Below are 56,458 nucleotides of genomic sequence, written 5' to 3'. Positions count from 1 at the left end.
GTGGTGCATAAAGAAACCTGGCTGCGTTCGGGAGCAGCGCACGTGGTGACAGGTTTCAGCCGGGTTGCTGCGCCTGTGGGCAGTTCACATGGATGAATTCACGCTGCGCCAGGGTGGCGCCGAAGCGCACAGCCGTCAGGCAGCCACCCCAGACGCAGCCGGTATCCAGCGCCAGCAGGTCGGGGCGGTTCATGCGCCCGAGCGTCGACCAATGGCCGAAGGCGATCGGCGCGCCAGCGGTGCGCCGGCCGGGCACGTCGAACCACGGCAATAGCCCGGCGGGCGCCTGGGCGGCGCTCTCGGCGCTGTCGAAGTCCATCTCGCCGGCCGGCGTGCAAAACCGCAGGCGCGTCAGCGCGTTCACGATCACGCGCAGGCGGTCGCTGCCGCGCAGGTCGTCGTGCCACTGCGCCGGCTGGTTGCCATACATCTCCTGCAGGAAGTCGGCCAGGTTCGGGCCGCGCAGCACGGCTTCGACCTCGGCGGCATGGCGCAGCACGTCCGCGGCGGACCACTGCGGCAAGGCACCAGCGTGCACCAACAGCAATGCATCCGCTCCGTAGGGGACCTGGCGCACCAGGGGCTGGTGGCGCAGCCAGTCCAGCAAGGCGTCGCGGTCGGGCGCCTCCAGGATGCTGGCCAGCGTGTCGCGCCGCGACGGTTTGCGCACACCATGCGCCACCGCCAGCAAATGCAGGTCGTGGTTGCCCAATAGCGGCAGCAAGCTGCCTTCATGCGTGCGGCAGCGGCGCAATACCGCAGCGGACTGGGGACCCCGATTGACCAGGTCGCCCAGCAAATACACGGTATCGCGGCTGGGAGAATAGCCCATATGTGCTAACAGCCGGTCCAATGCGTTGTCGCAGCCTTGAATGTCACCTATGCAGTAAATGCTCATGTGTTGATTTGTAAAGGGTCGGTCCGACTGGATGTGTATGGGCCTGCCAGCCTGAATGGAACTCGCAGCTCAGTCTGGTGCAGCAGGTACCGTGTTACGACTGTACAGGTGGGAATGAGCGCAAAATGATTAATTGCTTCTGACGGTGCTTGTGGACCAAAATATCCCTATAATGCGCCGCGTCAACGCAATCTACGCACTGCATTATGAATACCACCATGACTGAAGAAGCCAGCTACAAGGAACTGCTCAAGGAGCGCCAGGATCTCGAGCAGCGTATCCAGGAAGCGCGCCGCCGTGAATTTGCCAAGGCCCTTTCGCAAGTGCGCGAACTGGTGAGCGAGTTTGATATGTCGCCGCAGGATGTATTTCCGGGCGGCCGCGCGTCGCGTGGCGCCGCTGCAGGTGGCAATTCTGCCGCAGCCAACGCCGGGCAAAAGGTTCCGCCAAAGTATCGTGATCCCCAGACCGGCAAGACCTGGACCGGGCGCGGCAAACCACCGCTGTGGATTCAAGGCCAGGATCGCGAGCAATTCGCCATCTGATCCCGGCCCCGGCGTTCTGCGCCACGACGATGATATGAAAAGGGCCATGCCGATGATTATTCGGCCTGGATGTTCTTCCAGATAGCGTCGTCAGCATTCCGCCCCCTCATGCAAAGAGCCTGCTTGCCCTCGCAAGCAGGCTCTTTCGTTTGCGTGGTATGAAATTGACGCGACTTGAATGCGTGCGTCGTTGTTCGGTCGGCAGCAGGCTGCGTTCACCTTGACTGTGGTTTTTACGTAGGGAAAATGCCTGCGCCCGCGTGAGGCAAATCAGCCTTGGGCCTGCGCATCGCCTTGGGGCTGGGTCCGCTGATTGGCTTTGACGTTCAAGGCTGACAGAATGGGCTGCTGACCACGTTGAACCGGAGAACGCCATGACGCTGCCCATGCAGGACAACAACACCCACGCCTTTTCCTCCACCATTCAGGCCTTCACCACGGCATCCGGGCGGCAGGGAAAGTTTTTCTCGCTGCCGCAGCTGGCGCAGCAGTTTCCAGGAATCGAAAGGCTGCCGGTTTCCATCCGTATCGTGCTGGAATCGGTGCTGCGCAATTGCGATGGCCTGAAGGTGACGCCGGAGCACGTCGCGCAGCTGGCGCAATGGAACCCCACCGCGCCGCGCAAGGACGAGATTCCCTTCATCGTCTCGCGCGTGGTGCTGCAGGATTTCACCGGTGTGCCGCTGCTGGTGGACTTGGCGGCTATGCGCAGCGCAGCCGCCCGTCTGGGCCGTGAGCCGCGCCGCATCGAGCCGCTGGTACCCGTGGATCTGGTGGTGGACCACTCCATCATGGTCGACCACTACGGCACGCCCGACGCGCTCGATCTGAACATGAAGCTGGAGTTTCACCGCAACCGCGAGCGCTACGAGTTCATGAAATGGGGCATGCAGGCCTTCGATACCTTCGGCGTGGTGCCGCCCGGCTTCGGTATCGTGCACCAGGTCAACCTGGAATACCTGGCGCCTGGCGTGCATGCCGGCAAGGACGGCATTTACTACCCCGACACCCTGGTCGGCACCGACAGCCACACCACCATGATCAACGGCATCGGCGTGGTCGGCTGGGGCGTGGGCGGCATTGAGGCCGAAGCCGCCATGCTGGGCCAGCCGGTGTACTTCCTCACGCCCGACGTGGTGGGCTTCGAGCTGACCGGCGAGCTACGCGAGGGTGTGACGGCCACCGACCTGGTGCTCACCGTGACCGAGCAGCTGCGACGCGCCAAGGTGGTGGGCAAGTTCGTTGAATTCTTCGGCGAGGGCACGCGTTCGCTGTCGGTGCCGGACCGCGCCACCATCGGCAACATGGCACCTGAATATGGCGCCACCATGGGCTTCTTCCCGGTGGACGAGAAGACCTTGGACTATTTCCGTGGCACCGGCCGCAGCGAGGAGGCCATCGAGGCGCTGGAGGCGTATTTCCGTGCCCAGGGGTTGTTCGGTGTGCCACAGCCGGGCGAGATCGAGTATTCGCAGGTGCTGCGTCTGGACCTGTCGCACGTCACGCCCAGCGTGGCGGGCCCCAAGCGCCCGCAGGACCGCATCGAGCTGGACGGCCTGTGCCGCCAGTTCACCGCGCTGTTCTCCAAGCCTATGGCCGAGGGTGGCTTCAACCAGCCGGCCGAGATCCTGAAGACGCGCCACCACGTGCGCCACGGCGAAACCGAGGACTGCGCCAAGATCCCGCGCGACGCTCCCACGCCCCCCGGCGCGCCCCGTTTCCTCGAGGAGATGGAGAACAACAAGCCCGACCGCAAGCTGATGCACGACGAGGCTGCGGGCGCCACCGCGCTGCCCGAGGACGAGGGTGACTTCAGCCTGGGCAACGGCGACGTGCTGATCGCCGCCATCACCAGCTGTACCAACACCTCCAACCCGAGCGTGCTGCTGGCGGCCGGCCTGCTGGCGAAGAAGGCGGTGGAGGCGGGTCTGACGGTGCAGCCGCACATCAAGACCTCGCTGGCGCCGGGCTCGCGCGTGGTGACCGAATACCTGACCCGCGCCGGCCTGCTGCCCTATCTGGAAAGGCTCGGCTTCGCGCTGGCCGGCTACGGCTGCACCACCTGCATTGGCAACGCCGGCGACCTGGCGCCCGAGATCAACGACGTGATCACGCGCAACGACCTGGTGTGCGCGGCGGTGCTGTCGGGCAACCGCAATTTCGAGGCGCGCATCCACCCCAACATCAAGGCCAACTTCCTGGCCAGCCCGCCGCTGGTGGTGGCCTATGCCATTGCCGGCACCGTGCTACGCGACCTGACCACCGAATGCCTGGGCCTGGGCAAGGACGGGCGCGAGGTGCACCTGCGCGACATCTGGCCGAGCAGCGACGAGATCCATGCGCTGATGCATTTCGCCATGAACGGCCCGGCCTTCCGCGAGAACTATGCCAAGGTCAAGACCGACCCTGGGGCGCTGTGGCAGAGCATCCATGGCGTGACCGGCGAGGTCTATTCCTGGCCCGAGAGCACCTATATCGCCGAGCCGCCGTACTTCGACGGTTTTGCTATTGAAAAAGTAGCGGCAAGCCCTTCAATCTCAAGGGCTGAAGGCCAGAATAACCCCGAAGCCGTGTGCGGCGCGCAGATCATGGCGCTGTTCGGCGACTCGATCACCACCGACCATATCTCGCCGGCCGGCTCGATCAAGCAGGACGGCCCGGCCGGGCAGTGGCTGATGGAGCACGGCGTGCAAAAGCTCGACTTCAACAGCTACGGCTCGCGCCGCGGGCACCACGAGGTCATGATGCGCGGCACCTTCGCCAACGTGCGCATCAAGAATCTGATGATCCCGGCGCTGGAGGACGGATCGCGCGAGGAAGGTGGCCTGACCCTGTACCAGGGCGAGGGCCCGCTGCACGGCCAGAAGATGTCCATCTTCGACGCCGCCATGCAATACCTGCAGGCCGGCCGGCCCACGGTGGTGCTGGCGGGCGAGGAATACGGCACCGGCTCCAGCCGCGACTGGGCGGCCAAGGGCACGCAGCTGCTGGGCATCAAGGCGGTGGTGGCGAAGAGCTTCGAGCGCATCCACCGCTCGAATCTGGTCGGCATGGGCGTGCTGCCGCTGCAGTTCGGCGGCAATGATTCCTGGCAGACGCTGGGCCTGAAGGGTGACGAGCTGATCGACATCCTGCCGGACCCGCAGCTCACGCCGCAGAGCGAGGCGCGCATGGTCATCCGTCGACCCGACGGCAGCGTGGTGCAGGAGGTGACGCTGACCCTGCGCATCGACACGCCTATCGAAGTCGAGTACTACCGGGCGGGCGGCATCCTGCCGTTCGTGCTGCGCCAGCTGCTGGAGGCGTGAAACCCTAGGGGACGCGGCGCCTTCGCGTCCGTCCGGGGAGTCGCAGGCCAGGGCTGCTACGACCCGTGCGTGCTCCGAAGTCGGCCTTTCGACCGGGGTGCTGTTACAGACAGCCGGAGCCTGCCGCTCCCGTGGCGTGCAGTGCATCAGCAGGTGCACAGGTTTCGCGCGGCGCCTGCGACAGGTTCGCCGCGCAGGCGCGGCAGGACGCTGTGTTGGCGGTTTACCCGGTAATGCCAGGCATGCTGCAGGGCAGCGGACGCCGGTGCTACTGTCACAATATGTGAGCACCGACCAACGCCCGTCCCATCCATGACCACACGCATCGCCTGGATCGACCCGGATCCCGCGCACGCCCGCCGCGCGCTGCAACTTCTGGCCCTGCGCGACCGGGGCTGGCTGGTCATGCCAGTGCCGCGCCCGGACGCCGGTGCCACGGCACTGCAGGACTGGAGCGCCGTCGTGCTGTGCCTGGGCGAGGGTGAGAGGCAGCTGCCTGACTGGGTGCCTGCCGGCCGCTGGCCCCTGTTGCTATGCCTGCCGCCCGATGGCGAGGCGCTGGCCGCGCCGGTGCTGCGCACCGCCAGCCGCGCTGGCTGCCTGGCGGACTATGTGCTGCGTGGCGGCGAAGGCGACCATCTGCCCGAACTGGTGCGCCAGCTGGACCTGCTGCTGGCGCATGGAGGCACCGGCCAGCTGCCCGTGCCGCTGCTGCAGGTACAGCTGCAGCGCATGCAGACTGCCCTGGGCAGCATGAGCCAGGGCATCCTGCAGACCGATGCCGCCGGCCGCGTGAACGTCTACAACCCGCGCGTGCTGGAGCTGCTGAACCTGCCCGCCGAACTGATGGCCACCCAACCCACGCTGGCCGAGTTGACACAGCTGCAGATACAGCGCAACGACTTCGGCACGCAGTGCGAACTGATCGACGTCCGCGGGCGCAGCTACGTGCTGGCCGGCGCGCTGGACGCGCCGCCGGACCTCTATTGGCGCCGCACGCGCGATGGCCGCATGCTGGAAGTGCGCACGCGCACGCTGCCCGATGGCGGCCTGGTGCGCACCTTCGCCGACGTGAGCGACCACGTGCGCGTGCAGTCCGAGCTGCAGCGCAGCGAAGAGCGCTTTCGCAGCCTCTGCGACCTGTCGTCCGACTGGTACTGGGAGCAGGACGCGCAGCTGCGATTCACCGACATCGCCGGCGTGGCGGTGCGCCAGGACGCACGGCTGCAGGGCCTGCAGGGGCATTCCCTGTGGGATATCGCCGCCGCCAACATGGACGAGGCCGACTGGGCCAGCCACCGCGCACGCGTGCAGGCGCGCGAGACCTTCCGCGACCTGGAACTCAAGCGCATCGCCCAGGACGGCAGCGTCATGTGGATCTCGCTCAGCGGCGAGCCCATCGTGGACAAGTCTGGCGCGCTGCAGGGCTACCGCGGCGTCGGGCGCAACATCACCGAGCGCAAGCGCGTCGAGGGCGAGATCGAGCGCCTGGCGTTCTACGACCCGCTCACCGGCTTGCCCAATCGGCGCCTGCTGATGGACCGGCTGCAGCGTCTGTGCGCCGCGCTGGAGCGCAGCAAACGCTACGCGGCGCTGCTGTTCATCGACCTGGACCATTTCAAGAACCTGAACGACACGCGCGGCCACGACCTGGGCGACCAGTTGCTGGCCCAGGTGGCGCGGCGCCTGCGCCACTGCGTGCGCGCCAGCGACACCGTGGCGCGCTTTGGCGGCGACGAGTTCGTGGTGCTGGCGGATGCGCTGGCATTCGACCCGGCGCAGGCGCGCCTGGACGCGCAGCGCGTGGCGCTGAAGGCCGCGCAGGCGCTGTGCGAGCCATATGTGCTGGGCGACGGAGAAACCTACCACTCCACTCCCAGCATCGGCGTGACGATGTTCCGCCACCCGGTGCTGGCTCCCGAGGAACTGCTGCGCCAGGCCGACTTTGCCATGTACCAGGCCAAGGGGGCCGGGCGCAACGTGGTGCGCTTCTTCGACCCCAGCCTGCTGGCGCAGATGCGCGCGCGCGCCGAACTGGAGACCGACCTGCGCTTGGGCCTGCCGCGCGACGAGCTGGTGCTGTACTACCAGCCGGTGGTGGATGCCGGCGGTGCCACCATCGCCGCCGAGGCGCTGGTGCGCTGGCAGCACCCGCAGCGTGGCCTGCTGGCGCCGGGCGAGTTCATCGAGCTGGCCGAGCAGTCGGGTCTGATCCTGGCGCTGGGGCGCTGGGTGCTGGACGCCGCCTGCCGGCAGCTGGCGCAATGGGCCGGCCAGCCAGGGCTGCGCGAGCTGAGCGTGTCGGTCAACGTCAGCGCCCGGCAGTTCCGCCAGAGCGGCTTCGCGCAGGAAGTGCTGGCCGCTGTGCAGGCCAGCGGCGCACGGCCCGAGCGCCTGCGCCTGGAGCTGACGGAAAGCCTGATGCTGAGCGACATCGAGGAGTCGATTGCCAAGATGGCTTACCTGCGCGCACAGGGCGTCAGCTTCTCGCTGGACGACTTCGGCACCGGCTACTCGTCGCTGTCCTACCTCAAGCGGCTGCCCCTGGATCAGCTGAAGATCGACCGCACCTTCGTGCGCGACGTGCTCAGTGACCCCAACGACGCGGCCATCGTGCGCACCATCCTGGCGCTGGCGCAGAGCCTGGACCTGGGTGTGGTGGCCGAGGGCGTGGAGACCGACAGCCAGCTCGAATTCCTGCGCCAGCATGGTTGCCCGGCATTCCAGGGCTACCTGTTCGGCCGGCCGGTGCCAGCGGCGCTGCTGGAAAGCAGCCTGCTGCCATCGGCGGCGTGACCGGCGCCGCAGGCCAGGCACCGCACCACGGGACGCGACAATCGCCGCCATGCAGCAATCGCACATCCTGATCGCCGGCGGCGGTATCGGAGGCCTGGCCGCGGCGCTGGCCAGCGCGCACGCTGGCTGGCCGGCACGGCTCCACGAACGCGCGCCGGCCTTCACCGAAGTCGGTGCCGGCGTGCAGCTGGGTCCGAACGTGGTGCGGCTGCTCCAGGCCTGGGGCCTGTCGGACGCGCTGCGCGAGGTAGCCGCGTTCCCCGAACGCCTGGTGGTGCGCAGCGCCGGCAGCGGCCGCGAATTGGGCCGGCTGCGCCTGGGCGCGGACATCACCCTGCGCCATGGCGCGGCCTACGCCACCGTCCACCGCGCCGACCTGCACGCGCTGCTGCTGGCGGCAGTGCGCCGGCAGGCCGGCGTACAGCTGCACACCGGCCACACGCTGCAGGGCTACGAATGCCAGGAGGGCGTGGTGATCGCCCGGCTGCTGGATGCCGACGGCCGGTTGCTGACCGTGCCGGGGCGCGCGCTGATTGGTGCCGACGGACTGCGCAGCAGCGTGCGCGCGCAACTGCTGGGCGAGGCCGACACACGCGTCAGCGGCCATCTGGCCTACCGTGCCGTGGTGCGCCAGGACGCGCTGCCGGCCGCGCTGCGCTCGCAGATCGTCACCGCCTGGCTGGGACCGCGCCTGCACGTCGTGCACTACCCGGTGCGCCGCGGCGAGCTGCTGAACGTCGTCGCCATCCACCATGGCCAGGCGCCGCATGACCTGGAGCATTGGGACCACGCCGCCAATGCCGCGCAGCTGGAAGTGGCGCTGGCGCGGACCTGCGCACCGCTGCAGGACCTGGTGCGCGCCGTGCCGCAGGCCGGCAGCGGCTGGCGCCTGTGGCCGCTGCTGGACCGCCCGCCGGTCGCCGGCCCGCGGCAGATGGCGCAGGGCCGGGTGGCGCTGCTGGGCGACGCGGCGCATCCCATGCGGCCGTATCTGGCGCAGGGCGCCGGCATGGCCATCGAGGACGCCGTGGCGCTGCAACGCTGCCTGGCCATGCACGGTCTGGATACTGCCCGACGCCTGCAGTGCTATGCCGAGCAGCGCTGGCAGCGCAACGCCCGGGTACAGGAACGTTCCCGCCGCAACGGCACCATCTTCCACGCCACCGGCCTGCTGCGCTGGGGGCGCGATGCGGCCATGCGGCTGCTGGGCGAGCGGCTGCTGGATATGCCCTGGCTATACCAGGGCGGGTGACAAGTTGGCTTTAGCTATAAATTGCATAGCTGCAAGCCCCTGATATACAAGGGCTGGAGCCGGTTTTCGTTGAAAACACCGCTGCCGGCCGGCAGCATCCGCCATCAACCTCCGGCGGCCGGCGGCTGCGGCAGCCGGGCAAACGCCAGGCCGGCCAGCACCAGCAGCGCGGCGATCGCCGCCATCACCGGCCCGAACGGGTCGTCCACGCGGCCCTGCGCCAGCGACGCCACCACGCCGGTGAACCACTGCAGCGCCGCCACGCCCAGGAACATGGCCATGGTGAACACCGCCATGGCGCGGCCCGTCAGCTGCGCCGGGTAGGCCGCGCGCACGTCGGCGTACTGCAGCACGATGAAGCCCGACAGCAGCCCGATGGCCAGCATCAGCGCCACCTCCAGCGCGGGCGGCAGGCGCAGCGCCAGCGCCGCGAACAGCGCCGCCATGGCCAGCGTGCAGGCCAGCAGCCAGCGCCGGCGCTGTGCCGGACCGGGGTCGATGCGGCCGAACAGCAGCGGCCCGGCCAGCGCCACCAGCGACAACGCCAGCGCCACGTTGCCGCTGTCCACCAGCGACCAGCTGTGGCGTGCGATCAGCATCGGCCCCAGCCACAGCCCGCGCAGCGCGATCAGCGCCGCATAGGTCACCGCGCCCAGCGCCACGATGCCCCAGGTGTGCGGCAATGCCAGCAGCGCGGCGAAGCGGCGCGCGGCCTCGGCCAATGATTCGCGCGGAGGTGCATCGGCCGTCGCCGCCACGGCCGGCTCGTGCACGCCGCGCCACATCCACATCCAGGCCAGCAGCGCCAGCGCCGCCAGCACGCCGAAGCCCGCGCGCCACGACCACGCCTGCACCACCCAGGCCAGCGGCGTGCCGGTCAGCAGCATGCCCACCGTGCCCAGCGCCATCGCCGCGCCCGACAGCGCGGCGAAGCGCGCCGGCGCGAAATGCCGCGCGATGAACACCGTGCACACCAGGAACGCCGGTGCGCAGCCCACGCCGATCAGCGCCTGCGCCAGCACCAGCCAGCCGAAGCCCGGCGCCAGCGCCGACAGCAGCGCCCCGCCGATGGCCAGCGGGAACACCGCCAGGATGGTGCGCCGTACGCCGTACAGGTCGATGCTGATGCCCATGAACATCTGCATGGCGCCGAAGGCAAAGTGGAAGGTGCCGGCAAAGATGCCCAGCGCCTGCGGCGACAGCGCGAAATCCTGCTGCAGCGGCGCGGCCAGCATGGCGGCGACGGTGCGGAACGCGGTGCTGAGGGTGAAGCCGGAGGTCAGCGCGACGAGCATCCACAGCAGGGCGCGTGAGGAGGCCGGGGGGCGCGCACGCGGCGCCGGGGCAGGGCGGGTCATGCCGCACAGCGTAACGCGCCCGCGCCACCAGCGCTGTCGTGCCGGCGCCCATAATCCGCGCTTCGCATTTTTTGCCAACCGAACGGAAACCGCGCGTGGACATCGTTTTGCTGCTCAAGGCCGCCATCATGGGCGTGGTCGAGGGCTTGACCGAGTTTTTGCCCATCTCCTCCACCGGGCACCTGATCCTGGCCGGCAGCCTGCTGGGCTTCGACGACGCCAAGGCCAAGGTCTTCGACATCGCCATCCAGACCGGCGCCATCTTCGCCGTGATCCTGGTGTACTGGCAGCGCATCCGCACCACGCTGGTGGCGCTGCCGACGCAGCGCCAGGCGCAGCGCTTCGCATTGAACGTGCTGATCGGCTTCCTGCCCGCCGTGGTGCTGGGCCTGCTGCTGGGCCGCGCCATCAAGGAGCACCTGTTCACCCCGGTGATCGTCGCCAGCACCTTCATCCTGGGCGGCTTCATCATCCTGTGGGCCGAGCGGCGCCAGCAGGCGGCGGTGCGCGTCCACAGCGTGGACGACATGACGCCGCTGGACGCGCTGAAAGTCGGCCTGGTGCAGTGCCTGGCGATGGTGCCGGGCACCAGCCGCAGCGGCGCGACCATCATCGGCGGCATGCTGCTGGGCCTGTCGCGCAAGGCGGCGACGGACTATTCGTTCTTCCTGGCGATCCCGACGCTGATCGGCGCGGGCGTGTACAGCCTGTACAAGGAGCGCGCGCTGCTGTCGGCCGCCGACCTGCCGATGTTCGCCGTGGGGCTGGTGTTTTCCTTCCTGAGCGCCTGGGCCTGTGTGCGCTGGCTGCTGCGCTACATCAGCTCGCACAGCTTCGTACCGTTCGCCTGGTACCGCATCGGCTTTGGGCTGGTGGTGCTGGCGACGGCCTGGTCGGGGCTGGTGACCTGGGCGGAGTGAGCCTGCGGCGGCCGGGCCGTCAGTGCCGGTGCACGGGGACCGCCAGCGTGGCGAGCAGCCGCGCGTCCACCTCATCGAAGGCCAGCGCCTGGCCGCCGCGCCGCGCGGCAAAGTCCTGCGCTGCCTGCCGCGTGGCGAACGCCGGCAGGTTGCCGGCGCGCATCGGCCCCCGCGCGTCGGAGCCGTGCACGTACCAGGCGCTGCGCGCGTCGATCCAGCCATGGCGCTGCGGCCCGGCATCGGTCACGTACAGCGCGGCCACCGACCCCGGTGCGCGGCCGGGGCTGTAGCGCGGCATGTCGTGCAGGTATTGCAGCAGCGACAGCGGCGAGTCGAAGAAATGCGCGTCGCCGCCATCGAAGATGAGCTGCGCCGCCCAGTCCGGTGCACGCGCCGGGAACATGCCGCACACCGGGCAGCGCGCCTGGGGCGGGATGGCGCGCGCGGCCGTCGGCGCCAGGCCGCTGGCCGGGTCGTGCGGCAGGGGTGGCGCCACCACGCAGACATCGTCCTCAGGCAGCCCCACCCCAGTAGCCGGCCGCAGCCAGGGGTGCGCCAGCAGCGCGGCGCCGCCGGCGGTACCGGCCAGCGCCAGCGCCAGCCAAGCGCGGCGGTTCGACCAAGGCAGGGCGAGCGTGGACGATGCAAGCATGGTGGAAGCCTGGGGGCGCCTACATGCGCGTGTCGTGCAGCGCGCCGCCGCTCAGGTCCACCATGTCCGGCTTGACCTCGGCAAAGGCCAGCACCTTGCCGCCGTACTCGCCGGCGAACTTGTCGGCATCGGCCCGCTGCGCGAAGCTGGCGATCGTCGGCCCCATCGAGCCGTGGCGCTTGCTGCCCACTACGTAGAACGCGCCCTTGGCGTCGATCCAGTGGCCCTGCGGCGCGTCCCACTGCGCCTGGCCCATGTCCTGCACGTAGGCCGCGCGCACGGCGCGCACCTGCTCGCCGGCCAGCAGCACGTTGAAGAATTCCACCGTGTCGCAGAAGAACGACGGCCGGTCCTGGCCGGCGTAGTGCACCTGGGCCTTCGGCCCGGGGTAGTCGGCCAGCAGCATGCCGTCCAGCTCGCAGCTGGTGCCGCGGTCGATCTCCACCGGGGCGATGGCCGCCTGCTGCGCTGCCTGGTCGCCGCAGGCGGCCAGCAGGCCGCCGGCGGACAGTGCCGCCAGCGCGGCAAGGCCCAGCGCGCGGCGGCGCGAGGGATGGTGGCAGGAACAGGTCGTCATGGCTTGAATCTCCAGTGGGCCAGCACCAGCGGCAGCGCGATCCAGGCCAGCATCACGCCGCCCATGGTCAGCGGGTTGCCGAGCGAGGCCGGCACCACGCTGGCCAGGCCGTACAGGGTGCGCACGTCCTCCAGCGAGAACACGTTCAGGATGCGGAACACGTCCGCGGGGTTGAGCAGCAGCAGCCAGGCGAAGGCGTCGCCGGCAAACTGCCCGCCGGTGGTGACCAGCACGCCCAGCAGCAGCAGGTCGAACACCAGCACGAAGAAGAACCAAGTGGCGATCGCCAGCCCCGAGGCGCGCGTGCGCTCGCGCGCGACGACCGACAGCAGCACCGCCAGGCTCAGGAACGCCAGCCCCAGCAGCACCGACGAGACCATGAAGCCGGCGTAGTGGTACAGCGCGCTCGCGCTCATGTGCCGCCACAGCAGCAGCGCCACCGAACCGAAACCCACCAGGGTGGACAGGGTGAGCGCCAGCGCCAGCCCCAAGTACTTGCCCAGCAGCAGCTCCAGCCGGGTGATGGGCAGCGCCAGCAGCAGGTCCAGTGAGCCGCGCTCGCGCTCGCCGACGATGGCGTCGAAGCCTAGCAGCAGGGCGATCAGCGGGATCAGGTAGATCACCAGGCTGACCAGGCTGGCGATGGTGAATTCGATCGAGCGAAAGCCCACTTGGCCCTGCTGCGCGCCACCGAAGTAGGCGATGACCAGCGAGAACACGGTGAACACCAGGGCCACGGCCAGCACCCAGCGGTTGCGCAGGCGGTCGCGCAGCTCCTTGGCGGCGATGGTGAAGATTTGGGACAGTTCCATGGACAGTACCTTCAGCCGGAAAAGCCGAAGAACACGTCTTCCAGCGAGGGTTCGATGAGTTGCACGTCCTGCACACGCGCGCCCAGGGCGCCCACAGCGGCCAGCACCGCCAGCTTGCGCTCGCGCGCGCAGCGCAGCACCAGGCCGTCCGGGGTGGCCTCGGGCGTGGCACCGGCAGCCTGCGCCAGCGCGCTGGCGGCCTCGGCGCGGTGTTCGGGCGCCAGTTGCAGCCGCACGGTCAGCGGCATCTGCATGCGCTCGCGCAGCGCCTGCACGCTGCCCACGGCCTGCAGCCGGCCCGAGGCCAGGATGGCCAAGCGGTCCACGCGCTCCTGCAGTTCGGCCAGGATGTGCGAGGTGATGACGACGGTGACGCCGCCGGCCTGCAGCTCGCGCAGCCGGGCGTAGAAGTCGCGGATGGCCTGCGGGTCCAGGCCGTTGGTCGGCTCGTCCAGGAACAGCACGCGCGGGCTGCCCAGCAGCGCCTGGGCGAACCCCAGGCGCTGGCGCATGCCCTTGGAATATTCGCGCACCGGCCGGCGCCCGGCGTGCGCCAGACCCACGCGCTCCAGCAGCTGCGGGCACTGCGCCAGCGACGCGCCTTTCAGCCGGGCGAAGAAGCGCAGCGTCTCCAGCCCGTCCAGGTTGTCGTACAGCACCACGTTCTCGGGCAGGTAGCCGAGCTGGCGGCGCGCCGCGCGCGCGCCGCGCCCGGCGATCGGCGCGCCGGCCACGCGGATCTCGCCGGCGGTGGGCGCCACCAGGCCCAACATCATCTTGAACAGCGTGCTCTTGCCGGCGCCGTTGTGGCCGATCAGGCCGAGGATCTGGCCCTCGGGGACGTCCAGATCGACGCCGTCGACCGCGTGCAGTGCGCCGTAGTGCTTGCGCACGCCGCGCAGGGTGATGGCCAGGCCGTCAGTGGCCGGGGAAACGCTTGCCACGCCATTCGCTCCAGTTGTTGTGTGCGGGCCGCATGCGCGGCTGGGGGTCGACCACCGAGGGCGCCCGCAGAATGGGAAACTGCCGGCCCACCAGGCGCAGCGCCTGCACCGCGGGGCTGGCCAGCAGCAGCTTGATGCTGGGGTGGCGCCAGGTCAGGCGGTCCACCATGTCGTTGGCCTCGTAGGGCACGTCGCCGCGGCCGTCGCCGTCGCGGTCCCAGCCGAGGTAGTTGCTCCAGTGGTTGCCGCTTTTCGCGCCCCAGGTCTCGTCACGCGCGCCCACGTAGCGCACCTGCTCGCGGTTGCCAATGATGTCGTTGCCCTCGACCTCGTTGTTCTTCGAGCCCGCCGACAGGTGCACGCCCACGGTGTTGTCGACGATCAGGTTGCCGTTGAGCGTGATGTACTCGACGTCGTAGATGAAGAAACCCCGGCTGTTGCCAGCGACGACGTTGTTCTCGATGACCGAGTCCTGCAACGTGCGCAGCATGATGCCGTGGTCGGAATTGCCCCAGGCGCGGTTGTTGCGCACCTCCTGGTGGCGCACCTCCATCAGCGCCAGGCCGCCGCGGTTGTAGTAGGTGTCGTTGTCCTCCCACAGGTTGTGGTAGGAGTTCATGTAGTGCGTGCCATAGCGGCTGTGGTGCAGCCGGTTGCCCTTGAACACGGCGTTGTGCGACACGTCCACGTACAGCGCGTCGCGCACGAAGCTGATCTCGTTGTTCAAGATCTTGGCGCGCTTAGTGTTGTACAGCTGCACGCCGTTGCCGCGCTGGGGCGAGGCGTACTCGCGCTTGCCGGTGATGTTGTTGTGCTCGATCAGCACGTCGTCGGCCTTTTCGATCCACAGGCCGAACAGGTTGTAGGCCAGGTCGCAGCGGCGCACGATGGCGCGGTGCGCGCCGGGGTAGAGGTAGATGCCGGCGTTCTGCGCCTTCAGGTCGTCACCCGAGTCGCGCACGATCAGGCCCTCGATGACCACATCCGGCGCGGTGACGCGGATGGTGTCGCCCTGCAGGCCGCCGCTGACGGTGGGCCGGTCCAGGCCGCGCAGGGTGAGCGGCTTGTCGATCAGCAGGTTGGCACGGTAGTGGCCGCGCTCGACCTGCACCACGTCGCCGGCCTGCGCCGCCTGCACGGTGGCGGCCAGGTCCTCGCCCGGGCGCACGGTGAGGGTGGCGGCCTGCACGGCCCCGGCGAGACACAGCGCCAGGGCCAGCGGCCAGTGTGTCGTCAGCGCCGCCTTCACCATGGCGCCAGCAGTCCCAGCGCCTGCAGCAGCAGGAACAGCGCCGCGCCGATCATCAGGTTCTTGAATCCCACGTAGCTCATCATGTCCATCACGCCCGCAACGCGGTAATTGTCGCGCCACCACGGGCCGTCCTTGACGTAGCGGCGGCCGGACAGGCGGATCAGCACCTCGTACATGCTCCAGCCGAACCACCAGCCGATGATGGCGCCGGCCGACAGGTGGCCGGTGGCCGCCAGGCCCCAGGCCACGGTGGCCGCCACGGCCAGCGACAGCCCGGCGATCTGCAGCGCGCGCTGGCTGCGCCAGCCCTCTGCACTCCACGGCCACAGGTGGTCGCGCAGCTCCAGCAGCAGCCAGCGCAGGGCGCCTACGCCGCGCTTGTGCGCCGGCAGGGTCGGGTCGGTGGGCATGCGCGGGTCGGGGCCGCCCACGGCGCGCGGCATGATCTGGTCTTCCACCTTCGCCGGGTGGATGGGGATGAAGTAGCCGTTCTTGCCGATGGGGGTCAGCTCCAGGCCGTCCTTGTCGCGGCGCTTTCTCTCGCGCGCCAGGGGCGGGCAGCCCTTGGTGTCGGTGTACAGGATCATGCAGTCCAGGCAGTGCAGGCACTCGCGGTGGTCGATGCGGCCCTTCTCGTCGATCGCCTGCGCGCCGCAGCCCACGGCGCAGGCCTTGCAGCTGTTGCAGTCCTGCTTGCGCTTCAGGCCGAACCAGCGGAACGTGCTGGGCATGGCCAGCGACGCGCCCAGCGGGCACAGGTACTTGCAGAACGGCCGCTCGATGAAGATCGAGATGCCCAGCAGCACCGCCACGAACAGGCTGTAGGGCCAGGCGCGGTTGGTGACGCCGACCAGGAAGGTGGTCTTGAACGGCTCCACCTCGGCGAGCTTTTCCGCCAGGCCCATGGAGAACATGGACACCGTCAGCAGCCCGAAGAAGATGGCGTATTTCAGCCACTTGAAGATGTCGTGCCATTTTTGCGGTAGCTTGGTCTGGAAGCGCCCGAGGCCGACGAAGCGCGCGATCTTGTAGATCGCCTCCTGCAGCGAGCCGAAGGGGCACATCCAGCCGCAGAACAGCCCGCGCCCGAACAGGAACACGGTGACGATGATGAAGATCCAGAACAGGAAGATGAACGGATCGGTCAGGAACAGCGACCACTTCCACTGGAACAGCAGCGAGTGGAACCAGGTCAGCACCTGCGTGATGGACGGCTGCGCCATCAGCCCGAAGCCGACGACGAAGATGCTGATGGCCCAGAAGGTGTACTTGAAGCCGTTGACCGGCCACTTGTTCTTGTGCGTGGACAGGCGCGTCAGGCGCTCGCGCAGGGCATACACCACGCCCACGGCGATCAGCAGCAGCGCGAATGCGGCGATCTGCCAGGCCTGGCTCTTCCAGATGCGCACCCAGGGCGCGTCAGGCTCGACCACGATGGGCCGCCCGCCTTCCAGCACGCTGGCCGGCAGCCAGTACTTGGACTCGAACACGGTGAAACTGCGGTGGCCAGTGGCGCGGTCCACGCGGTTGCCCAGGAAGGCGAACTTCCACGGATACGCGGCCGAGAACGACGGCGAGCGGATGATGAAGATCGCCGCCTCGCTGTAGCGCGGCGCGCCGGCGGCCTCCAGGCCATACAGGTTGGTGAAGTCCAAGTCGCGGAAGGTGAACGAGTCCGCGCCCTGCTTGACCTGCACCCGGTCGAAGATACCGCCGCGCACGAAGCCCGAGCCCTTGAACGACTCGGCGCCGGCGGTGCGGATGACGAAGATCGCGTTCTCGCCCTCCTTGAGGCTGGCACGCAGGCGCTCGTAGCTGTTCTTGCCCAGCAGACTGCGGCCGATGTCGGGCTGGTTCAGGTCGCCGAACCACAGCTCGATGAACGGCTCGGGGCCGCGCTCCAGGCCGACCTGCTCGGGCTTGACCAGCAGTTGCTGCACCGCGCCCATCTGCACCAGCTGCGCCCAGTCATATTGCTGGCCGTTGGCGACGAAGCGCGCCGGCTCGCGCACCGTGGGCGCGATGATGCCGGTCTGGCGCGCCACGGCGGCGCCCGAGGTCATCACCACCTGGTTCTGCGCCACCACCGTCACGGTGGCACCGGAGATGGCGTCCACGCCGACCACGTTCTCGTCCGGGCGCGAGGGGCCGACCTCGATGGTGTCGGTGACCGACTTGCCCAGGTACTGGTTGTTGAAGTTGATCAGAGCCTGCTCGGGGATGCCCAGCAGCAGGATCGGCTCGGAGTGCTTGAGCACCTTCAGGCCGACGAAGCGGCCCTCCTTGTCCATGCCGATCAGCGTGACCACCGGCTTGCCCGAATACGCCGGTGTGTCGGTGATGTCGGTGGACAGCATGACGTAGCCCAGCAGGGCGCCTTCGGCGCCATAGGCCTCCACATACGGCGGCTGGCCCTTGCGCTGCGAGAACCGCTGCGCGTCCGGGAACACCTCGGCGCAGGGCAGCAGCGCACACAGGTCGGGCGCCGTCGCCAGGTTGGCGGGCAGCTCGGCCTCGTAGGCGCCGGCATGGGCGCGGGGCGTCAGCGCTGCCAGCAGCGCCAGCAGCAGTACCAGGAAGAAGGCGGAGATCCGCGAGGCGGGGGTGGGCATCGCACTATTGTTTTGATAGCTGCATGCCTATGCAATACATGGGCTAGCGGCTGTTTTGGCTAAAAGTGGGGCATTTCCGTTGGTACTGGCGCCACCTGAGCCAGAGAACGCCGCGCAAGGGCCGCCCCGCAGCGCTGGCGTTGTCCCCCTCCCAAGTCGCGCAGCGACGCCAGGGAAGGGGGAAGGCGCGTCAGCGCCTCAGGGGGATGATTCAGGGCTCGACGATCATCCGCGTGCGCATCTCCAGGTGCAGCGCATGGCAGAAGGTCGAGCAATACGCCCAGAACACGCCCGGCTTGTCGGCGATGAAGGTCACCGATTTCGTCTCCAGCGGGTTGATCAGGAACTGCACGTTGTAGTTCGGGATGGCGAAGCCGTGCGTCAGGTCCTCGATCTTGTCCAGGTTGGTCAGGATCAGCGTGACCTCGTCGCCCTTCTTCACGGTGAACTCGCGCAGGCTGAACGCCGGCGCCTGCGAGGTCAGCTTCACCGTCACCTTCTTGCCGTTGCGGAACACGCCGGACTCCTTGGCGTCCTTGATGGCGATCGGCGACTCGTCCAAGTCATACACCTGCTTGGGCTTGACGATGTCGCGCTTGAAGATGATGAAGTCGTGCGGCTCGCCGCGCACCGGGTGGTCGGCCAGCAGCACCATCTTCTCGCCGCTGATGTCGATCAGCTGCTCGTTTTCCGGGTGCAGCGGGCCCACGGGCAGGAAGCGGTCCTTGGAGAACTTGCAGCCCACGGCCAGGTACTTGCCGTCCGCTGCCTTGGTCTCGGACTGCGAGGCGTTGATGTGGCCCGGCTGGTAGTGCACGTCGATGCGGTCGATGACGTACTTGGCGTTCTTGTCGCCCTTGTGGAAGGCGATCGCCTTTTCCACGTTCCACTTGACGATCTGGCTGTCCAGGAACAGCGTGGTGTAGGCGTTGCCGCGGCCGTCGAACGCCGTGTGCAGCGGGCCCAGGCCGACTTCGACCTCGGCGACGATGGCGTCGTCGAGCTTTTCCAGCTTGCCGTCGAACCAGTCCAGCACCTTGGCCAGCTCGATGGTGGTGGTGGTCGGCGAGAGCTTGCCGGCGCAGATGAAGTATTTGCCGTCGGGCGAGGCATTCACGCCGTGCGGGTTCTTCGGCACGCTGACGTAGCCGACCAGCGCGGTCTTCGGATCCTGGTTGGCCTGGTGCGTGCCGTCCACCACGGGCACCTTGGAGTTGCCGATGGTCTTGAACTTGCCGGCCTTGACGGCCTCCTCGATGCGCGCCACGTTGAAGAACAGGCAGGCGTCGCGCTCGGCGGACATCATGTCCTCGTAGTGGATGCCCATCTCCACGTTGTACTGGTTGGTGGCGGCCAGCTTGCCGTCGTACGACGTGGCGACCAGGTCGCAGTTGCCGTCGATCAGCACCTGCCAGCGCACCTCCATGGTCTCGGCGTCCACGCAAGTGAACATCGAGCGGTACTTGGTGGCGTCGTTCACATCCTGGCCGTTGTTGGGCAGCGGGATGGCGAACTCCCCGCCGCAGAACACGCGCGTGGTGTAGTTGATGGCCGGGTCCACCGGGTCGGCCTTGTCCGGGAAGATGCCGTGGAAACCCTGCACGTTGGGCAGGTCGGTGATCTTGTCGCAGATGAAGTAGTCGAGGCGGATGCGCGCGATGCGGCTGTTGATCTTGTCGTTGATCCAGGCGTAGCGGCCGTCGTAGTTGCCGTCCTTGTACGAGGCGTGCGTGTGGTGCGTGTCGGCCACCGTGTAGCGCAGCGAGCCGTCGGGCTTGGTGCCCATCACGGCCTTGGATTCGTTGGTGATGCCCCAGCCCACCAGCGCGTCCGGCACGAAGCAGGGAATGCGGTGGATCTCGCGGCCCGAGGGCAGGCCCAGCACGCGCATGTCGCCGTTGTGCCCGCCGCTCCACAGGCCGTAGTAGGTGTCGAGCTCGCCCGGCTTGAGGTGCACCGGCGACGCCGCATGGGCGCTGGCGACAGGCGCGGCCGGCGCAGGGGCGGCCGCACCGGCGGCGGGCGCCGCGGCCGGCTTGTCGTTGCACGCGGCAACGCCCACCGTCAGGCCGGCCAGCGCGGCCGAGTTGAGGAATCGGCGACGGCCCAGGCCGGCGGTTTCCTTGGTCGAACTCTCTGTCTTGTCGCTCATGTATTCCTCTTGGGGATTGGCAATGAATGGGTTGTGCGCTTCGGCCGGTGTGGAGGTCCACGAAACTGCCGTTGAAGGCCGGTGCAAATAGTCACACCAAATGTTTCTTTTCCAATTGACCTGGGTCAACGGAAATATTGGAAAAACTCCCACACTGCGCAGGCAGGTCGGGTGCATGATCGGAGCCCGCCGGGCGAGCCGTTGTGTGGACGCGGCAGGCCGACGGCATTCACCCCCAGAAAAGAGAAGGAAGGACCTCACCATGTACAAGAAGACGACCCTCGCGATGGCACTGGCGTGCTCGGCCCTGCTGCTGACCGCTTGCGGCAAGAACGACGCGCCGGCGCCTGCAGCGCCGCCGCCGGTCAGCCAGGCTCCGGCGCCCGCTCCGGAGACGACGCCGGCGCCCGCAGCGCCCGCGCCCGTCGCCGAGGCTCCCGCCGCCGCCCCTGCAGCCGCTCCCGCCGGCGACACCCCGGCCCCGGTGGCCAACGCCGACGCCGGCAAGGGTGTCTACAACAAGACCTGCGCGCTGTGCCACGCCGCCGGCGTTGCCGGTGCGCCCAAGCCCGGCGACAAGGACGACTGGGGCCCGCGCATCGCCCAGGGCAAGGACACGCTGTACAAGCATGCCATCGAGGGCTTCACCGGCACCAAGGGCGTGATGCCGGCGCGCGGCGGCGCCAGCAGCCTGTCCGACGACGAGGTCAAGTCCGCCGTGGACTACATGGTGTCCCTGTCCAGCTGATCGAAGAAAGGCGCGCGATGAACCAGGTGCAGATGGTGCCGCAGTCCAGCGGCCGTTGGTCGCGGCGGCGCTTCGCCATGGCCGTTCCCCTGCTGGCGGGCGTGCCCGCCGTGGCGGGTGCGGCGCTGGCGGCGCCGGCTGACCTGGCGCGCGCCAGCCGGGTGCTGATGGGCACCCGGGTGGACATGGCAGTGCCCCTGGCCGGCGGGCTGTCCGCGCGCCAGGCCGACGCGGCCATGCAACGCGCCTTTGCCGAGATGCAGCGCCTGGAGGCGCTGATGAGCCGCTACCTGCCAGGCAGCGACGTGGCGCGCCTGGACGCCGCCGCGGGCGGCGCCGCGGTGGCGGTGGCGCCTGAGGTGCTGGCCGTGCTGCGGCAGGCGCAGCGCCTGCACCGGGACAGCGGCGGCGCCTTCGACGCCACCGTTGGTGCCCTTGACGGCTGGCATTTCGAGTCTGGCCGGCACGCGGTGCCGGCGCCCCGGGACATCACCCGCGCGCTGGCGCTGGTCGATGGCAGCGCCTTGACGCTGGACGAATCTCAAGGCACGGCGCAGCTGCGCCGGCACGGTATGCGCCTGGACCTGGGCGGCGTGGCCAAGCTGCCTATCCTGCAGGCCGGGCTGCAGGTGCTCGAATGCCAGGGCATCGAGCATGCGCTGGTCAACGGCGGCGGCGACGTGCTGGTGCTGGGCAACCGCCACGGCCAGCCCTGGCGCGTGGGCGTGCGCAATCCGGCGGCGCCCGGACAGCTGCTGGGCGTGCTGCCGGTGCAGGGCCGGGTGGTGGTGGCGTCCTCGGGCGACTACGAGCGTGCCTTCGTGCACCAGGGCCGGCACCTGCACCATGTGCTGGACCCGCGCACCGGCTGGCCGACGCAGGGGGTACACGGCGTCGCGCTGTTGGCGCGCAGCGTGGATGAGGTCAATGGCTGGGGCACGGCGCTGATGGTGCAGGGCCTGGGCGGCGTGCAGGCCTTTGGCGCGCGTCGGCCGGAGGTCGGCGTGCTGGCGGTGGCGGCCGATGGCACGCGCTGGATGTCCGGTCCCATGGGCAGGCGCCTGCAGGCCGCCGCCTGAGTTTTTCGGCCAAATCGGCCGCCAGCCCTTGATTCGCAATGGCCTCCAGCTATCATTTTCGAGTATTTCAGCCAGAAGCCTTGCGAGCTGTCACGGCCTGCAGATTCAGCAGCGCGGCCTCGATCGCCGCTGCCGTGACATGCGGCTGCTCCATCGGGAACAGGTGACTGCCATCCAGCATCATGATGCGGCCCTGGGTCACGCGCTCGGTCAGCGCCATGCCCACCTGGCGCATCTCGATCGACGAGCGTCCGCCGATGAAGGCCGCCGGGCAGCGCAGCGGATGGCGGCGCAGCAGTCCCTGCAGGTGGTGCGGGATGGTGTTGTAGACCTGCGTTTCCACCTCGCGTTCGAACGCCAGCACGCGTCGGCCGGCAGCGTCGTCGCGCAGGCCGTGCTGCACATAGTCCTGCAGCACCTGCGCGTCCCAGCGCGCGAAGATCTTCTTGCGCTGGAAGTGCGCCAGCGCCTCGTCGTTGCTGGCCCAGGCATTGCGCCGCGCCCGGCTGACCCGGCCGGGCGAGACCGCGCCGATGACCTGCGTGCCCTTGGCCATGCCCACCGCGCCGGCGCGCCAGCCGCCCACCAGGGGCGAGTCCAGCAGCAGCACGCCGCGCGCCAGCTGCGGCTGGCGCGCGGCGGCCATGACGCTCAGGAAGCCGCCCATCGAGTGGCCGACCAGAAACGCCGGCTCGCCGCTGCGCTGCTGCTGCTCCTGCACAAAATCCACCAGCTGCTGCACCAGGTGCGGCCAGTTGCTGGTCACGGGGTAGCGCGCATCATGGCCGAAACGCTCGACGCCGCTGACCGAAAAGCCGCGCGCGCGCAGGTCGTGCAGCAGCACCCGGTAGGTGCCCAGGGGGAAGCTGTTGGCGTGCGAGAAGACGATGGTGGCCATGGATCCAAGCGGGCGGGATAGGGGCGCGCAAGTGTAGGTGTGAGGTCCGAAGGGAGCGCGCACATTTGGGACAATCGCGCGATGCACGAAGCATTCCTCCTGCACGCTGATCACGCTCCCGCCGCGCCGCCTGCGGCCTTGCCCCGACCCGCGCTGCGCCTGAGCTGCGTGGTGCCGGCGCACAACGAGGAGGCCAACCTGGCGCTGTTCGTGCGCGCCCTGGCACAGGTGGTGCGCGCCCTTACGCCGGACTACGAGATCATCGTGGTCAACGACGGCAGCCGCGACGGCACGCACGACGCGGCGCTGGCGTTGCTGCCCGAGCTGCCGGTGCGCTACCTGGCGCTGTCGCGCAACTTCGGCAAGGAAGCGGCGCTGTCGGCTGGTATCGACCATGCGCGCGGCAACGCCGTGCTGCTGATCGACGCCGACTTCCAGCACCCGCTGGAGATGCTGGCGCAGATGCACGAGCTGTGGCTGGCCGGCTACGACATGGTCTATGGCGTGATCGCCGACCGCACCGCCGAGAGCGGCGCCAAGCGCCTGGGCACGCGGCTGTTTTATCGCCTGCTCAACAGCGGCAACCGCGTCAAGGTGCCGCCGCACGCGGGCGACTTCCGCTGGATGGACCGGCGCGTGGCCGAGGCGCTCAAGCGCCTGCCCGAGCACCACCGCTTCATGAAGGGCCTGTATGCCTGGGTCGGCTTCAAGACCGCGGCGCTGCCCTTCGTGCCACAGGATCGGGCGGGCGGGGAGTCCAGCTTCAACCTGCGCCGCCTGGGCTCGCTGGCGCTGCTCGGGCTGACATCCTTCACCACCCTGCCGCTGCGCGTGTGGAGCGTGATCGGCAGCGTGGTGGCGCTGGGCGCGCTGGCCTACGGCGGCTGGATCACCGTCGAGACGCTGCTGTTCGGCAACGAGCTGGCCGGCTGGCCGACGCTGGCCGCCGGCATCATGCTGTTTTCTGGCGTACAGCTGATGTCCATCGGCGTGCTGGGCGAGTACGTCGGGCGCATCTACGACGAGGTCAAGCGCCGCCCCAGCTACCTGCTGGCGCGCGACGAGGACCGCAGCCCGCTGCGCGACGGCCCGGCGCCATGAGCGGCCTGCTGATACGCGCGCTGCAGCTCCTGCGCCGCCTGCCGCAGGGGCTGCAGTTCGTGCTGGTGGGCGGCGCGGCGGCGGCCACGCACCTGGTCACCGTGGCGCTGTGGGTGGCGCTGACCGGCATGGCCCCGCTGGTGGCCAACGTGCTGGCGTTCTTCACCTCGTTCTTCGTCAGCTACGCCGGCCATGCCTGCCTGACGTTCGCCGGCAGCGGCGCGCGCGGCTGGCTTGCGGCGGCGCGCTACTTCCTGGTCGCCAGCGGGTCGTTCGCGGCCAACGAGGTGCTGTACGCGCTGGCGCTGCGCTGGCTGCCCTGGCACTACCTGGCCAGCCTGCTGGCGGTGATCCTGCTGGTGGCCGCGGGCACCTTCGTGCTGGCCAAGTTCTGGGCGTTCCGCGCCCCGCGTGCCGCGTGAGCGCGCAGGACGCCCCTGCGGCGGGTCTGATCGTCTGCGCCGACGACTATGCCTTGCATCCGTTGGTGGACGCGGCCGTGCAGCAGCTGGCGCACAGCGGCCGGCTGTCGGCCACCAGTTGCATGACCACTGCTCCGCTATGGCCCCGCGCCGCGCCGGCGCTGGCCGAGCTGCGACCGCAGCTGATGCTGGGGCTGCACTTCAACCTGACCGAAGGGCACGGCGGCGCGCTGCCCGCGCGCTCGCTGGGACAGACACTGCGCGCCGCCTACCTGCACGCGCTACCGCGGCCTGAGCTGCAGGCCGCCTGGCGCACGCAGCTGGACGCCTTCGAGCGCGCTCTGGGCACGCCGCCGGACTTCATCGACGGCCACCAGCACGTGCACCAGCTGCCCGGCGTGCGCCAGGCGCTGCTGCAGGAGCTGCGCACGCGCTATGCGCCACGCGAAATGCCCTGGGTGCGCTCCACACGGCCGGCGGGCACGCTGTGGCGCAACCCGAAGGCGGCAGTGATCGCCCTGCTGGGCGGCTGGAACGCCTCGCGGCAGCTGCGCGCCGCCGGCGTGCCGGTCAACCGCGGTTTTGGCGGCGTGTACGGCTTCGACGCACCGGATGCCGCCGCCTACCGCGCGCACATGCAGCGCTGGCTGGCGCAGCTGCGCCCGGGTGGGCTGCTGATGTGCCACCCGGCCAGCGCCGCCGTGCCGGGCGATGCGCTGGGTGCGCAGCGGGCGGTGGAGTTCGGCTACCTGACCTCCGACGCCTTCGCGCAGGATCTGGCGCAGGCTGGGCTCAGCGTGCAGCGCGGCCCGCTGCCGCGACTGCAACTGGACACCTGAATACCAACCGGGCCGATGCACGGGCCGCTATCGGCCGCCCGCCGCGGTTCCATCTGCCGTGGGAGCTTTTGCACAGGCGGCGGGCACGTAGGCGCGCCACTCCAGCACCCATGGGGCGCCTTGTGGCGCGTAGGGCCAGGGCAGCGCCCAGCGGCCTTCGTGGGTCTGCATGCCGGCGCTGGTGTGGATGCCGTCCAGCGGCGCCGGCGGCGTGACCTGGCCGGCGGTGTGCAGCCACAGCGCCCCCTCGCGCACCAGCCGCTCGCGTGTCACCCACGGTGAGTAGCGCGGGTCGCCGGATATCAGCACCGAGGCCCGCGCCGGCGTGGGCACCGCCGCCAGCCCGGCCACCCAGTAGTCGCCCGCCACCACCCGCAGCGGGCAGTGCGACAGTGCGCTCCAGCTGGCCTGGACCTGCTGCGCCAGCGCTGCCTGCGGCCAGTCGGTGCGCGACGGCCGCTGGCGCCACTGCGCGCCCCAGCCCAGCCAGACCAGGGAGGCCAGTGTCGCCAGTACCAGCCAGACCAGCAATGCATGCCGCAGCGGCCGGGCCATGGGCTGGAGCCAGCGTTGCGGCAGCCAAGCTGTCAGCAGCAGGCCGCTGAAAGCCCACATCGGCACGCCCCACATGTCGCGGATGCGCAGGCCCAGCACCAGCCCGAGCAACGTCACCAGCAAACCCGGCGCCAAGGCGATGGTCAGCAGGTAGCCTGGCCATGCCGTGTGCAGCCGCCAGCGTGGCGTGTCATGGCCGGCGGGCAGCACCAGATGCGGGCGCGCGCGCAACGCAGCGAACAGCGCGATTAGCACCAAGGGCAGGTGGTTCAGCGCCTGCGTGGCCAGAAAGCCCAGCGCCCCCAGGCGCGGATGCGCGCTGACGGCGGCCGAGCGCTCGCTGGCATACACCATCGGCAGCCAGCCGCTGGCGTGCAGCCACAGCAGGTGCGGCGCCAGCACCAGCAGCATCAGCGCCAGGGCCAGCCATGGCCCGGGCCGGGCCAGCTGGCGCCGCGCGTGGGGTGCCAGCAGCACATAGAGGCCCAGGCAGGCCAGCAGGATGCCGGCGGAATACTTGGTCAGCATTCCCAGCCCTGCCAGCAGCCCCAGGGCGGCCCAGTGACGCAGCTGCCCCTGCTGCAGCGCCGCCAGAAGCGCCCAGGCCAGCCCCGCCCACAGCGGCATCTGCGCGATGTTGTGGTTGAACTCCAGTGCCGGCCGGGTATAGAAGGCCACGCCCATGGCCAGCAGCGTGCCCAGGAAGGCGCGCGGCGCATCCATCAGCCGGCGGCCCGTCAGCCACACCAGTACCAGTGTTGCGCCGATGCAGACCTGGCTGAGCAGGAACGGCCCGACGTCGCCGAAGGCGCGGTAGAAGACGTGCAGCACCCAGGGCGACAGCGGCGGGTGCTTGTAATTGCCCCACTGCCACTCGCGGCCCCAGGTCAGGCTTTCCACCACATCCAGCGGGAAGCTCGATTCCAGCAGCGGTGGCAGCAGCGTCCAGGCCAGCGCGTACAGCGCAGCCACCGTGAGTACGCTGCGCCAGGGCAGGGCGCCTGCATCCTTTGGGCCGGCGGAGGCACGTGCGCCGGCCGGCAACCAGGCCTCAGGCATGCAGCTGCTCCGCCAGGGTTTTCAACTGGTACAGCGCCTGCAGCGCCTCGCGCGGGCTGAGCTGGTCCGGGTCGAGCTGCGCCAGCAGCGCCTGCAGTGCGCTGGGCGGCGCCGGCTCGGGCGCCGGCGGCGGGGCGAACAGGTCCACCTGCAGCTCGCCCTGGCGCGCGCGCTCTTCCAGTGCCTGCAGCACATGCCGCGCGTGCTGCAGCACGCCGGCCGGCACGCCCGCCAGGCGTGCCACCTGCACGCCGTGGCTGCGGCTGGCCGGGCCGGGCTGGATCTCGTGCAGAAAGACGATGTCGCTGCCCGACTCGGCCGCGCCGACGTGCACGTTCACCGCCTGCGCGTGGCGCGTGGCCAGTTCGGTCAGCTCGAAGTAGTGCGTGGCGAACAGGGTGAAGGCGCGCGTCTTGTCGTGCAGGTGGGTGGCGATGCCGCTGGCCAGCGCCAGGCCGTCGAAGGTGCTGGTGCCGCGCCCGATCTCGTCCATCAGCACCAGCGACTGGGCGGTGGCGCCGTGCAGGATCTGCGCCGCCTCGGTCATCTCCAGCATGAAGGTGGACTGGGCGTTGGCCAGGTCGTCGGCGGCGCCGATGCGGGTGTGAATGGCGTCGATCGGCCCCAGCCGGCAGCTGGCGGCGGGCACGTGGCTGCCGATGGCCGCCAGCAGCACGATCAGCGCCACCTGGCGCATGTAGGTCGATTTGCCGCCCATGTTCGGGCCGGTGATGATCTGCATGCGCGTATTGGCGTTCAGCCGCGTGTGGTTCGGGATGAACGCACCGCTGGACGCCTCGGCCAGGCGCGCCTGCACCACCGGGTGGCGGCCGGCCTCGATCTCGATGCACGGGTGCTCGACGAACTGCGGCGCGCACCAGTCCAGGCTCAGGGAGCGTTCGGCCAGCGTGCACAGCACGTCCAGCGTGGCCAGCGCCTGGCCCAGCCGGGCCAGTGGCGCCACATGCGGCTGCAGCCGCTCCAGCACCTGCTCGTACAGCCACTTCTCGCGCGCCAGGGCGCGCTCCTGCGCCGACAGGGCCTTGTCCTCGAAGGCCTTCAACTCGGGCGTGATGAAGCGCTCGGCGTTCTTCAGCGTCTGGCGCCGGCGCCATTCGGGCGGCACCTTGTCGGCGTGGCTGCTGGTGACCTCGATGTAGAAGCCGTGCACGCGGTTGTACTGCACGCGCAGGTTGGCGATGCCGGTGCGCTCGCGCTCGCGCGCCTCCAGCTGCAGCAGAAAGTCGTCGCAGTGGTCGCGGATGCCGCGCAACTCGTCCAGCTCGGCGTCGAAGCCGGGGGCGATCACGCCGCCGGCCTGCAGCAGCGCCGGGGGCTCGGGGACGATGGCGGCCTGCAGCAGCGCCAGGCAGTCTGCCGGCGGTTGCAGATCTTGCGAAATTTGAGCCAAATAAGGCTCTGGCCCTTGTGTTGCATGGGTCAGTAGCTCTGATTTTCGTAGCGTCTGCACCAATCCCACGAGTTCGCGCGGACGCACCTGGCGCAGTGCGATGCGCGCGGTGATGCGCTGCACATCGGCCGCGCCGCGCAGTTGCTCGCGCAGCGCGCGCCAGCCGCCCGGGCCCGGGGCCTCGCGCAGTGCGGTGGTGGCGGCCAGGCGGCGGCGCGCCTCGGTGCGGTCGCGGTGCGGCTCCAGCAGCCAGGACCGGAGCAGCCGGCTGCCCATGCCGGTCATGCAGGTGTCCAGCAGCGACAGCAGCGTCGGTGAGTCCTCGCCGCGCAGGGTGCGCACCAGCTCCAGGTTGCGCCGGGTGGCGGCCGGCAGCTGCAGCAGTGCGTCCTCGCGCTGCACCTGCACGCCGTGGATATGCGTCAGGGCGCTGCCCTGGGTGTGCTCGGCGTAGTGCAGCAGGGCGGCGGCCGCGGCATGCGCCTGCGCCAGGTCCTCGGCGCCCCAGGCCTGCAGGCTGGCGGCGCCCAGCTGGTCGAGCAGCTTGCGCCCGCCCAGGCCGGCGTCGAACTGCCAGGGTGGGCGCGCCACGGCCGGGCAGGCCAGCTGGCCGCCCTGGCGCAGCGCGGCCAGCGTGGCCTGCAGGGGTGCGCCGGTGTCGCTGGCATGCACCAGCTCGTTCGGCCCGATGCGCGCCAGCCAGCCGCCGAGTTCGTCCGGCGCACATTCGCCCAGGTGCACCAGGCCATGGGTGACGCTCATCCACGCGAGGCCGCAGCGCCCGCGCGCGCCCTGGTGCAGCGCCAGCAGGATGGCCTCACGCTTGTCGGGCAGCAGTTCGCTGTCGGTCAGCGTGCCGGGGGTGACGACGCGCACCACCTTGCGCTCCACGGGCCCCTTGCCGGCGCCGACCTCGCCCACCTGCTCGGCGATCGCCACCGATTCGCCTTGGCGGATCAGCCGCGTCAGATACTGCTCCAGCGCATGGAATGGGATGCCGGCCATGACCACCGGCTGCCCGGCCGACTGGCCGCGCTGGGTCAGGGTGAGCTCCAGCAGTCCGGCAGCGCGCTCGGCGTCGGCGTAGAACAGCTCGTAGAAGTCGCCCATGCGGTACAGCAGCAGGGTGTCCGGGAACCCGGCCTTCAGGGCCAGGTACTGCTGCATCATGGGGGTGTGGGCGCTGAGGTCGGGCGTATCCATCGGGCAGGGCAATCGGGTGGCGCGCCGGCCTGCGCCAGTCGGTCGGGCGCAGGCCGGCGGGTAAAACACAACCGGGAATTGTCAGGCATCGGTCAGGCATCGTGCGCCGGCTGGACGGCGCTCAGGCTGGCTGCGGCCCTGGGCGGCCGTCCTCGACGACGAAGCGCGCCAAGTCGTACGCCGCGCTGTCGGCGCGCAGCGGGTCGCGCACGGCGCGCAGGGTGGTGGTCCAGCTGCGTGGGGTGATGTCGCTCAGGCCATAGCCGCGTTCGTCGCAGCGCGCCAGCAGCACGTGCGGGTTGTGTCGGCGGATGGCGTCCAGCCGCTCCTGTGTGGTGCCGCTGCGCGAGCTGATCGAGGTGCCGCAGAACTCGCTGGCCACGACCGCAGGGTAGTGCGGATCGGCGCCCGGCACGGCGCACACGTAGTTCTGGTGGATGTCGCCGCCCAGCAGCACAGTGTTGCGCGGGGGCTGGTGCTGCAGAGCCTGCAGCAGGCGCTGGCGCGCGGCCGGGTAGCCGTCCCAGCTGTCACTGGACTGCACGCCGGACGGGTAGTGCCGGGGCGAGAACAGCGTCTGCTGGGCGATGACGCTCCAGCGCGTGTCGCGGTCCCGGGCGTCGGCGGCCAAGCCGCGCGTCAGCCAGTCTTCCTGCTCCCAGCCCAGCAGCGTGCGGCCGTCTTGCAGCAGCTCGGGGCACTGGCCGGGGCGCACCGCACCGGCGCCGGCACCCGGGCGGCGGCAGGCCTGCACGTCGCGCCACTGGCGCGTGTCCAGCAGGTACAGCCGCGCCAGGCGGCCCCAGGCCATGCGCCGGTACAGCTGCAGCTGGTGAAAGCCGCCGCCGGCGGCCAGCGCCGAGGCGCGCAGCGGCATGTGCTCGTAGAACGCCTGCCAGGCAGCGCTGCGCAGCGGGAGGAAATCCTCCGGCGCATTGCGTCCAGTGCCGGCGGCATAGTCGTTCTGCACCTCGTGGTCGTCCCAGGTCACCAACCACGGCGCGCAAGCGTGGGCGGCCTGTAGGTCGGGGTCGCCCTTGTGCAAGGCGTAGCGCGCACGCCAGTCGTGCAGGCTGCGCGCCAGGGGCAGCGCGTGGGTGCGGGCCAGGCCGGCGGTGTCGGGCGGGGTGGCGTACTCGTATACGTAGTCGCCCAGGAACAGCACCAGGTCGGGCTCGTCGGCACAGGCATGGCGCCAGGCAGCGTAGTAGCCGTGCTCCCAGCGCTGGCATGAGGCATGCACCACCCGCAGGCGCTGCACGCGCTCGTGCGGCGCCGGTGCGGTGCGGGTGCGCGCCGGCGGGCTGACCGCGTCGCCCAGCACGAAGCGGTAGTGGTACCAGCGCCCGGGCGCCAGGCCGTGCACCTCCACGTGCACGCTGTGCGCCAGCTCGGGCAGGGCGGTGGCGGTGCCGTGCTGGGCGATGCGGCGAAACTGCGCGTCCTCGGCCACTTCCCAGCGCACGGTGACCGGGCCGGCCCAGGCGAGCGGGTTTTGCGCATCGGCTGCGGCGACCTCGGGAGGGGGCAGCAGGCGCGTCCAAAGCACCACGCCGTCGGGCTGCGGCTCGCCGCTGGCGACGCCCAGGCCGAAAGGGTCATGCCGCAGCCGGGGGGCCGACCAGGCCCAGCGCGGCAGCTGCACGGGCAGTGCCGCCCAGGCGGCGCGGGTCAGCAGGCGGCGGCGGTCCAGCATGGCGGCAGCGGCTTTTCAGGCAGCGACGACACGGTTCTTGCCGCTGCGCTTGGCCAGGTACATGCCCTGGTCGGCACGGCGCACGGCATCGCTGACATCGGCGTCGCCGCGCACCTGGGCCACGCCGGCGCTGAAGGTGATCAGCACGCGCTCGCCCTGCTGCAGGAAAAAGCGCGTGGTCAGTGCGCGCTGCAGCCGGCGCATGATCTGCGCTGCTTCGTCGAGCTCCGTGTCGGGCAGCAGGATGACGAACTCCTCGCCGCCGTAGCGCGCCAGCTGGTCGTGCGGGCGCAGGGCGTCGCGCGCCACCTGCGCCAAGTGCACCAGCGCCTGGTCGCCCACCGCGTGGCCCAGGCGGTCGTTGATGGCCTTGAAGTCATCCAGGTCCAAAAGCGCCACGCACAGCGGACGGTCCTGACGCAGTGCGCGCGCCACCTCGCGCTCCAGCGCCTCGTCGAAGCCCTTGCGGTTGAGCGATCCGGTCAGCGGGTCGTGGCGCGCCAGGTTGCTGGCGCGGTCCAGCTCCTGGCGCAGCTGGTCGATCTCCGCGTGGCGCGCGTCGGCGTGACTGCGCAGGTCCTGCAACTCGCCCAGGGCCACCCGGGTGCTCAAGGCCATGGCGCGCGTGGCGCCGATGACTTCTTCCAGCAGTGGCGCGATGTCCTCCAGGCGCTGTGCCTGGCTGATGCGCTCGGCGCACTGCTCCAGCTGCTGGTGGTAGCTGCTGCTGGACTCGTCCATGCGCGCCAGGCGCTCGATGAAGCTGGCCAGCAGCTCGCGCATCTGCGCCTGCGCGCGCACCGTGTGTTCGCGCGCCTCGGTTTGCTTGTGGATCACGTCCTTCAGGCGCTGCGCCACGCCGTCGAGCCGGCGCAATTGCAGCGGCGGCTGGGAGGCTTCCAGCAGCGACTGTGCCTGGCCGTACAGCCAGGCATCATCGATGCATAGCGCCGCGATGTTCTCGAACACCAGCCGCAGCAGCGCCAGCAGAGTGCTGCGAATGGCTGCCTGGTCCTGCGCGGTGAACGACACGCGGTGGCTGAAGTCGGCCAGCAGGCGCTCGACGTCAGCGGGCAGCGGGTCGTGCGTGCGCAGCAATTCGCACAGCTGCTGTGCCATTTCATGCAGCCGGGCGTCGTCCTCGCCCAGCGCCGGCAGGGTGTTGTCCACCAGCCGGGCCAGGTTTTCCGCCAGCCGTTCAGGCAGCCGCGTAGGCGCCGCCTGCGCCAGTTCCTGGTCGGCCGTGACCACCGGCGCCAAGCCAAGGTTGGCGTAGCCGACCAGCGTGCTCTGCATCTGCGCCCAACTCTGCTCCTCGACGGCCTTGTCCAACGCCGTCAGCAGGCGTTTCTGCGCTGGTGTCTGCGCCGGCAACACGCGCAGGATGGCGCGCAGGGGGGTACTGGGAAATGCCGGCGTGCTCGGTACCCCGGCAATCTCGTCATACAGCGCCAGATAGTGGTCCGGGGTCGGGCTGAGACGGCGCAGCGCCAGCTGTTTCAAGGTCTCACGCGCAATTTCGGACGGGGATCTGGACAGGGCGGCCATCGTCATGGACTGCAAGCGTTTGCAACAAAAACCGCAGTGTGACAGAGAGGCTGGCCTGCGGGCTGCATGGCGTGTGGGTGCACGCCATGCGCTGTGTCAGTTCACCAGCACCAGCTTGCCCAGCACGGCACGCGAGGTCATGCGTTCGATAGCGGCAGGCAGCTGCGACATGGGCATGGTGCGGTCGATCACCGGGCGGATGCGGCCGTCTGCATGCCAGTCGGTCAACTGCTGCAGCATGGCGGCATTGGCCTGTGGCTCGCGCCGGGCGTATTCACCCCAGAACACGCCGACGATGGACGCACCCTTGAGCAGGGGCAGGTTCAACGGCAACGCCGGAATGGCGCCGCCGGCGAAACCGATCACTAGGTAGCGCCCGCGCCAGGCAATGGAGCGGAAGGCCGGTTCGGCCAGACGGCCGCCTACCGGGTCGAAGACCAAGTCCGGGCCGCGCGCGTCGGACAGCGAGCGCACGGTTTCGCGCAGGTCCTGCTGGCTGTAGTCGATGACCGCATCGGCGCCGGTGCGCAGGCACAGGGCGCATTTCTCCTCGCTGGATGCGGCGGCAATGACGCGGGCCCCGCAGGCCTTGGCGATCTGGATGGCGGCGGTGCCTACCCCGCCCGCTGCCCCCAGCACCAGCAGTGTTTCACCGGCGCGCAGCTGTCCCCGGTCCAGCAAGGCATGGTGGGCGGTGGCGTAGGTCATGATGAAGGCGGCGGCGTCCACATGGTCAAAGCCGGGGCGCAGCGGCAGGCAGCGTGCGGCCGGAGCCACGGCGTGCGTTGCAAAGCCGCCGCTGCCGCTCAGGCAGGCCACGTTTTGGCCGGGTGCCAGATGCGTCACGCCCGGGCCCACGGCCTGCACCTCGCCGGCCCATTCCGAGCCCGGCACGAAGGGCAGGGGAGGCTGGACCTGGTACCTGCCTTCGGTCATCAGAACATCGGGGAAATTCAGGCTGGCGGCCCGGATGGCGACCAGTACCTCGCCAGGTCCGGGCACCGGTGCCGGCAGCTCGGTCCAAGCCAGGCCCTTGGCTCCGGTGGTCTCGCGGCATTGCCAGGCATGCATGGGGGTTTCTCCTGCGGGTTGGAAGCGGGCATGGGTAAAAGCATCATAGAAGCCGCCCCGCGGCGCCAGTTGTCCCGACGGGGACGAGGTGCCTGCCTGTGGGAGCGCTCCTACAATGCGTGCTTGCCTTTGCCCCATCATGAAAATCCTGATTTCCAACGACGACGGCTACCAGGCACCCGGCATCGTCGCCCTGCACGCCGCGCTGCAGGCGATTGCCGATGTCGAGGTGGTGGCCCCCGAGCACAACAACAGCGCCAAGTCCAACGCCCTGACGCTGCATGCGCCACTGTATGTGCAGCGCGCCGCCAACGGGTTTCGCTACGTGAACGGCACCCCGGCGGACTGCGTCCACATCGCGCTGACCGGCCTGCTGGGCTACCGCCCCGATCTGGTGGTGTCGGGCATCAACAACGGCGCCAACATGGGCGATGACACCATCTATTCCGGCACCGTGGGCGCAGCCATGGAGGGCTATCTGTTCGGCATCCCGGCCATTGCCTTTTCCCAGGTGGACAAGGGCTGGGGCGAGGTGGAGGCTGCCGCGCGCAAGGCGCGCGAGATGGTCGAGCAGATGCAGCGCCACAGCCTGATCGGTGCCGCGCCCTGGCTGTTGAACGTGAACATTCCCAGTCTGCCCTTCGACGCCTTGCGCCCGTTGCGCCTGTGCCGCCTGGGCCGGCGCCACGCGGCTGAGCGCGTGATCGAGCAGCAAAGCCCGCGCGGCGAGGTCATGTACTGGATCGGTGGCGCCGGCGCGGCCAAGGACGATGCGGAGGGCACGGACTTCCATGCCACCGTCCAGGGCCATGTGTCGGTCACGCCACTGAAAGTGGATCTGACCGACCACGAAGGCCTGGGCTACTGGGGGCAGACCGTCCAGCGCATGGCCAGTCCTGCCAGCCAGGGCGAGGCCGATTGATGCAGGCGCCGCGCCGCCCCGGCTTTCCGGCCCGCCTGGACGGTCTGCAGCCGCCGCGCGCGGCGGTGCCCGCGCCTGCCGCGAAGCCCGGAGTGCTGCGCCCTGCTGCGGCACCGCGTGGGATGGGCCTGGATTCGGCCGCGGTGCGCGCGCGCATGGTGCAGCGCCTGGCCGCGGCGGGCATCGACTCGACCGCCGTGCTGCAGGCCCTGGGCGCGGTGGAGCGGCACCGCTTCGTCGATTCGGCGCTGGCCAACCAGGCCTATGAAGACACCAGCCTGCCCATCGGCCTGGCGCAGACCATCTCCAAGCCCAGCGTGGTGGCGCGCATGGTGCAGCTGTTGCTCGGGGCTGACATTGCACGCGAGCAGGGCCTCGGGCGGGTGCTGGAGATCGGCACCGGCTGCGGCTACCAGGCGGCGGTGCTGGCGCGCGTGGCGCGCGAGGTCTACAGCATGGAGCGCCTGCGTGCCCTGCACGAGAAGGCGCGTGACAACCTGCGTCCGCTGCGCCTGGCCAACGTGCATCTGCTGCTGGGCGACGGCATGCTCGGCTATCCGGCTGGGGCGCCGTACGCCGGCATCATCGCCGCCGCCGGAGGCGAAGCGCTGCCGCCCGCCTGGTCCGAGCAGCTGGCGGTGGGTGGCAGGCTGGTGGCCCCCATGGCCGGGGCGGATGGGCGCCAGGCGCTGCTGGTGGTGGACCGCACATTGCACGGACTGAAGCAGACAGTGCTGGAGGGCGTGCATTTCGTCCCCTTAAAATCAGGGATTGCCTGAAGGGAAGTGCTGTCTATGTCGGTGTTGCGTGTTCGAGGATCTCTGGGGCTTGTCGCTGTGGCCGTTGCGTTGGTGACGGCAGGCTGTGGCACACCGGTCAACCGGGCGCCTGTGGAGGACCGGGGAACGTTCGCCGGTACGGGTGCGCAAAATGGCGTAGTGACGGGTGGCGCCAATCTGCCGGATCCCAAGACCCTGCCCGGCGCCGAGAACGCTGGCAAGCCGGGCTACTACACCGTGCGCCCTGGCGACACGCTGATCCGCATCGGCCTGGAAAGTGGCCAGAGCTGGAAGGACATCGCCCGCTGGAACAAGCTGGACAACGCCAACCTGATCGAGGTCGGCCAGGTGCTGCGGGTCGCTCCGCCCACGGCCGCCTCGGCGGCGACTGCCGTGGCCAGCGACAGTGGTGTGGTCACGCGGCCTATCGCCCCACCGGGGGTGACACCGACGGCGCCAGGGGCCAAGCCTCCCGCGACGTCCGAGGCGCCGGCTGTCGCAGCAGCGCCAGCCGCAACTCCGGCTGCCGATCCAGCGCCGGCCAGTGCCAGCAACGGCGTCAACTTCATGTGGCCCGCCTCGGGCGCGTTGATCGCCGGCTTCGACGAGGCGCGCAACAAGGGCCTGGACATCGCCGGCAAGGCCGGTGATCCGGTCTTGGCCGCCGCTGATGGCCGAGTGGCGTATGTGGGCGCCGCACTGCGTGGTTACGGCAACCTGGTCATCCTGAACCACAACAACACCTACATGACGGTGTACGCGCACAACCAGACGCTGCTGGTCAAGGAAGATCAGAACGTGCGCCGTGGGCAGAAGATCGCCGAGATGGGCAGCACCGACGCCGACCGCGTCAAGCTGCACTTTGAGATCCGGCGCCAGGGCAAGCCGGTCGATCCGGCGCGCTACCTGCCAGCGCGTTGACGCAGCCGCCTGCCGCCGGGCTGTCCGGCGCCATCGAGGACGAGGCCGAAGGCCCCTGGGAACAGGCGCCGGATGCCGACGCGCCACCTGAAGTGCGCGAGATCACGGTGCCCGCCGGTTTGCACCAGCAGCGCCTGGATAAGGCGCTGGCGCAGCTGGTGCCGGAGTTCTCTCGCAGCTATCTGCAGCAGCTCATGGCGCTGGGGGCCGTGCGCCTGCAGCAGCGGGCGGGCGTCAAGCCCGCGCAAAAAGTCCATGCCGGTGAGCTCGTCAGCGTGGAAATGCGCCCCACGCTGCAGAGCCAGGCCTTCCGTCCCGAGCAGCTGCCACTGGACGTGGTGTACGAGGACGAGCATTTGCTGGTGGTGAACAAGCCTGCGGGCCTGGTGGTGCATCCGGCTGCCGGCCACTGGAGCGGCACGCTACTCAATGCCCTGCTCGGGCGCGATGCGCGCGCGGCGCAGGTGCCGCGTGCCGGCATCGTGCACCGCCTGGACAAGGACACCAGTGGACTGATGGTGGTGGCGCGCAGTCGCGCGGCAATGGACGCGCTGGTGCGCCTGATCGCCGCGCGCGAGGTCAGCCGGCACTATCTGGCGTTGGGATGGGGCGCCTGGAGCGGCCCGCGCGAGCGCCGGGTGGAGGCGCCCATCGGCCGCGATCCACGCAATCGGTTGCGCATGGCGGTGGTGGATCTGGCGCAGCATCCGGGCAAGCCGGCGCGCACCGACCTGCGGCTGCTGGACGGCAATGCCGAGGCCTGCCTGGTGCATTGCGCGCTGCACACCGGCCGCACGCACCAGATCCGCGTGCACATGGCGTCGCTGCGCCATCCGCTGGTGGCCGACGCCCTGTATGGCGGCGCCCCCGTTTCCGGCCTGCTGCGCCAGGCGCTGCATGCCTGGCGCCTGGCGTTCGTCCATCCCATGACCGGGCAGGCGCTGGAGTTCTTCACGCCGCCCCCGGCAGACCTGCATCAGGCGCTGGCCATTTGGGGTCTGGACTACAATGCGCCTTCGCCGCGCTGCTGACTGACGCGGCTCTCACGCGCCACCTGAACCGGCGCCGCCTGGCGCCCAGGACGGTACCCATGCCGCCCATTCCTTGCTGGCGCGCCGCGCGTGCGGCTGCACTCCCTGTCTTCCTTCCGCCATAGCTGCCCATGAATCTGGTGGATGCCAAACGGGTTCTTGAAACCGCCCTGATCTGCGCCGCGCAGCCGCTGTCGGTGCGTGAACTGCGCACGCTGTTCGACGATGCGCTGGGCGCCGATACCGTCAAGACACTGTTGCTGCAGCTGCAGCAGGAGTGGGCCGGGCGCGGTGTGGAGCTGGTGGCGGTGGCAAGCGGCTGGCGTTTCCAGAGCCGCCCCGAGATGCGCCCGTACCTGGACCGGCTGCACCCGGAGAAGCCGCCGCGCTACACCCGTGCGGCACTGGAGACGCTGGCCATCATTGCCTATCGCCAGCCGGTCACCCGCGGTGACATCGAGGACATTCGCGGCGTCACCGTGAACAGCCTGATCATCAAGCAGCTGGAGGACCGGGGCTGGGTCGAAGTCATCGGCCACCGCGAAACGCTGGGCCGTCCGGCATTGCTGGCCACCACGCGCCAGTTCCTGGACGATCTGGGGCTGCACTCCCTGGACCAGCTGCCAGAGTTGGCCGCTGCCGGCAGTGATGCGGTGTTGCAGACCCTGTCGGCACTGGAGGAAACCGCGCTGCCGGGCAGTGGACTGGAAGAGATGGTGCTGGCGGGCGCAGCCGATGGTGAGCCTGGCGGCGAGCCGCCGCAAGCGATCCCGGCCGCCACCGCGGCCGACAATGGCGCCGCCGATGACGGCAGCGCCTGGAAAGACGAGATATGAACCAATCCGACAAGCGTCCACGCAAGAAATCGCCCACCGGCCAGAACCGCACGCCCGGCAAGCCGCGGACGCGCCCCCCCCTGGCAACCGCCAGCGAGAACGTGGAGGTGTTTCCGGCGCAAGAGCCGGTACTGGCGCCAGCCGATTCACTGCCCGATGAGGCAGCCAGCGGCTATCGCTTCGCCGACGTGGTCTCCGGCCAACTGGACCAGGACGAGGCAGATGCCCAAGCTTTCAGCCCGAAACGCGTGCTGCAGCCGCACGCCGAGAGCCCCAAGCTGCACAAGGTGCTGGCGCAGGCCGGTGTGGGTTCGCGCCTGGAGATGGAGCAGTTGATCCTGGAAGGCCGCATCTCGGTAAACAACGAGCCGGCGCACGTCGGCCAACGTGTGCAGTACGGCGATCAGATCAAGGTCAATGGCAAGCCCATCCGCTGGCGCATCGCCCCGCCGCCGGCGCGCGTCATTGCCTACCACAAGCCGGTGGGCGAGGTGGTCACGCACGACGATCCGCAAAACCGTCCCACCGTGTTCCGCAAGCTGCCGCGCCTGGCGCATGGCAAGTGGCAATCGGTCGGCCGGCTGGATCTGAATACCGAAGGCCTGCTGCTGTTCACCAGCTCGGGCGAACTGGCCAACCGGCTGATGCACCCGCGCTTCGGGCTGGAGCGCGAATACGCCGTGCGCGTGCTCGGCGCCCTGAGCGATGACGAGCGCCAGCGCCTGCTGGACGGCGTGCAGCTGGACGACGGCACTGCCACTTTCGGTTCGGTGGAGGAGGGCGGCGGTGAGGGGGCCAACTGCTGGTACCGCGTGACAATCTCCGAGGGGCGCAACCGGGAAGTGCGGCGCATGTTCGAGGCCGTAGGTCACGCCGTCAGTCGGCTGATCCGCATCCGCTATGGGGCCATGATGCTGCCGCGCGGGCTGAAGCGTGGCGCCTGGATGGAGCTGGACGAGCGTGACATCCGCTCGCTGATGCGCGCCGTGGGCACCACGCCCGAAGAGCTGACCCCGGGGCCACGCCAGGAAGCGCCGGGCGGCAGCCGCAACAGTCGGGCGCCGGATCGTTCGCGCGGCGCTGCCTCCGGGCCGCGCGGCGCGACGCCCCGCACGGAGGACAAGCCCAGGCCGCCGCGCCAGCCCGATCCCATGAAGACCTCGGTCGGCTACATCGGCGCGGACAGCCTGGCGCGTCAGCGCCAGCAGCAAAAACAGCGCAGTCGGGGTGGGCAGCCGCGCCGCGGCGGGCGCTGACCCCGCGGGCCAAAGTTAAAATCCGCGGTTTTGCCTTTGCGGCAAAAAATCGTAGCAACGTCCCAACAATCTAGGAAAAGTCTCCATGGCTATCGAACGTACTCTGTCCATCATCAAGCCCGACGCCGTCGCCAAGAACGTCATCGGCCAGATCTATGCCCGCTTCGAGGCCGCCGGCCTGAAGATCGCCGCCGCGCGCATGGTGCATCTGTCGCGCGCCGAAGCCGAGCAGTTCTACGGCGTGCACAAGGAGCGCCCCTTCTTCAAGGACCTGGTGGACTTCATGATCTCCGGCCCGGTGATGGTGCAGGCGCTGGAAGGCGAGGACGCCATCCTGAAGAACCGTGAGCTGATGGGTGCCACCGACCCGAAGAAGGCCGCCCCCGGCACCATCCGCGCCGACTTCGCCGACAGCATCGACGCCAACGCCGTGCACGGCTCCGACGCCGCCGAGACCGCCCAGGTCGAGATCGCGTTCTTCTTCCCCGGCCTGAACATCTACGCACGCTGATGCGGCCCGCCACGGAGGGGGCGCTGCGCGCTCCTGTCCGTGGCCCGCAGAGTGCGAACCCACGGACAGCGCCATGACCACCAATCTTCTGGACCTGGACCTCGGCGGCATCGCCGCCTTCTGCGGCCAGCTGGGCGAGAAGCGCTTCCGTGCCACGCAGCTGTTCCGCTGGATCCACCAGCGCGGCGTGGCCGACTTCGACCAGATGACCGATCTGGCCAAGTCGCTGCGCGAGAAACTCAAGGGCTGCGCGCATGTGTCGGCCCTGCCGGTTGCCACCGAGCAGGCCTCGGCCGACGGCACCATCAAGTGGCTGTTCGACGTGGGTGGCGGCAACGCGGTTGAGACCGTGTTCATCCCCGAGGACGATCGCGGCACGCTGTGCATCTCCTCTCAGGCCGGCTGCGCGGTGGGCTGCCGCTTCTGCTCCACTGGTCACCAAGGCTTCAGCCGCAATCTGACCACGGGCGAGATCGTCGCCCAGCTGTGGTTCGCCGAACACCAACTGCGCCAGCGGCGCGGCAGCGACGAGCGTGTCATCTCCAATGTGGTGATGATGGGTATGGGCGAGCCGCTGCAGAACTATGCGGCCCTGGTGCCGGCGCTGCGCACCATGCTCGATGACCACGCCTACGGCCTGTCGCGCCGGCGCGTGACGGTTTCCACCTCGGGAGTCGTGCCGATGATGGACCGGCTGGCGCAGGACTGCCCGGTGGCGCTGGCCGTGTCGCTGCATGCGCCCAGCGATGCGCTGCGCGACAACCTGGTGCCGCTGAACCGCAAGTACCCGCTGCAGGAACTGCTGGCAGCCTGCCGGCGCTACCTGGACTACGCTCCGCGCGACTTCATCACCTTCGAATACTGCATGCTCGACGGCGTGAACGACCAGCCCGAGCAGGCGCGCGAGCTCGTCGCCCTGGTGGGCGGTAGCGCGGCCGAGCGCGTGCCGTGCAAGTTCAACCTGATTCCGTTCAACCCGTTCCCCGCATCCGGCCTGCTGCGTTCGCCGAATGCGGCCGTGACAGCCTTCGCCAGGGCCTTGAGCGACGCCGGCATCGTCACCACCGTGCGCAAGACGCGCGGCGACGACATCGACGCCGCCTGCGGCCAACTCGCCGGCGACGTGCGTGACCGCACCCGCGTGGGCGAGCGCATGGCGCGGCTGCGCACCATCCCCATCGTCCCGCAGCCGTGATGGCAGGGCGCGGGATCAGCTGCGGGGTGTTCCATGCTCGCGTGCCTTCCTCGCATGTCGGGAAGGCGCAGCCCCTTTTTTCCGCGCTCTACGAGGAGGACAAGCTGTTGATCACGGTGAGCAAACAGGCTGCGCGCTGGCGCGGCATGGCCTGGGCCGGCCTGGTGGCGGGGGCGGTCCTGCTGGGCGGATGTTCGCAGCTGGGTGTCCATACCGATCCCGAGGCCAGTGCCTCTGCTTCCGCGCAGGAGGAAAACAGCGAAGCGCGCCGGCGTGCGCGCATCCGCCTGGAGCTGGCAGCCAGTTATTTGCAACGTGGCCAGCCCCGGGTGGCGCTGGAAGAAGTGCGCCAGGCACTGGCCGCCGATCCGAACTACGCCGATGCCTACCACCTGCGTGGCCTGGCCTACATGGCCCTGGGCGAGCAGGCGCTGGCCGAGCAGAGCCTGCGCCGGGCGCAAGGCATGAAGCCTGCCGACGCCGACATCCTGCACAACCTGGGCTGGCTGCAGTGCCAGCGCGGCCAGTACCCGGAGGCCGACCAGCTGTTCGACAGCGCGCTGGCAAGGCCCGGCTACGCAGCGCGCGCCAAGACGCTGATGTCGCAGGGGCTGTGCCAGCAAAAGGCAGGCCGCCTGCAGGAGGCCGAGCAGACCCTGCTGCGCTCCCATGAGATGGATGCCGCCAACCCGGTGACTGGCTATCACCTGGCCGAGCTGATGTTTGCCCGCGGCGACGCGCAGCGCGCGCAGTTCTACATCCGCCGCGTGAACAACGGCGAGTTCGGCAACGCCGAGTCGCTGTGGCTGGGCATCCGCATCGAGCGCGCGCTCGGCGACGCCGTGGCGATGCGCCAGCTGGCCGAACAGCTGCGCAAGCGCTTCCCCGATGCGCGCCAGACCCAGGCTTTGGACAGGAGGGCCTTCGATGAATGATTCCAGCCTGGCGATGCAGCCGCAGGGCGATGCCGCCGACCAGCAGCCGCACGCGGCCGGCCCCACCGCCGGCCAGCTGCTGCGCGGGATGCGCGAGGACGCCGGCGTGCATATCGCCGCCCTGGCGATGACCTTGAAAGTGGCGGTGGAGCGCCTGGAGGCGCTGGAGGCCGACGACTACGGCGCCTTCAGCGACAAGGTCTTCATGCGTGCCCTGGCGGCTGGTGCCTGCCGGGCGCTCAAGCGCGACCCGGCGCCGGTGCTGGCGCTGCTGCCGGGCGCCGGCCCGGCAGCATTGCGCATGGACTCGGGCATCAACGCCACGTTCCGCGACCGATCGCCGCGCGGCAGCTTCAGCGGCGGCAACGAGTCGCCGCGTTCGCGGTTGCTGGTGGCGGCGGTGGCGGTGCTGCTGATCGGTGCACTGGGCATTGCGCTGTGGCCGGCGGATTTCAGCCTCGCCAGCCTGTGGCCCGGGCGGGATGCGCCGCAAACCGCGCAGCCGGCGGATGCGGCCACGGTAGCCGAGCCGGTTGCCAGTGCCGTGGAGGCTGCGCCGCCCGCCGGCAGCGAGGGGCCGGCCGCTGCTTCCGCTGCTGCCACTGCAACGGTTATCGAGCCGGTGGTGTCAGCGCCCGCGGCAGCCCCCGCCCCGGCCACGCCTGCACCCGTGCCCGCGGCTGGCGAAGCGCCCGCGCCGACGCCGGCCCCGGCCCCGGCGGAGACGGCGGTTACCACTGCGGCGCCCGCCGCGGTGCTGGAACTGCGCGCCACCGCGCCTTCGTGGGTGCAGGTGCGCAGCGGCGGCGCGGTGGTATTGCAAAAGATCTTGGCGGCCGGCGAAACCACCCCGGTGCCGGGTTCGCCGCCGTGGTCGGTGGTGATTGGCAAGGCCGATGTGACCCAGGTCGTGGTGCGCGGCCAGCGTTTCGACCTGGCGCCGGTCACGCGCGAGAATGTGGCGCGCTTCGAGGTGAAATGACGTGAATTCGAACCAACAGATGCCGTGCGCCGAAATGCCCATCGCCCTGGCCGGTCCGCCGCCGCGGCGCACGCGCCAGGCGCGTGTGCGCTGGGGCAGCCGCGTGGTCACCGTCGGCGACGATGCGCCGGTGCGCATCCAGTCCATGACCAACACCGACACGGTGGACGCCATCGGCACCGCCATCCAGGTCAAGGAGCTGGCGCAGGCCGGCTCGGAGATGGTGCGCATCACGGTCAACACGCCCGAGGCGGCGCAGGCCGTGCCGCATGTGCGCGAGCAGCTCGACCGCATGGGCATCGACGTGCCGCTGGTGGGCGACTTCCACTACAACGGCCACCGCCTGCTGACCGAATACCCCGACTGCGCGCAGGCGCTGTCCAAGTACCGCATCAACCCCGGCAACGTCGGCAAGGGCGACAAGCGCGACCGCCAGTTCGGGATGATGATCGAGGCCGCCGCGCGCTGGGACAAGGCCGTGCGCATCGGTGTGAACTGGGGCAGCCTGGACCAGGAGCTGCTGGCCACGCTGATGGACGCCAACAGCCGCCGCGCCCAGCCGTGGGACGCGCGCCAGGTCATGTACGAGGCGCTGATCACCTCGGCCATCGACTCGGCGAAGCTGGCCGAAAGCATGGGCCTGGCGGGCGAACAGATCATCCTGTCGTGCAAGGTCAGCGGCGTGCAGGACCTGATTGCCGTGTACCGCGAACTGGCGCGCCGCTGCGACTACGCGCTGCACCTGGGCCTGACCGAGGCCGGCATGGGCACCAAGGGTACGGTGGCCTCCAGCGCGGCGCTGGCCATCCTGCTGCAGGAGGGCATCGGCGACACCATCCGCGTCTCGCTCACGCCGCAGCCGGGCGAGGCGCGCACCCAGGAAGTGGTGGTCGCCTCCGAGATCCTGCAGGCGCTGGGCCTGCGCGTGTTCGTCCCCAGCGTCACCGCCTGCCCGGGATGCGGTCGCACCACCAGCACCACGTTTCAGGAGCTGGCCAAGCAGATCGACGACTACCTGCGCGCGCAGATGCCGCTGTGGCGTGCGCGCTACCCCGGCGTGGAAGGCATGAAGGTGGCTGTGATGGGCTGCATCGTCAACGGCCCGGGCGAGAGCAAGCACGCCGACATCGGCATCAGCCTGCCCGGCACCGGCGAGGCGCCGGCCGCGCCGGTATTCATCGACGGGGAAAAGGCCATGACGCTGCGCGGCGAGCGCATCGCCGAGGAATTTCAGGTCATCGTCGACAACTACGTCGCGCGCCGCTATGGCAGTGCCACCGCCTGATGCTATAAAAAATATAGCTGCAAACCCTGGTGTTTAAAGGGCTGAAGGCCGATTTCATTCAAATCTCAAGAATTACAAGCAAGATGCAGAAGCTGGTCGCCATCAAGGGCATGAACGACATCCTGCCGCCGGAGTCGGCGCGCTGGGAGTGGCTGGAAGAGAAGGTGCGCGCGCTGATGGCGCGCCACGCCTACCGCAACATCCGCACGCCCATCGTCGAGCCCACGCCACTGTTCGTGCGTGGCCTGGGCGAGGTCACCGACATCGTCGAAAAGGAGATGTACTCCTTCGAGGACCGGCTCAATGGCGAGCAGCTTACCTTGCGTCCCGAATCGACCGCCGGCGTGGTGCGCGCGGTGGTCGAGCATTCCATGCTGTACGACGGCGGCAAGCGGCTGTACTACCTGGGTCCGATGTTCCGCCACGAGCGGCCGCAGCGCGGGCGTTACCGCCAGTTCCACCAGATCGGCGCTGAGGCGCTGGGCTTTCCTGGCGCGCAGCTGGATGCCGAGCTGATCCTGCTGGCGCACGCGCTGTGGCAGGAGTTAGGTCTGCAGGACGTGCGCCTGGAGCTCAACAGCCTGGGCCAGCCTGAGGAGCGCCGCGCGCACCGCGCCGCGCTGATCCAGTACCTGGAGCAGCACCAGGAGCAACTGGACGAGGACGCACGCCGGCGCCTGTACAGCAACCCGCTGCGCATTCTGGACACGAAAAACCCGGCCATGCAGGTACTGGTCGAGGGCGCGCCGCGCCTGATGGACTTCCTGGGCAAGGAGTCGCTGGCGCACTTCGAGACGGTCAAGGCCATCCTGGACGAGAGCGGCGTCGCCTGGCGCCTGAACCCGCGCCTGGTGCGCGGCATGGACTATTACAACCTGACGGTGTTCGAGTTCGTCACCGACCGGCTGGGGTCGCAGGGCACCATCTGCGGCGGGGGCCGCTACGACTACCTCATCGAGCAGATCGGCGGCAAGAGCGCGCCGGCCGTGGGCTGGGCGCTGGGCGTCGAGCGGGTGCTGGAACTGCTCAAGGACCAGGGCGTGCCGGTGCCCGAGCTGGTGGCCGACGCCTACGCCATCGTGCCCGACGCCGCCGCACTGCCCCAGGTCATGGCGCAGGTGCAGCGCCTGCGCGCGCTGGGCGTGTCGGTGCAGGTGCACGCCGCCACCGGCGAGGGCATGGGCAGCATGAAGTCGCAGTTCAAGAAGGCCGACGCCAGCGGCGCACGTTTCGCCCTGGTGTTCGGTGCCGACGAGCTGGCGCGTGGCGTCGTCACCGTCAAGCCGCTGCGCGAGGCGGGCGAGCAGGTCGAGCGTCCGCTGGCCGCCCTGGCCGACTGGGCCGCCACCCTACAATCTTCGCGCTGATACTCCCCTCTACAACGATCACTGCACATGGCCAAAAATTTCGACCTGCAGGAGCAGGAACAGCTGGAAGAGCTGAAGCACTTCTGGAAAACCTGGGGCAACCTCATCACCTGGACGCTGATCGTGATCCTGGGCGCCTTTGCCGCCTGGAACGGCTGGCGCCTGTGGCAAAGCCGCCAGGCGCAACAGGCCACGGCGCTGGCCGAGGCGGTGGACGCCGCCGTGCAGGCCGGCGACACCGCGCGCGTGCAGCAGGCCTTCGGCGACCTGAAGGACAGCTACGGCGGCACCGTGCAGGCGGCGCAGGCCGGCCTGCTGGCCGCCAAGTCGCTGGTCGACGCCGGCAAGGCCGAAGAAGCCAAACCCATCCTGGCCTGGATCGCCGACAAGGGAGAGGACGACGGCCTGCGCGCACTGGCGCGCCTGCGTCTGGCCGGCCTGCTGATCGAGCAAAAAGCCTATGACGAGGCGCTGGCGCAGGTCTCGGCCGCCATGCCGGGCGAGTTTGCCGCGCTGGCCGCCGACCGCAAGGGCGACGTGCTGCAACTGCAGGACAAGAAGCCCCAGGCCATCGACGAGTACCGCCGTGCCTGGGGCACGCTGGACGAGCGCGCCGACTACCGCCGCTTGGTCGAGGCCAAGCTGAATGCGCTTGGGGTGCAACCCGAGAAGGTGGCGTCGGCCGGCAATGCCAGCGGGGGTGCGCAATGAGGATGACCACCCGCATGCTGCGCCCGACCGCGCTTCTGGCCACCGTCCTGGCCCTGGCGGGCTGCGCCCAGCTCAGCTCGCTGAACAACATGCTGCCCTGGAGCGGCCCGTCGCGACCCAAGCCGGCCGAACTGGGCCCAAATGTGCCCGTGCTGGGCGTGCGCCAGGCCTGGAACAGCCAGATCGGCGATATCCAGGGCCTGTCGCTGGACGTGCGCGTGCTGGGTTCCACGGTGCTGCTGGCCTCGGGCGCGGGCGATGTCGCAGCGATCGACGCGCGCACCGGCGGCGACGTCTGGCGCACGCGCCTGGGCGTGCCGCTGGCCTCCGGCGTGGGCAGCGATGGCCGCTGGACGGCGGTGACCAGCAAGAACAACCAGCTGATCGCACTGGAAGCCGGCCGCGAGGTCTGGCGCAAGCCGCTGCCCGCACAAGCCTACACGGCGCCGCTGGTGGCGGGCGGGCGCATCTTCGTGCTGGCGGGCGACCGCTCGCTGTCGGCCTTCGACGCGGCCACCGGCTACCAGCTGTGGCGCCAGCAGCGTCCGGGCGAGCCGCTGGTGCTGCGCCAGGGTGGCGTGCTGATGGCTGTGGGTGACACCCTGGTCGCCGGCCTGTCGGGACGGCTGGTCGGCTTCAACCCGGACACCGGCAGCGTGCGCTGGGAGGCGCCGCTGGCCAGCCCGCGCGGCACCAACGACGTCGAACGCCTGGTGGAAATCGTCGGGCGCACCAGCCGGGTGGGCGACAGCGTCTGCGCGCGCGCCTTCCAGGCCAGCGTGGGCTGCATCGACGCGGCGCGCGGCACCGTCGCCTGGACCCAGCCAGCCAGCGGCGGCGAGGGCATCGACGGCGACGAGGACATGCTCTTCGGCACCGAAGGCAACGGCCGTGTGCTGGCCTGGAAACGCGCCGACGGCGCGCGCGCCTGGTCCACCGACCGCCTGCAGTGGCGCCGCCTCACGGCTCCGCTGCTGCTCGGGCGCTCGGTGGTTGTCGGCGACGACGCCGGCCTGGTGCACCTGCTGTCGCGTGAGGACGGCGCGCCGCTGAACCGCATGTCCACCGACGGCTCGGGCATCGCCGCCGCGCCGGTGGTGGCTGCCGACACCCTGGTGGTGGTCACGCGCAAGGGCGCCATCCATGGTTTCCGCCCAGACTGATGGCGCGGCCACCTTTACTGAATTGATCGACAAAGGACAGGGATGAAACCCGTCATCGCCCTGGTGGGGCGGCCCAACGTGGGCAAATCCACCCTGTTCAACCGCATGACCCGCTCGCGCGACGCTATCGTCGCCGACTTTGCGGGCCTGACGCGCGACCGCCACTATGGCAACGGGCGTCAGGGCAAGCGCGAGTTCATCGTCATCGACACCGGCGGCTTCGAGCCCGACGCAGGCAGCGGCATCTTTCGCGAGATGGCGCGCCAAACGCAGCAGGCAGTGGCCGAGGCCGACGTGGTGGTGTTCGTGGTGGACGTGCGCGCCGGTGTGTCCGCGCAGGACCACGACATCGCCAACTACCTGCGCCGCCTGGGCAAGCCGTGCGTGCTGGCCGGCAACAAGGCCGAGGGCATGCAGGGCGGTGTGCAGCTGGCCGAGTTCTACGAGCTGGGCCTGGGCGAGGTGCTGCCGGTTTCCGCTGCGCATGGGCAGGGCGTGCGCGGGTTGATCGAGCAGGCGCTGGAGCCGCTGTCTGAGCCATTGGACGAGGACGCAGCAGGGGAAGAAGGCGACGAAGTCATCCGTCTGGCTGTGGCTGGTCGGCCCAACGTCGGCAAGTCCACGCTGATCAACGCCTGGCTGGGCGAGGAGCGCCTGGTCGCGTTCGACCTGCCGGGCACGACGCGCGACGCGATATCGGTGCCGCTGGAGCGCGGCGGGCAGAAGTTCGAGCTGATCGACACCGCCGGCCTGCGCCGCAAGGGCCGGGTTTTCGAGGCCATCGAGAAATTTTCGGTGGTCAAGACGCTGCAGGCCATCGAGTCGGCGCACGTGGTGCTGCTGCTGCTGGACGCGACGCAGGGTGTGACCGACCAAGACGCGCACATCGCCGGATACATCCTGGAGAGCGGCCGTGCAGTAGTGGTCGCGGTGAACAAGTGGGATGCGGTGGACAGCTATGCGCGCGAGCAGCTGGAGCGCTCGATAGAGACGCGCCTGTCATTCCTCAAGTTCGCCTCGCTGCATTTCATCTCGGCGCGCAAGCGCCAGGGGCTGGCGCCGGTCTGGTCTTCCCTGACCCAGGCCTATCGCGCCGCCACGCGCAAGATGCCGACGCCGGTGCTGACCCGTGTGCTGCTGGAGGCGGTGCAGTTCCAGGCGCCCAAGCGCTCTGGCAGTTTCCGGCCCAAGCTGCGCTACGCGCACCAAGGCGGCATGAACCCGCCCATCATCGTCGTGCATGGCAATTCGCTGGAGCATGTGACCGATGCCTACAAGCGCTTTCTGGAAGGGCGTTTCCGCAAGGAATTCGACCTGGTGGGCACGCCGCTGCGCATTGAGATGAAGACCCAGGCCAATCCGTTCAACGACAAGTCCGGCGGCTGAGCCGGGATTGAACGGGGCTCCGGCCGCCTGTGGTAAGGTGCCGAATCACAACAACATCCGAACACGGAGAATATCGTGAGCAACAAAGGTCAGCTTTTGCAAGATCCCTTCCTGAACGCGCTGCGCCGCGAGCATGTGCCGGTCTCGATCTACCTGGTCAATGGCATCAAGCTGCAGGGACAGATCGAGTCGTTCGATCAGTACGTCGTGCTGCTGCGCAACACGGTGACGCAGATGGTCTACAAGCACGCCATCTCCACCATCGTGCCGGGACGTGCGGTCAATTTCTCCACGGCCGAGTCTTCGGAACAGCCAAGCAGCGCCGATTCGCGCTGATTTCATGCCCTTCGGCGCACTCCTGCGCCACTTCTTTCCCAGCGCCGGGCCATCCCGGCGCCTGCGGTCTTGACCACTCCTGAATTCCCCTTTGACGGCCCGCCCACGCCGGTCCTGCTGGTCGGCGTGGACTTTGGTCTACCGCATTTCGACGGCGAACTCGAAGAGCTGGGCCTGCTGGCACAGACCGCCGGCCTCGAACCCGTGGCCCGCCTCGCCTGCAAGCGCAAGGTACCGGATGCGGCGTTGTTCGTGGGCAGCGGCAAGGCGGACGAGATCCGCATGCTGGCGCAGATGCATGGTGCGCAGGAGGTGCTGTTCGACCAGGCCTTGAGCCCGGCGCAGCAGCGCAACCTTGAGCGCCACCTCGGCCTGCCGGTGAACGACCGCACTCTGCTGATTCTGGAGATCTTCGCGCAGCGCGCTCGTAGTCACGAGGGTAAGTTGCAGGTGGAGCTGGCCCGCCTGCAGTACCTGTCCACCCGGCTGGTGCGCCGCTGGTCGCACCTGGAACGCCAGCGTGGTGGCATCGGTGCGCGCGGTGGTCCGGGCGAGCGCCAGATCGAGCTGGACCGGCGCATGATTGACGACGCCATCAAGCGCACACGTGAGCGCCTGGTCAAGGTCAAGCGCCAGCGTGGCACGCAGCGGCGCCAGCGCGAGCGGCACGAGACGTTCAACATCTCCATCGTGGGCTACACCAATGCCGGCAAGTCCACGCTGTTCAACGCCCTGGTCAAGGCGCGCGCGTACGCCGCCAACCAACTGTTCGCCACGCTGGACACCACCACGCGCCAGCTCTACCTGGGCGAGGGCGTCGGGTCGGTATCACTGTCCGACACGGTGGGCTTCATCCGTGACCTGCCGCACGGTCTGGTGGATGCCTTCGAGGCCACCCTGCAGGAGGCGGTGGATGCCGACCTGCTGCTGCATGTGGTGGACGGCTCCAATCCCGGCTTTCCCGAGCAGATCGCGCAGGTGCAGAAAGTGCTGCACGAGATCGGCGCCGCCGACATCGCCCAGCTGCTGGTATTCAACAAGCTGGATGCGCTGGCCGACGAGGCCCGCCCGTTGGCGCTGAGCGACGAGTATGAGATCGACGGCCGCGCCGTGCCGCGTCTGTTCGTGAGCGCCCGGGGAGGCACTGGCATGGCGGCTTTGCGCGAGCAGTTGGCGGCCATGGTGCGCGCCGCACGCGAGCCGATGTCCCCTGGCCCGGCGCCCGAATTGCCGGATGGCGCAGGCTGATTGGGCACAATGCCGGCAACCCGTTTCGACACTCCAAGAAGCAAGAGAATCCAAGCGCATGCACCTTCCTAACCGCTCCTGGCGCCAGGCCCTGCTGCCGGCGCGCATCCGGGGGATGTTCAATCTCAATGATCCGCGCTGGGGCCGGGGCGAGGATGGCGACGGCGCTTCGCGTCCGGAGCCGGAGCAGCGTCCCGGCAATGAGCCGCCACGCGGTGGGCGCGGCAGCCAGGCCGGCCAGCCGCCGGATCTCGATGAGCTCTGGCGTGACCTGAATCGCAAGCTCGGTGGCCTGTTCGGTGGCCGCGGCGGCAATGGCGGGCGCGGTCCTGCCTCCGGTGGCGGGGGCGGCTTTCAGCCTGACATGAAGAATGCCGGGGTGGGCCTGGGCCTGATCGCCGGCATCGCCGTGCTGATCTGGCTGGGTACCGGTTTCTTCATCGTGCAGGAGGGCCAGCAGGCCGTCATCACGCAGTTCGGCAAGTACAAGAGCACGGTCAACGCCGGCTTCAACTGGCGCCTGCCGTACCCGATCCAGCGCCACGAACTGGTGTTCGTCACGCAGATCCGCTCGGTGGATGTGGGTCGCGACAGCGTGATCAAGAGCACCGGCCTGCGCGAATCGGCGATGCTGACCGAGGACGAGAACATCGTCGAGATCAAGTTTGCCGTGCAGTACCGCCTGAACGATGCGCGCGCTTGGCTGTTCGAGAGCCGCAACCCGGGCGACGCAGTGGTGCAGGCAGCCGAGACGGCGGTGCGCGAGGTGGTCGGCAAGATGCGCATGGACAGCGCCCTGGCCGAGGAGCGCGACCAGATCGCCCCGCGCGTGCGCAACCTGATGCAGTCCATCCTGGATCGCTACAACGTTGGCGTCGAGGTCGTGGGCATCAATCTGCAGCAGGGCGGCGTGCGCCCGCCGGAGCAGGTGCAGGCCGCCTTCGACGACGTTCTCAAGGCCGGCCAGGAGCGCGAGCGCGCCAAGAACGAGGCGCAGGCCTATGCCAACGACGTGATCCCCCGTGCCGTGGGTACCGCGTCGCGCCTGGGCGAGGAGGCTGCGGCGTACAAGGCGCGCATCGTCGCCCAAGCCCAGGGTGATGCACAGCGCTTCGCTTCGATTCTGGCGGAATACCAGAAGGCGCCGCAGGTGACGCGCGACCGCATGTACCTGGAAACCATGCAGCAGATTTATGGCAACGTCACCAAGGTATTGGTGGATTCGCGCCAGGGATCCAACCTGCTGTATCTGCCCCTGGACAAGATTATGCAGAGCGTGGCGCAGACGCCACCAGCAGCGCTGGAGGCACCGCCTGCGAGCGCTGTGCCGCCTTCGTCCGTGTCGCCATCAACCGGCACGCTGCCCGGCGATGCGCGCACCCGCGATGCCCGCTCGCGCGAGCGCGAGTCCCGATAGGAGAGTTGTCGCGTGAACAGAATCGGATTCATTGCCACCAGCGTGCTGGTGTTGCTGGCGCTGCTCAGTTCCATGCTGTTCGTGGTGGATCAGCGCCAGTTCGGCGTGGTCTATGCCCTGGGCCAGATCAAGGAAGTCATCACCGAACCGGGGCTGAATTTCAAGCTGCCGCCGCCGTTCCAGAACGTGCGCTACATCGACAAGCGCCTGCTGACGCTGGACAGCTCGGACACCGAGTCCATGCTGACAGCCGAGAAGCAGCGTGTGGTCATCGACTGGTACGTGCGCTGGCGCATCAGCGACCCGCAGGAGTACATCCGCAACGTTGGTCTGGACGAGAATGCCGGTGCATTGCAGCTCAACCGCGTGGTGCGCAATGCCTTCCAGGAGGAGGTCAACCGCCGAACGGTGCGCGAGCTGATCTCCACCAAGCGCGACGCGCTGATGTCGGACGTCAAGCGCGAGGTGCTGGAGGCCGTCCGCGGTGCCAAGCCCTGGGGCGTGGATGTGGTGGACGTGCGCATCACGCGTGTGGACTATGTCGAGGCCATCACCGAGTCGGTCTACCGCCGCATGGAGGCCGAGCGCAAGCGCGTGGCCAACGAGCTGCGCTCCACCGGCGCAGCCGAGGGCGAGAAGATCCGTGCCGATGCCGACCGCCAGCGCGAGATCACCATCGCCAACGCCTACCGCGACGCCCAGAAGGTCAAGGGCGAGGGCGATGCCGAAGCTGCGCGCACCTACGGCGAGGCCTTTGGCCGGGACCCGCAGTTCGCCCAGTTCTATCGCAGCCTGGAGGCCTACAAGTCGAGCTTCAACAAGAAGACCGACGTGATGGTCGTGGATCCTTCGTCGACCGAGTTCTTCAAGGCGTTGCGCAGCTCGGGACCGGCTGCGCCGGGCACTGGCCGTTGAGCCATGGGCGATATCGGCAGCGTCTGGGCTGCGCTCGGACTGCTGTTGATTCTGGAGGGGCTGCTGCCCTTTCTGTCGCCAAGTGGCTGGCGGCGCATGTTCACCCAGCTGTTGCAGCTGCGTGATGGCCAGATCCGGTTCTGTGCGCTGCTGAGCATCATGTGCGGCGGCGCCCTGCTGGCGCTGCTCTGACGCGCGGGCAGGCCGTCAGGCCCCGGTGCGTCCAGCCGATAGAATCCTCTTTTTAACAGCCTGCCCATTTCCATGTCTGCCTGGCTCCTGCCGGATCACATCGCCGATGTCTTGCCCTCAGAGGCGCGGCACATCGAAGAACTGCGTCGCGGCCTGCTCGACGCTGCCAGCAGCTACGGTTACGAGCTGGTCATGCCGCCGCTGCTGGAACATCTGGATTCGCTGCTCAGCGGCGCTGGCGAGGCGCTCGACCTGCAGACCTTCAAGCTGGTCGATCAGCTGTCGGGGCGCTCCATGGGCTTGCGCGCCGACACCACCCAGCAGGTGGCGCGCATCGATGCCCACCTGCTCAACCGCCGCGGTGTGACCCGTCTGTGCTATTGCGGGCCCGTCCTGCATACCCGGCCAGACCGTCCCCACGCCACGCGCGAGCCACTGCAATTCGGCGCGGAGATCTATGGCCATGCCGGCATGGAAGCCGATATCGAGGCGCTGCTGCTCGCCCTGCAATGCCTGCGCGTGGCGCAGTTGCCGCAATGCAGCGTCGATCTGGCAGATGTGCGCATCGTGCGGAGTCTGCTGGCTGGGGTGCCGGTGGAGCTGGCCCGCCTGAACCTGGTGCACGCGGCGCTGGCGGCCAAGGATGCCAGCGAGCTGGCCCGCTTGACATGCGACTTTCCAGCTGCAGCGCGCGAAGGGCTCCTGGCCCTGCTGCAGCTGTATGGCGGTATTGAGGTGCTGGATGAGGCCGAAAAAGTGCTCAAGCCCTCGTCAAGCCTGCGTCAGGCGCTATCAGAATTGCGTGCCATTGCGTCGCATGTGCAGGGCGTGCCAGTCACCTTTGATCTGGCAGATTTGCGTGGCTACGCTTACTACAGCGGAGTGCGGTTCGCCATCTACGTGCTTGGCGTCAGTGATGCGCTGGTGCGGGGCGGTCGTTATGACGAGGTGGGTTCTGCCTTTGGCCGCAACCGGCCCGCGGCAGGTTTCAGCCTGGACGTGAAGCAACTGGTCGGCGTGGTGGCACCACGGCCGTTGCGCGCTGCGATTCGCGCGCCCTGGACGGGCGAGGCCGGCATGGCCGAGGCGGTTGCCGCGCTGCGTGCTCAGGGCGAGACGGTCGTGTGCATGCTGCCGGGTCATGGCAGCGAGGTCGATGAGTTCCGCTGCGACCGGCAGCTTGTCCAACAGGATGATCGGTGGCAGGTTCAGCCGCTTTGATTTGGTTTTTTCAGTAATGGATCGGGTTTGACATGCAGGCAAGCAAAGGTCGCAACGTCGTGGTCGTCGGCACCCAGTGGGGCGACGAGGGCAAGGGCAAGCTGGTGGACTGGCTCACTGAAAGCGCCCAGGCGGTGGTGCGCTTCCAGGGGGGGCACAACGCCGGCCACACGCTGGTCATCAATGGCGTGAAGACAGCCTTGCATCTGATTCCCAGCGGCATCATGCGGCCGGGGGTGAAATGCTATATCGGCAACGGTGTGGTGCTTTCCGCCGCCAAGCTGTTCGAGGAAATCGCGGGCCTGGAAAAGGCCGGCGTGGAAGTCCGCTCGCGCCTGCGGGTGAGCGAAGCCTGTCCGCTGATCCTGCCTTTCCACGTGGCGCTGGATGTGGCCCGTGAAGCCGCCCGCGAGGAGGGCGGCGCGGAGAAGATCGGCACCACCGGCCGTGGCATTGGCCCTGCCTACGAGGACAAGATCGCGCGGCGTGCGCTGCGCGTCCAGGACCTCAAGCATCCCGAGCGCTTCGCCGCCAAGCTGCGCGAACTGCTGGCTCTGCACAACCATGTGCTTTCGACGTTTCTGGGGTCTGCGGGCTTTCAATTCGGTGATGCGCTCAAGCCTTACATCCACGACGGCCAGGTGCAGTTCGAACCGGTATACGAGGAGGCCATGCGCCACGCCGAGATGCTGCGCCCGATGATGGCTGACGTTTCGCGCGAATTGAATGAGGCGCATGCCGCCGGCGCCAACCTGTTATTCGAGGGCGCCCAGGGCACGCTGCTGGACGTGGACCACGGCACCTATCCCTATGTCACGTCAAGCAACTGCGTGGCCGGCAATGCTGCAGCTGGCTCTGGCGTGGGTCCATCACTGCTGCACTATGTACTCGGGATCACCAAGGCGTATTGCACACGGGTCGGTGGCGGACCGTTTCCCACCGAGCTGGATTGGGAGACGCCGGGTACGCCGGGCTACCACATGAGCACCGTAGGTGCGGAGCGTGGCGTGACAACCGGGCGTAGCCGCCGTTGCGGCTGGTTTGACGCCGCTCTGCTCAAGCGCAGCGCCCAGGTGAACGGCTTGTCAGGACTGTGTATTACCAAGCTGGATGTGCTGGACGGCCTTGACGAGCTGTCGCTGTGCGTCGGTTACGAGCTCGATGGCGAGCGGATCGACCTGCTGCCCATGGGTGCCGAAGAGATCGCCCGCTGCACTCCCATCTATGAGCAGGTTCCCGGCTGGACTGAAACCACCGTCGGGGTCACGGACTACGCCAACCTTCCCGCCAACGCACGCCGCTACCTGGAGCGCATCGAGCAGGTGACGGGTGTGCCGATTGCGATGATTTCCACCAGCCCGGACCGCGACCACACCATCCTGATGCGCAACCCGTATGTTGCCGACTGATCTTTCCTGCAACAAAACCTCCGGATGTCGGCGACCAGCAATGGCATCCAGTTATTATTTTTGGAGCTAATGATGCTGACTGAAGACGGCAAGCACCTGTATGTGAGCTATGACGAATACCACAGCCTGATCGAGAAGCTGGCACTGAAGGTGCACCAGTCGGAATGGGAATTCGACACCATCCTGTGTCTGGCGCGTGGTGGACTACGCCCCGGTGACATCATGAGCCGGATCTTCGACAAACCCCTGGCGATCATGTCCACCAGTTCCTACCGTGCGGAAGCAGGGACCGTGCAAGGGCACCTGGACATTGCCCGCTTCATCACCACGCCCAAAGGCGAAATTGCAGGGCGTGTGCTGCTGGTCGACGATCTGGCGGACTCGGGACACACCCTCAACGCGGTGATCCAGATGCTGAAGACCAACTACGCTCCCATCACCGAGCTGCGCAGCGCCGTCATCTGGACGAAGGGCTTCTCGACTTTCACGCCCGATTACTCCGTGGAATTCCTCCCGACCAATCCGTGGATCCATCAGCCCTTCGAGGGCTACGATCAGCTCACGCCGGAAAAGCTGCTGGAAAAATGGAAGCTGTGACCTGGTTTTAAAATTTTCGATTAAATCGCGCGCAGCCCCCAATTTCCCAGCTATACTAGCGGGCTTGCTGCATCACACAGTCTTTGGGGCTGGACGGTGCAGCAAGCGGGAAGTGAAGTGGATTGAATTAAATAC

At 68.9% G+C, this 56,458-nt stretch carries 48 protein-coding genes; 33 read left to right on the top strand and 15 right to left on the bottom strand.

Annotated elements, in window-relative coordinates:
• Positions 1-55: 55 nt before the first annotated feature.
• A complete protein-coding gene (locus BLQ61_RS10980) occupies positions 56-898 on the bottom strand; it encodes a symmetrical bis(5'-nucleosyl)-tetraphosphatase (RefSeq protein ID WP_091570013.1) in 843 nt (280 codons plus the stop codon).
• Between the two features lie 218 nt (positions 899-1,116).
• Between BLQ61_RS10980 and BLQ61_RS10975 the strand changes: the two genes are divergently transcribed.
• From BLQ61_RS10975 to BLQ61_RS10960, 4 genes are all read left to right on the top strand, one after another.
• The gene (locus tag BLQ61_RS10975) at positions 1,117-1,443 is read left to right on the top strand and encodes an H-NS histone family protein (protein ID WP_091570537.1); all 327 of its coding nucleotides are present in this window, start codon (positions 1,117-1,119) and stop codon (positions 1,441-1,443) included.
• 374 nt (positions 1,444-1,817) lie between these two features.
• Positions 1,818-4,751 (top strand): aconitate hydratase, encoded by a 2,934-nt coding sequence (locus tag BLQ61_RS10970; RefSeq protein WP_245703992.1) that lies wholly within the window; start codon positions 1,818-1,820, stop codon positions 4,749-4,751.
• A 312-nt stretch (positions 4,752-5,063) separates the two neighbouring features.
• Positions 5,064-7,547 (top strand): putative bifunctional diguanylate cyclase/phosphodiesterase, encoded by a 2,484-nt coding sequence (locus tag BLQ61_RS10965; protein ID WP_091570010.1) that lies wholly within the window; start codon positions 5,064-5,066, stop codon positions 7,545-7,547.
• Between the two features lie 49 nt (positions 7,548-7,596).
• The gene (locus tag BLQ61_RS10960) at positions 7,597-8,799 is read left to right on the top strand and encodes an FAD-dependent monooxygenase (RefSeq protein WP_091570008.1); all 1,203 of its coding nucleotides are present in this window, start codon (positions 7,597-7,599) and stop codon (positions 8,797-8,799) included.
• A gap of 104 nt (positions 8,800-8,903) precedes the next feature.
• On the opposite strand, the gene BLQ61_RS10955 is transcribed toward BLQ61_RS10960, so the two are convergent.
• Positions 8,904-10,157, bottom strand: a complete 1,254-nt coding sequence (locus tag BLQ61_RS10955; RefSeq protein WP_245703990.1) for an MFS transporter — start codon at positions 10,155-10,157, stop codon at positions 8,904-8,906.
• Positions 10,158-10,252: 95 nt separating this feature from the next.
• Here BLQ61_RS10955 and BLQ61_RS10950 point away from each other — a divergent pair, with 95 nt between their 5' ends.
• Positions 10,253-11,077, top strand: coding sequence for an undecaprenyl-diphosphate phosphatase (locus BLQ61_RS10950; RefSeq protein WP_091570002.1), 825 nt, complete (start codon positions 10,253-10,255; stop codon positions 11,075-11,077).
• Between the two features lie 19 nt (positions 11,078-11,096).
• On the opposite strand, the gene BLQ61_RS10945 is transcribed toward BLQ61_RS10950, so the two are convergent.
• From BLQ61_RS10945 to nosZ, 7 genes are all read right to left on the bottom strand, one after another.
• Positions 11,097-11,729, bottom strand: a complete 633-nt coding sequence (locus BLQ61_RS10945; RefSeq protein ID WP_091570000.1) for a nitrous oxide reductase accessory protein NosL — start codon at positions 11,727-11,729, stop codon at positions 11,097-11,099.
• Positions 11,730-11,748: 19 nt separating this feature from the next.
• Positions 11,749-12,306 (bottom strand): nitrous oxide reductase accessory protein NosL, encoded by a 558-nt coding sequence (locus tag BLQ61_RS10940; RefSeq protein WP_091569998.1) that lies wholly within the window; start codon positions 12,304-12,306, stop codon positions 11,749-11,751.
• Positions 12,303-13,118, bottom strand: a complete 816-nt coding sequence (locus BLQ61_RS10935) for an ABC transporter permease (RefSeq protein ID WP_091569996.1) — start codon at positions 13,116-13,118, stop codon at positions 12,303-12,305. The genes BLQ61_RS10940 and BLQ61_RS10935 overlap by 4 nt, the downstream gene beginning before the upstream one ends.
• A gap of 11 nt (positions 13,119-13,129) precedes the next feature.
• On the bottom strand, positions 13,130-14,062 hold the full coding sequence (locus BLQ61_RS10930) for an ABC transporter ATP-binding protein (protein WP_091569993.1): 933 nt from the start codon (positions 14,060-14,062) through the stop codon (positions 13,130-13,132).
• Complete coding sequence (locus BLQ61_RS10925; protein ID WP_091569991.1) at positions 14,037-15,314, bottom strand: nitrous oxide reductase family maturation protein NosD; 1,278 nt, start codon at positions 15,312-15,314, stop codon at positions 14,037-14,039. Before BLQ61_RS10925 ends, BLQ61_RS10930 begins: the two co-directional genes overlap by 26 nt.
• Entirely contained in the window at positions 15,308-17,926 is a 2,619-nt protein-coding gene (locus BLQ61_RS10920) for a NosR/NirI family protein (protein ID WP_091569988.1), read from the bottom strand. The genes BLQ61_RS10925 and BLQ61_RS10920 overlap by 7 nt, the downstream gene beginning before the upstream one ends.
• A 211-nt stretch (positions 17,927-18,137) precedes the next feature.
• Complete coding sequence (gene nosZ / locus BLQ61_RS10915) at positions 18,138-20,078, bottom strand: TAT-dependent nitrous-oxide reductase (RefSeq protein WP_091569986.1); 1,941 nt, start codon at positions 20,076-20,078, stop codon at positions 18,138-18,140.
• Positions 20,079-20,340: 262 nt separating this feature from the next.
• Here nosZ and BLQ61_RS10910 point away from each other — a divergent pair, with 262 nt between their 5' ends.
• Both BLQ61_RS10910 and BLQ61_RS10905 read left to right on the top strand, forming a co-directional pair.
• Positions 20,341-20,826 (top strand): c-type cytochrome, encoded by a 486-nt coding sequence (locus BLQ61_RS10910; RefSeq protein ID WP_091569983.1) that lies wholly within the window; start codon positions 20,341-20,343, stop codon positions 20,824-20,826.
• Between the two features lie 17 nt (positions 20,827-20,843).
• Positions 20,844-21,905, top strand: a complete 1,062-nt coding sequence (locus BLQ61_RS10905; RefSeq protein WP_091569980.1) for an FAD:protein FMN transferase — start codon at positions 20,844-20,846, stop codon at positions 21,903-21,905.
• A gap of 67 nt (positions 21,906-21,972) precedes the next feature.
• Here the strand turns inward: BLQ61_RS10905 and BLQ61_RS10900 are convergent, their stop codons facing one another.
• The gene (locus BLQ61_RS10900; RefSeq protein WP_091569978.1) at positions 21,973-22,803 is read right to left on the bottom strand and encodes an alpha/beta fold hydrolase; all 831 of its coding nucleotides are present in this window, start codon (positions 22,801-22,803) and stop codon (positions 21,973-21,975) included.
• 81 nt (positions 22,804-22,884) lie between these two features.
• Here BLQ61_RS10900 and BLQ61_RS10895 point away from each other — a divergent pair, with 81 nt between their 5' ends.
• From BLQ61_RS10895 to BLQ61_RS10885, 3 genes are read left to right on the top strand one after another with little or no spacing between them, the layout of a single operon-like run.
• Positions 22,885-23,904 (top strand): glycosyltransferase family 2 protein, encoded by a 1,020-nt coding sequence (locus tag BLQ61_RS10895; protein ID WP_091569975.1) that lies wholly within the window; start codon positions 22,885-22,887, stop codon positions 23,902-23,904.
• Complete coding sequence (locus tag BLQ61_RS10890) at positions 23,901-24,326, top strand: GtrA family protein (RefSeq protein WP_091569973.1); 426 nt, start codon at positions 23,901-23,903, stop codon at positions 24,324-24,326. Before BLQ61_RS10895 ends, BLQ61_RS10890 begins: the two co-directional genes overlap by 4 nt.
• A complete protein-coding gene (locus BLQ61_RS10885) occupies positions 24,323-25,165 on the top strand; it encodes a ChbG/HpnK family deacetylase (RefSeq protein ID WP_091569970.1) in 843 nt (280 codons plus the stop codon). The genes BLQ61_RS10890 and BLQ61_RS10885 overlap by 4 nt, the downstream gene beginning before the upstream one ends.
• 27 nt (positions 25,166-25,192) lie before the next feature.
• On the opposite strand, the gene BLQ61_RS10880 is transcribed toward BLQ61_RS10885, so the two are convergent.
• The 5 genes from BLQ61_RS10880 to BLQ61_RS10860 all read right to left on the bottom strand — a co-directional run bounded on the left by BLQ61_RS10880 (position 25,193) and on the right by BLQ61_RS10860 (position 33,708).
• A complete protein-coding gene (locus tag BLQ61_RS10880; RefSeq protein WP_091569968.1) occupies positions 25,193-26,779 on the bottom strand; it encodes a glycosyltransferase family 39 protein in 1,587 nt (528 codons plus the stop codon).
• Complete coding sequence (gene mutS, locus BLQ61_RS10875) at positions 26,772-29,393, bottom strand: DNA mismatch repair protein MutS (protein WP_091569965.1); 2,622 nt, start codon at positions 29,391-29,393, stop codon at positions 26,772-26,774. The genes BLQ61_RS10880 and mutS overlap by 8 nt, the downstream gene beginning before the upstream one ends.
• Positions 29,394-29,514: 121 nt before the next feature.
• Positions 29,515-31,089 carry an alkaline phosphatase D family protein gene (locus tag BLQ61_RS10870; RefSeq protein WP_091569963.1) on the bottom strand — a complete coding sequence of 525 codons (1,575 nt, stop codon included), beginning with the start codon at positions 31,087-31,089 and terminating at the stop codon, positions 29,515-29,517.
• A 15-nt stretch (positions 31,090-31,104) separates the two neighbouring features.
• Positions 31,105-32,643 (bottom strand): GGDEF domain-containing protein, encoded by a 1,539-nt coding sequence (locus BLQ61_RS10865; protein WP_425415619.1) that lies wholly within the window; start codon positions 32,641-32,643, stop codon positions 31,105-31,107.
• Positions 32,644-32,733: 90 nt separating this feature from the next.
• Complete coding sequence (locus BLQ61_RS10860; RefSeq protein WP_091569960.1) at positions 32,734-33,708, bottom strand: NADPH:quinone oxidoreductase family protein; 975 nt, start codon at positions 33,706-33,708, stop codon at positions 32,734-32,736.
• A 139-nt stretch (positions 33,709-33,847) separates the two neighbouring features.
• On the opposite strand from BLQ61_RS10860, the gene surE reads away from it, so the two are divergent.
• The 23 genes from surE to BLQ61_RS10745 all read left to right on the top strand — a co-directional run bounded on the left by surE (position 33,848) and on the right by BLQ61_RS10745 (position 56,323).
• Positions 33,848-34,630 carry a 5'/3'-nucleotidase SurE gene (surE, locus tag BLQ61_RS10855; protein WP_091569958.1) on the top strand — a complete coding sequence of 261 codons (783 nt, stop codon included), beginning with the start codon at positions 33,848-33,850 and terminating at the stop codon, positions 34,628-34,630.
• Positions 34,630-35,409 carry a protein-L-isoaspartate(D-aspartate) O-methyltransferase gene (locus BLQ61_RS10850; protein ID WP_091569955.1) on the top strand — a complete coding sequence of 260 codons (780 nt, stop codon included), beginning with the start codon at positions 34,630-34,632 and terminating at the stop codon, positions 35,407-35,409. Before surE ends, BLQ61_RS10850 begins: the two co-directional genes overlap by 1 nt.
• Before the next feature lie 15 nt (positions 35,410-35,424).
• The gene (locus BLQ61_RS10845; protein ID WP_091569952.1) at positions 35,425-36,330 is read left to right on the top strand and encodes a peptidoglycan DD-metalloendopeptidase family protein; all 906 of its coding nucleotides are present in this window, start codon (positions 35,425-35,427) and stop codon (positions 36,328-36,330) included.
• Entirely contained in the window at positions 36,327-37,361 is a 1,035-nt protein-coding gene (locus BLQ61_RS10840; protein WP_091569950.1) for an RluA family pseudouridine synthase, read from the top strand. Before BLQ61_RS10845 ends, BLQ61_RS10840 begins: the two co-directional genes overlap by 4 nt.
• Positions 37,362-37,492: 131 nt before the next feature.
• Positions 37,493-38,197, top strand: coding sequence for an SMC-Scp complex subunit ScpB (scpB, locus tag BLQ61_RS10835; RefSeq protein ID WP_091569947.1), 705 nt, complete (start codon positions 37,493-37,495; stop codon positions 38,195-38,197).
• Positions 38,194-39,453: a pseudouridine synthase gene (locus BLQ61_RS10830; RefSeq protein WP_091569944.1), complete on the top strand. Its 1,260-nt coding sequence runs from the start codon at positions 38,194-38,196 to the stop codon at positions 39,451-39,453. Before scpB ends, BLQ61_RS10830 begins: the two co-directional genes overlap by 4 nt.
• Before the next feature lie 85 nt (positions 39,454-39,538).
• Positions 39,539-39,964 carry a nucleoside-diphosphate kinase gene (ndk, locus tag BLQ61_RS10825; RefSeq protein WP_091569942.1) on the top strand — a complete coding sequence of 142 codons (426 nt, stop codon included), beginning with the start codon at positions 39,539-39,541 and terminating at the stop codon, positions 39,962-39,964.
• Between the two features lie 73 nt (positions 39,965-40,037).
• Positions 40,038-41,159 carry a dual-specificity RNA methyltransferase RlmN gene (gene rlmN, locus BLQ61_RS10820; protein ID WP_091569939.1) on the top strand — a complete coding sequence of 374 codons (1,122 nt, stop codon included), beginning with the start codon at positions 40,038-40,040 and terminating at the stop codon, positions 41,157-41,159.
• A 146-nt stretch (positions 41,160-41,305) separates the two neighbouring features.
• Positions 41,306-42,094 (top strand): type IV pilus biogenesis/stability protein PilW, encoded by a 789-nt coding sequence (gene pilW / locus BLQ61_RS10815; RefSeq protein ID WP_091570530.1) that lies wholly within the window; start codon positions 41,306-41,308, stop codon positions 42,092-42,094.
• Positions 42,087-43,076 carry a helix-turn-helix domain-containing protein gene (locus tag BLQ61_RS10810; RefSeq protein WP_245703986.1) on the top strand — a complete coding sequence of 330 codons (990 nt, stop codon included), beginning with the start codon at positions 42,087-42,089 and terminating at the stop codon, positions 43,074-43,076. The genes pilW and BLQ61_RS10810 overlap by 8 nt, the downstream gene beginning before the upstream one ends.
• Before the next feature lie 19 nt (positions 43,077-43,095).
• Positions 43,096-44,361, top strand: a complete 1,266-nt coding sequence (ispG, locus tag BLQ61_RS10805) for a flavodoxin-dependent (E)-4-hydroxy-3-methylbut-2-enyl-diphosphate synthase (RefSeq protein WP_091570524.1) — start codon at positions 43,096-43,098, stop codon at positions 44,359-44,361.
• 83 nt (positions 44,362-44,444) lie between these two features.
• The gene (gene hisS / locus BLQ61_RS10800) at positions 44,445-45,728 is read left to right on the top strand and encodes a histidine--tRNA ligase (RefSeq protein WP_091569936.1); all 1,284 of its coding nucleotides are present in this window, start codon (positions 44,445-44,447) and stop codon (positions 45,726-45,728) included.
• Between the two features lie 27 nt (positions 45,729-45,755).
• Entirely contained in the window at positions 45,756-46,439 is a 684-nt protein-coding gene (locus tag BLQ61_RS10795; RefSeq protein WP_091569933.1) for a YfgM family protein, read from the top strand.
• A gap of 14 nt (positions 46,440-46,453) precedes the next feature.
• Positions 46,454-47,602, top strand: coding sequence for an outer membrane protein assembly factor BamB (gene bamB / locus BLQ61_RS10790; protein WP_091570522.1), 1,149 nt, complete (start codon positions 46,454-46,456; stop codon positions 47,600-47,602).
• 42 nt (positions 47,603-47,644) lie between these two features.
• Entirely contained in the window at positions 47,645-48,988 is a 1,344-nt protein-coding gene (der, locus tag BLQ61_RS10785; protein WP_091569931.1) for a ribosome biogenesis GTPase Der, read from the top strand.
• A 75-nt stretch (positions 48,989-49,063) separates the two neighbouring features.
• Positions 49,064-49,324 carry an RNA chaperone Hfq gene (gene hfq, locus BLQ61_RS10780; RefSeq protein ID WP_091569929.1) on the top strand — a complete coding sequence of 87 codons (261 nt, stop codon included), beginning with the start codon at positions 49,064-49,066 and terminating at the stop codon, positions 49,322-49,324.
• 69 nt (positions 49,325-49,393) lie between these two features.
• The gene (gene hflX / locus BLQ61_RS10775) at positions 49,394-50,572 is read left to right on the top strand and encodes a GTPase HflX (RefSeq protein WP_091569926.1); all 1,179 of its coding nucleotides are present in this window, start codon (positions 49,394-49,396) and stop codon (positions 50,570-50,572) included.
• Positions 50,573-50,630: 58 nt separating this feature from the next.
• On the top strand, positions 50,631-51,989 hold the full coding sequence (gene hflK / locus BLQ61_RS10770; protein WP_091569923.1) for an FtsH protease activity modulator HflK: 1,359 nt from the start codon (positions 50,631-50,633) through the stop codon (positions 51,987-51,989).
• A gap of 12 nt (positions 51,990-52,001) precedes the next feature.
• Positions 52,002-52,904 (top strand): protease modulator HflC, encoded by a 903-nt coding sequence (gene hflC / locus BLQ61_RS10765; RefSeq protein ID WP_091569920.1) that lies wholly within the window; start codon positions 52,002-52,004, stop codon positions 52,902-52,904.
• Between the two features lie 3 nt (positions 52,905-52,907).
• A complete protein-coding gene (locus BLQ61_RS10760; RefSeq protein ID WP_091569917.1) occupies positions 52,908-53,096 on the top strand; it encodes a DUF2065 domain-containing protein in 189 nt (62 codons plus the stop codon).
• 72 nt (positions 53,097-53,168) lie between these two features.
• Complete coding sequence (locus BLQ61_RS10755; protein ID WP_091569915.1) at positions 53,169-54,317, top strand: ATP phosphoribosyltransferase regulatory subunit; 1,149 nt, start codon at positions 53,169-53,171, stop codon at positions 54,315-54,317.
• 32 nt (positions 54,318-54,349) lie between these two features.
• Positions 54,350-55,726 (top strand): adenylosuccinate synthase, encoded by a 1,377-nt coding sequence (locus BLQ61_RS10750; RefSeq protein ID WP_091569912.1) that lies wholly within the window; start codon positions 54,350-54,352, stop codon positions 55,724-55,726.
• A 72-nt stretch (positions 55,727-55,798) separates the two neighbouring features.
• Positions 55,799-56,323 (top strand): phosphoribosyltransferase, encoded by a 525-nt coding sequence (locus BLQ61_RS10745; protein ID WP_091570519.1) that lies wholly within the window; start codon positions 55,799-55,801, stop codon positions 56,321-56,323.
• Positions 56,324-56,458: the final 135 nt, after the last annotated feature.

Source organism: Oryzisolibacter propanilivorax, assembly GCF_900103645.1.
Lineage (GTDB): Bacteria > Pseudomonadota > Gammaproteobacteria > Burkholderiales > Burkholderiaceae_C > Melaminivora > Melaminivora propanilivorax.
This window is presented reverse-complemented; position numbering and strand designations above follow the sequence as displayed.

What these genes read in the sequence shown, in the direction of transcription:
- ndk (WP_091569942.1), top strand. Translation starts at nt 39,539, where the DNA reads ATGGCTATCGAACGTACTCTGTCCATCATCAAGCCCGACGCCGTCGCC.
- BLQ61_RS10945 (WP_091570000.1), bottom strand. Translation starts at nt 11,729, where the DNA reads ATGCTTGCATCGTCCACGCTCGCCCTGCCTTGGTCGAACCGCCGCGCT.
- BLQ61_RS10965 (WP_091570010.1), top strand. Translation starts at nt 5,064, where the DNA reads ATGACCACACGCATCGCCTGGATCGACCCGGATCCCGCGCACGCCCGC.
- BLQ61_RS10905 (WP_091569980.1), top strand. Translation starts at nt 20,844, where the DNA reads ATGAACCAGGTGCAGATGGTGCCGCAGTCCAGCGGCCGTTGGTCGCGG.
- BLQ61_RS10975 (WP_091570537.1), top strand. Translation starts at nt 1,117, where the DNA reads ATGACTGAAGAAGCCAGCTACAAGGAACTGCTCAAGGAGCGCCAGGAT.
- bamB (WP_091570522.1), top strand. Translation starts at nt 46,454, where the DNA reads ATGCTGCGCCCGACCGCGCTTCTGGCCACCGTCCTGGCCCTGGCGGGC.
- BLQ61_RS10750 (WP_091569912.1), top strand. Translation starts at nt 54,350, where the DNA reads ATGCAGGCAAGCAAAGGTCGCAACGTCGTGGTCGTCGGCACCCAGTGG.
- nosZ (WP_091569986.1), bottom strand. Translation starts at nt 20,078, where the DNA reads ATGAGCGACAAGACAGAGAGTTCGACCAAGGAAACCGCCGGCCTGGGC.
- BLQ61_RS10745 (WP_091570519.1), top strand. Translation starts at nt 55,799, where the DNA reads ATGCTGACTGAAGACGGCAAGCACCTGTATGTGAGCTATGACGAATAC.
- hisS (WP_091569936.1), top strand. Translation starts at nt 44,445, where the DNA reads ATGCAGAAGCTGGTCGCCATCAAGGGCATGAACGACATCCTGCCGCCG.
- BLQ61_RS10870 (WP_091569963.1), bottom strand. Translation starts at nt 31,089, where the DNA reads ATGCTGGACCGCCGCCGCCTGCTGACCCGCGCCGCCTGGGCGGCACTG.
- BLQ61_RS10895 (WP_091569975.1), top strand. Translation starts at nt 22,885, where the DNA reads ATGCACGAAGCATTCCTCCTGCACGCTGATCACGCTCCCGCCGCGCCG.
- BLQ61_RS10920 (WP_091569988.1), bottom strand. Translation starts at nt 17,926, where the DNA reads ATGCCCACCCCCGCCTCGCGGATCTCCGCCTTCTTCCTGGTACTGCTG.
- BLQ61_RS10955 (WP_245703990.1), bottom strand. Translation starts at nt 10,157, where the DNA reads ATGACCCGCCCTGCCCCGGCGCCGCGTGCGCGCCCCCCGGCCTCCTCA.
- BLQ61_RS10935 (WP_091569996.1), bottom strand. Translation starts at nt 13,118, where the DNA reads ATGGAACTGTCCCAAATCTTCACCATCGCCGCCAAGGAGCTGCGCGAC.
- BLQ61_RS10940 (WP_091569998.1), bottom strand. Translation starts at nt 12,306, where the DNA reads ATGACGACCTGTTCCTGCCACCATCCCTCGCGCCGCCGCGCGCTGGGC.
- BLQ61_RS10980 (WP_091570013.1), bottom strand. Translation starts at nt 898, where the DNA reads ATGAGCATTTACTGCATAGGTGACATTCAAGGCTGCGACAACGCATTG.
- mutS (WP_091569965.1), bottom strand. Translation starts at nt 29,393, where the DNA reads ATGGATACGCCCGACCTCAGCGCCCACACCCCCATGATGCAGCAGTAC.
- BLQ61_RS10900 (WP_091569978.1), bottom strand. Translation starts at nt 22,803, where the DNA reads ATGGCCACCATCGTCTTCTCGCACGCCAACAGCTTCCCCCTGGGCACC.
- BLQ61_RS10970 (WP_245703992.1), top strand. Translation starts at nt 1,818, where the DNA reads ATGACGCTGCCCATGCAGGACAACAACACCCACGCCTTTTCCTCCACC.
- rlmN (WP_091569939.1), top strand. Translation starts at nt 40,038, where the DNA reads ATGACCACCAATCTTCTGGACCTGGACCTCGGCGGCATCGCCGCCTTC.
- BLQ61_RS10830 (WP_091569944.1), top strand. Translation starts at nt 38,194, where the DNA reads ATGAACCAATCCGACAAGCGTCCACGCAAGAAATCGCCCACCGGCCAG.
- BLQ61_RS10760 (WP_091569917.1), top strand. Translation starts at nt 52,908, where the DNA reads ATGGGCGATATCGGCAGCGTCTGGGCTGCGCTCGGACTGCTGTTGATT.
- BLQ61_RS10925 (WP_091569991.1), bottom strand. Translation starts at nt 15,314, where the DNA reads ATGGTGAAGGCGGCGCTGACGACACACTGGCCGCTGGCCCTGGCGCTG.
- BLQ61_RS10890 (WP_091569973.1), top strand. Translation starts at nt 23,901, where the DNA reads ATGAGCGGCCTGCTGATACGCGCGCTGCAGCTCCTGCGCCGCCTGCCG.
- pilW (WP_091570530.1), top strand. Translation starts at nt 41,306, where the DNA reads ATGGCCTGGGCCGGCCTGGTGGCGGGGGCGGTCCTGCTGGGCGGATGT.
- surE (WP_091569958.1), top strand. Translation starts at nt 33,848, where the DNA reads ATGAAAATCCTGATTTCCAACGACGACGGCTACCAGGCACCCGGCATC.
- BLQ61_RS10910 (WP_091569983.1), top strand. Translation starts at nt 20,341, where the DNA reads ATGTACAAGAAGACGACCCTCGCGATGGCACTGGCGTGCTCGGCCCTG.
- BLQ61_RS10845 (WP_091569952.1), top strand. Translation starts at nt 35,425, where the DNA reads ATGTCGGTGTTGCGTGTTCGAGGATCTCTGGGGCTTGTCGCTGTGGCC.
- BLQ61_RS10960 (WP_091570008.1), top strand. Translation starts at nt 7,597, where the DNA reads ATGCAGCAATCGCACATCCTGATCGCCGGCGGCGGTATCGGAGGCCTG.
- BLQ61_RS10850 (WP_091569955.1), top strand. Translation starts at nt 34,630, where the DNA reads ATGCAGGCGCCGCGCCGCCCCGGCTTTCCGGCCCGCCTGGACGGTCTG.
- BLQ61_RS10860 (WP_091569960.1), bottom strand. Translation starts at nt 33,708, where the DNA reads ATGCATGCCTGGCAATGCCGCGAGACCACCGGAGCCAAGGGCCTGGCT.
- BLQ61_RS10795 (WP_091569933.1), top strand. Translation starts at nt 45,756, where the DNA reads ATGGCCAAAAATTTCGACCTGCAGGAGCAGGAACAGCTGGAAGAGCTG.
- BLQ61_RS10865 (WP_425415619.1), bottom strand. Translation starts at nt 32,643, where the DNA reads ATGACGATGGCCGCCCTGTCCAGATCCCCGTCCGAAATTGCGCGTGAG.
- scpB (WP_091569947.1), top strand. Translation starts at nt 37,493, where the DNA reads ATGAATCTGGTGGATGCCAAACGGGTTCTTGAAACCGCCCTGATCTGC.
- BLQ61_RS10810 (WP_245703986.1), top strand. Translation starts at nt 42,087, where the DNA reads ATGAATGATTCCAGCCTGGCGATGCAGCCGCAGGGCGATGCCGCCGAC.
- hflK (WP_091569923.1), top strand. Translation starts at nt 50,631, where the DNA reads ATGCACCTTCCTAACCGCTCCTGGCGCCAGGCCCTGCTGCCGGCGCGC.
- der (WP_091569931.1), top strand. Translation starts at nt 47,645, where the DNA reads ATGAAACCCGTCATCGCCCTGGTGGGGCGGCCCAACGTGGGCAAATCC.
- BLQ61_RS10755 (WP_091569915.1), top strand. Translation starts at nt 53,169, where the DNA reads ATGTCTGCCTGGCTCCTGCCGGATCACATCGCCGATGTCTTGCCCTCA.
- BLQ61_RS10880 (WP_091569968.1), bottom strand. Translation starts at nt 26,779, where the DNA reads ATGCCTGAGGCCTGGTTGCCGGCCGGCGCACGTGCCTCCGCCGGCCCA.
- ispG (WP_091570524.1), top strand. Translation starts at nt 43,096, where the DNA reads ATGCCGTGCGCCGAAATGCCCATCGCCCTGGCCGGTCCGCCGCCGCGG.